The organism is Kitasatospora griseola (assembly GCF_044999035.1).
GTDB classification, from domain to species: domain Bacteria; phylum Actinomycetota; class Actinomycetes; order Streptomycetales; family Streptomycetaceae; genus Kitasatospora; species Kitasatospora griseola.
Map to the genome: position 1 here is coordinate 1396677 of NZ_CP173360.1, position 54652 is coordinate 1451328.

The window sequence follows — 54652 nt, forward strand, 5'->3', positions numbered from 1 at the left end:
CCCTCCAGGGCGGAGCCCTCCTCGACGGTGAGTTCGGCGACCAGCAGGACGTGGCGGAACACCGAGAGGGTGCCGAGGACCTCCCGGCCCATCAGGGCGGCGGCGAAGGCGGGGGCGGCCAGGTAGGAGACCGAGCGGGAGGCGACGTTGCCGAGGGTGGCGTACACGTGGTGGGCGAAGTCGTCGTCGAACAGGCGGACCACGATGCGGACTTCGGGGCGGACGGCACGGGCTTCGAGGGCGGCTTCCAGGTTGGCGGCGTCGTCGGAGGTGACGGCGGCGACGGCGCGGGCGTGCTTGACCCGGGCCTGCTTGAGCTGGGCCTCGAGGGGGCCTTCGCCGATCAGGACGGGGATGCCGAGGGCGCGGGCGGCGGCGATGCCGCGGGCGTTCGGGTCGCGTTCCAGGCAGACCACGGGCAGGCCGGTGCCGTGGACCAGGGTGGCGACCCGGGTGCCGACGTTGCCCAGGCCGACCACGATGACGTGGTCGCGGGTGCGGGAACCGGGCGGGCGGGGCAGGCCGCGGCGGCCGCTGGCGAGAGCCTCGACCGCGATGGCGGTGACCAGTGGCACGAAGGTGATTCCGCAGAAGGTGATCAGCACCTGGGCGGCCCGGGCCCACGGGTCGCCGAGCGCCTGGTCGGTGGGCAGGTCGGGCTGGGCGGCGCCGGCCGCGTCCAACAGGGTGGAGTAGAGCGTCCAGCCGAGGCCGGGCGGGTGCTGAGTGCGGTAGTAGAGCACGGCGGCGCCGACCACGATCGCGGCGAACGCGGTGATCAGGATGACCCGCAGCCGGGTGTTGGTGAAGTACTTGAGGCTGTCCAGCAGCCACCACTTGACCCTCTTGCCGAGCGGCTGGCGGAGGGCCGGTTCGGCGTCGAGGGGCTGCAGGGCGGCCAGGCCGCCGGGTCCGCGGGCGGGGGCCACGTCGGGGCGGCCGAGTTCGATCGGGCCCTCGCCGCTGCCGAAGCGTTCGGCGATCCGGATGAAGTCGGCGGCCCGGCCGCCGGTGTCGGGCAGCAGGCGCAGCTGGGACAGGTCCTGCGGGTCGATCCGGTCGGCGACCAGGCACAGCTGGTTGCTGTGGATGTCCTCGTCGTAGGCGACGTACAGGTGGCGTCCGCCGACCTCGACGGAGTGCGGGCGGCCGAGGGCGCCGTTGGCGAAGGCGGGCGCGGCGGTCGCGGAGGCGGACAGCGCCGCGCAGTTGGGGAGCAGCTTCTCCAGGTGCTCGCCGAGCCGCTGGTTGAAGATCCGCAGCACGATCCGCACCCCGTGGTTGCGGTTCTCGGCGGCCAGCGCGGCGTGGATGTTCTCCTGGTCGGTGCCGTCCATCAGCGCGATGCCGCGGGCCTGGTCGACGCCGGCCGCTTCGAGCGCCTCGCCGGTCAGCGTGGAGTACTCCAGCACGGCCGCGACACCGGGCAACTGTGCGATGGCGGGCCCGTGTTCGCGCGAGCGGTCGGGCACCACCGCGACCACCGGCACCTCGTACTGCTCGGTGAGTTCGAGGACCAGCCGGTGCGCGAGCGAGTTGCCGCCGCAGACGATGTAGTGGCCCTCGATCGACCCCGCTCCGCCACTGCTCGGCCCGGCCCCGCCGCTGTCCGCTCCGGAACCGCTGCTGCCCGGTCCGGCCCCACTGGTGCGCGTGTCCCCCGCGTCGGCGGCGTCCTGTGGGCTCCCCCGCCCCTGATCCGTCATAGCGTCAGATGGTAGACGCCCCGTCAGGACCCCCGGGTGAACAGACGGTATCGGATCCGCACGCGGGGGACTGCCCCGTTCGGCGGATTCCGCCGCGCCCGGGGGTGGGGCGGGAGTCGAGGGTGGTGGGTGAAATCCGTGTTCCGCAGCGGCACCTCGGAGGAGCCATGGCAGACCCTTATCGGACCGACGACCGCCCCGGGACGGTCGGACCGTTCCAGCAACTGGCGCGGATGGCCTGGCAGGCGGTGCTGACGGGGGGTCTGATCTCGCTGGCGCTGGGCATCGTGATCCTGGTCTGGCCGAAGCAGACGCTGTGGGTGGTCGGGGTGCTGTTCGGCGTGTACCTGGTGGTGATCGGCATCGTGCAGCTGGTCGCCGCGTTCGGCACGCACGTCTCGACGGCGCTGCGGGTGCTGGCGTTCGTCAGCGGCGCGATCTGCGTGCTGCTGGGGTTGCTGTGCTTCCGCTCGGCCGCCCAGTCGATCCTGCTGCTGGCGCTGTGGATCGGCATCGGGTGGCTGTTCCGCGGCATCACCCACCTCGCCGCGGTGGCCTCCGACCCGCTGATGCCGGCCCGCGGCTGGCAGGGCTTCATCGGCACGCTGTACCTGCTGGCGGGCATCCTGCTGATGGTCTTCCCCGCCCACTCGATCACCGCGCTGGCGATCCTGGCGGCCGTCTCGCTGCTGGTGCTCGGCCTGACCGAGATCGTCGCGGCCCTGCAGATCCGGCGCGGCGCGAAGCTGTACCCGCGCGAGCTCTGACACCCCGCGGGGCCCGCCCGGAGACGCTCCGGGCGGACCCGCTGTCGGCTGTCGGCTGTCGGCTACCGGCTACCGGCTACCGGCTACCGGCTACCGGCTACCGGCTACCGGCTACCGGCTACCGGGCGAGGGTGGGCCGCTCCGGGGCCAGCGAGTTGCCGGCCGGGATGCGGCCGCAGTCGCTGGGCGCGCTCTTCCCGGCGAACCGGTCGTTCAGGTAGGCGACCGCGGTGGGCGCCCAGGGGACGGCGGCGCCGAGGTGGCTGAGCAGGTCGTACTGCTGGTAGGCGATCCGGCCGTTGCCGGTGGCGCAGTACTGCCGGGCCAGCGCGCGGACGTCGCCGGCCACCATCACGCCGTCCCCGGTGCCGATGCCGGGCAGGTTGCTGTATGTGCCCTCCAGCACGCCGGCGTTGCCCTGGGCGAGGTAGCCGGGGACGGTGGGGGTGGCGGCCGAACCGAGGTTGACCTTGTTGACCGCGGCCAGGAACGGGGGAACGGAGTTCGGGTCGCCGTACTCCGGCCTGGCGAGCTTCTTCCAGGTCAGCCCGGGGTACTGGCCGAGCGCGTTGACGATCGAGGCGTTCTGCATCTTCGCGTACACCTGCTTGCCGTAGTCGCTCAGGTACGGCGTCAGGTCGAGGTCGTAGGCGCGGGCCACGCCGATGATCGCCATCGGGATGACGCCCGGCCAGACCACTCCGCCGTCCACGTACTTGAGGTTGTGCGCGGGGTCGACCAGCAGGCCGCCCTCGGCGAAGCCGACCAGGCGGCGGTTGACGTCCGGCGCGTAGCCGGGGGCGAGGGCGGCGGCCCAGTTGGTGGCGATCGCGCCGCCGGAGTAGCCGAGCAGGCCGAACCGGGTGTTCGCGTCCATGCCGGTCGCCCCGGAGGCGGAGGCGGCGCGGATCGAGTCCAGCGTGGTGGTGCCGTACTCGGGCCCGGCGGCGAAGTCGGCGCTCTGGCCCTCGGTGTCGGGGATCACCACGTCGTAGCCCTGGAGCAGGAACGGCACCACGAACAGCGCCTCCGCGTTGGGGATCGCCCCGCCCAGCGTGAGGCCGCCGGCGATCGCCCGGGACGGGCCGTCGGCCGGGTTCAGCGAGTCGTAGAACGACTGGTACGACACCGCCCTCGACCCGTCGCTGCCCAGGCCCCGCACCACCGTGGTCACCCCGGCGGACGGGCGGCCCTGCGCGTCGGTGGTGCGGAACAGCAGCTGCACGGCCTGCACCGGGGTCGGTATGCCCAGCAGGTGGTACGCCAGGGTGCGGGTCTTCAGCACGGTGCCGGGGGCCAGCGAGGACAGCGGGGTGCTGCCGTCGTAGGTGTAGAACCCGTCGGTGGCCGCCGCGGCGGGGGCCGCGACGGCGGTGACGGTGGGGGCCGCGGTGGCGAGAGCGGCGGCGGCGAGGGCGGTGGCGATCGTCCGGGCGACGGCTCGGTACATGGCTCTCCCGTTTCTGACGGTGTCCGACTGGGGGGCCGGAGGCGCGACCTGATGGGGGCAGGTGGGGGATCGCGCGAGTTACCTACGAGTAGGTAACCTCCGGGGAAACCATCATGAACGCGTCGCCCCGCCACGTCGCCGGGCCGCTGCACAGAGATTCGCGAGGTGGATTGTGACCGCACCCAACGTCCGACTCTCCGCCCCCGAACCAGAGTTCGGCGGCACCCCGGCCCACCTGCGGCTGCTCGCCCTGACCCCCGGGCTCGCCGTCGAAGTGATGACCCGGCTGCTGGACCGCCTCCCCGCCTACCACGCACTGCCGCCCGAACAGCTCCGCGGCGAGATCACCCGTCAGGTCGAGCGCGGCATCCGGGCGTTCGTCGACGTCCTGCGCACCGGGCAGCTGCCCGGCGAGGACGAACTCGACCGGATCCGCGAGTCGTCCGCGCGACGGGCCGACGAAGGCGTCCCGCTGGAATCCGTGGTCGGCGCCTACCACCTCGGCGCACAACTGTGCGCCGCCCGCCTGCTCGCCGAGGCCTCCCCCACCGACCTGCCCGACATCGCCACCGCGCAGGACCGCCTGCTCGGCTGGCTACGGGCCGTCAGCTGCGCCGTCGCCACCGGCTACGTCCAGGAGCGGCAGGCCGCGCTCGGCGACGAACAGGTCGCTCGGCAGGCCCTGCTGTCCCGCCTGCTGGAGGGCGGCGACCCGCGCGCCGCCGCCGACCGGGCCGGCATCCGGCTGCCCGCCCGCTACGTCGTGCTCTCGCTCACGATCGGCCCGCACCCCGACGAGACCCGCCCCGGCGTCAACCGCTCGGTCGTCGCCCGACGAAAACTCCGCCGCCTGCGCGCCGAGCTGGAGCGCCGCCACCCGGACGGCGTGCCGCTGGCCGCGCTGGCCGACGACGGGGGGACGATCCTGCTGCCCTCCGACACCTTCGAACGGGACGTGCTCACCGCGCTGGTCGAGCGCCTGGCCAGGGCGTGCGGCGCGCCGCTGGTCGTCGGCGCGACCACCGCTGCGCCCTCGGCGGTGGCCGACGCCGTCCAACTGGCCACCGAAGTCCGGCAGATCGCCGACGCGACCGGCCGCGGGCCCGGGCTCCACCTGCTCGACGACGTCCTGCTCGCCCACCAGCTCAGCCGCCCGGGACCGGCCCGCGACGCACTCGCCGCGATCCTCGCGCCCCTCACCGACCGCCCCGAACTCCTCGAAACCCTCCGCACCTTCCTCAGCTGCGGCCTCGACCGCCGCCGCACCGCCGCCCGCCTCCTGGTCCACCCCAACACCGTCGACTACCGCCTCCGCCGCACCGCCGCCCTCACCGGCCTCGACACCGTCCGCGGCCCCGACCTCCTCACCCTCCACGCCGCCCTCACCGCCCACGAGACGAGCACCGCGCACGCCACGACCCGGAAGGACCGCGACGAGGGGAGGCGGTGACGGCGCCGCGCGCGAGCAAGGCGCAGAACACCGACGGACCCCTGAGGGGCGTCAGGCGGCCGCGGTCACTCCGGCCACGGCGAGGAGCAGGACCGCGGAGATCGCGGACAGGCGGCGGGCCGCGGTGGGGGTGGTGGTGAGGCGGGTGGCGAGGCGGGCGGTGGTGAGGGCCACGGCGGTGTAGATGGTGGCGCAGCACAGGACGTTGACGGCGCCGAGGGCGGTGACCTGGGCGGCGACGGGGAGGGTGGTGCCGGGGGTGACGAACTGGGGGACGAGGGAGAGGTAGAGGAGCAGGCCCTTGGGGTTGAGCAGGGCGGTGAGCAGGGACTGGCGCAGGACCACGGAGGTGGGCTGCGGGCGGGCCGCGGTGAGGGCGTCGGCGGGGCCGCCGCGGCGCAGGGTGAGCAGCATGGTGACGGCCAGGAAGGCCAGGTAGCCCGCGCCGGCCAGGCGCAGCGCGGGGAGCAGGGCGGGCAGCGCCCGCAGCGCGGCGGCGAGGCCCGCGGCGGAGAGCAGGGTGTGCACGGCGTAGCCGGCGCAGACGCCGGCGACGGCGGTGAGGGCGGCGGTTCGACCCTGGCCGAGGCCTCGGGCGGCGATGTAGAGCCAGTCCGGTCCGGGGGTGCAGACCAGCAGCAGGTCCACGCCGAGGAAGAGCAACAGGGCGTGCGGGTCCATGGCACCTTCGGTTTCGGGTTCGAGGGGGGTCGGGGCGACGTCCTGGACGCTATCCGTCCGGCGCTGGCAGCCGATGTCCCGTTTTCGCTGGTCAGCCCCCTCGTGGGGCAGAATGTTGCGCCATGGACCGCCTCGACCGCAGAATCCTCCACGAGCTCCAGCAGGACGGCCGGCTCACCAACGCCGAACTCGCCGACCGGGTGGGGCTGACGCCGTCGCCGTGTCTGCGCCGGGTGCGTCAGCTGGAGCAGCAGGGCGTGATCCGCGGGTACCGCGCGCAGCTCGATCCGGTGGCGGTCGAACGCGGGTTCCAGCCGTTCGTGACGGTGGTGATGCGGCACGAGGACCGGTCGACCGTCGCCGAGTTCGAGCGTCGGGTCGCGGAGCTGCCGGAGGTGGTGGAGGCGCACCGGCTGTTCGGCGACCCGGACTACCTGCTGCGGGTCGCGGTCGCGGACCTGGCCGCGTACGAGCGCTTCGTCACCGATGTGCTGTCCGGCCTGCCGGGCATCGCGCAGGTGCACTCCCACCTGACGATGAAGCAGGTGAAGGCCGACGCGGGCATCCCGGTGCAGCGCGGCTGACGGGGGTCAGTCGCCGGGGAGCTGGTCCATCCGGCGCAGCGAGTGGTAGTGCGCCACGGTCGGCGGGTGTTCGAGTTCGTGGAGTTCGCCCTCGGACCAGACCGGGCGGATCTTCCACATCGGGCCGGCGTAGGCGCGCAGGGCCTCCTCGTCGCGCCAGCGGGTGATCATCTGGACCCGGTGGTCGCCGTCGGCCAGCGCGCGCAGGAGTTCGCCGCCGAGGAAGCCGTCCCATTGGTCGAATTCGGGCAGGACGATCGAGGCGAGCCGGGCGCAGAAGTCCTCGACCCGGAGTGGGGAGACCTGGGCCTCCCAGATTCGAATGATCATCTCGGCCTCCTCGACTGAACCCGGCCTTTCTGACCATTATCGGACCTGACCGTGTTCCGACAGCTCGGCCCGGTCCGGGGCCGCCCGCACCCACCGGGATCCGTTCGGACCGCCGCCGATTGCCGCCGGTGCGGTGCGGGCCAAGACTCGGCGGTGGACCCGTACGGCGAGAGGAGCCCGACATGGCGGTCTGCGTGGTGTGCCAGAACGACTACTGGCTTTCCTTCGAGGTCAAGACGATCACCGGAGACACCTACGTCTTCGACAGTTTCGAGTGCGCGATGGAGAAGCTGGCACCGCGCTGCGAGCAGTGCACGGTACGGATCGTCGGCCACGGCGTCGAGGTCGCCGGCCGGTTCTTCTGCGGCGCGCACTGCGCCCGGACGAACAGCGTGCTCGGCGCCGAGGTCCGCGATGCGGTGGGCGCCCACCCGTCCTGACCTGCGACGTCCGAGCGCGGAGGGGCGGCCGCCCCCGAGGCGGCCGCCCCTCCGCGCTGTCCCGGGAGCGGCTCAGAAGGTGAACCGCAGCGCGCGCACCCGGTGGTCGAAGGACGACGGGACGAGTTCCGGCTCGGCGGTGGAGCGGATCTCCGGCAGCCGGGTGAGCAGTTCGCGCAGCATGGTGCGCATCTCCTGGCGGGCCAGGTGCGCACCCAGGCAGAAGTGCGGGCCGCCGCCGCCGAAACCCAGGTGCGGGTTGGGCGAGCGGGTGATGTCGAAGGCCTCCGCACGGTCGAACACCGCCTCGTCGCGGTTGGCGGAGCCGTAGAACAGCACCACCTTGTCGCCGGCCGCGAGCCGGATCCCGGACAGCTTGTGGTTGACGGCGACGGTGCGGCGGAACTGCACGATCGGCGTCGAGTGGCGGACGATCTCCTCCACCGCGCCGCCCAGGTGCGCGTCCGGGTCGCCGAGCAGCAGCGCCCGCTGCTCGGGGTGGACGGTCAGCAGGTGCAGGCCGTGGGCGAGCGCGTTGCGGGTGGTCTCGACGCCGGCGACCAGCAGCAGGGAGAAGAACGCGCCCAGTTCGCGGGAGCCCAGCCGGCGGCCGTCCACGTCGGCGGTGACCAGGGCGGAGATCAGGTCGCCGGTCGGGCGGCGGCGGCGCTCCCGGCCCAGCGCGGCCACCGTCAGGTGCATCGCGGCCAGCGCGTGCAGCCCGCGACCGGGCACCCGCAGCCCGCGCCGGGCGACGCCCGCCGACGCGGACGCCCGGTTGATCCGGGCCAGGATGTTGCGGCGCTGCTCCTCGGGGATGCCCATCATCGAGCAGATCACCTGGTACGGGAGCTCCCCGGCGACGGCGGCGACGAAGTCGGTGGGGCGTTCGCGCTCCAGCCGGTCCACCAGGCGGGCGGCCGTGCGCGCGATGTCCTGCTCGACCTCGGCGAGCAGCCGGGGCGTGAACGCCCGGCCGACCGCCCGGCGCAGGTCGGCGTGCCGGGGGTCGTCCAGGTTGACCATCGAGTCGCCGAACACCGCCCGCACCCAGCGGGCGGGCTCCGGCGAGGTCACCCCCGGCCCGGAGAGGTACACCTCGGGCGACCGGCTGGCGGTCATCACGTCGGCGTGCCGGACCAGCGCCCAGCACCGCCGCCCCGTCGCCCGGTCGGTGAAGGCCACCGGCCCCGGGCGTTCCCGCAGCCGGGCGAACGCCTCGGCGCGCAGCTTCTCGGGGAGCCGCCAGAACGCGGGGTCGCCGAGGTCAATGCCGCGCGGGGCGGCGTCCACGGATACGGGCATGGGGACGTTATCGCGCAGTCGGTGACTCTGCGTCAAATCCTCGTCAACGCTCGGTGAAGGTTCCGGTCACCTCTGGCGCGGGTCCACGGGTCAGGGCTGCTGGTAGGGGTTCGCCTTCGGCTGCTGGTACGGGTTCGCGTAGGGCTGCTGGTAGGGATTCCCGTGCGGCTGCTGGTAGGGGTTCTGCGGGTACGGGTTCGGCGGGTACGGGTGGGCCGGCCGGCCGTCCGCCGACGGGTGTGCGCCGTTCGGGTCGTCGTCGGGGCCGTCGTCCGGGCCGTCGGACGGCGTTTCCCCGGCAGGCTCCTCGTGCGGGGCGATCTCGCGGGCCAGCAGGGTCGCGCCGGCCACCGCACCCGGCATCGCCAGGACGGTCAGCACCGGGATCAGGAACAGCAGCACCAGTCCGGCGCCGAAGCCGACCGCCATCGACGTCCGGGAGCGCAGCAGGCGCAGCCGCTGCTTCTGGGCCAGGCCGCGCTTCTGCAGCGGCGTGCCGGTCAGTTCGACGGTCAGGAAGAAGCCGGAGACGCAGACCCCGATCACCGGGACCACGGTCTGGCCGACCACCGGAATGAACCCGCAGAGGAACAGCAGGACGCCGAAGCCGGCGGCGCGCAGCAGCACCGCGAGGCTGTCCTTGGCGCCGGTCCACAGTTCGCGCCACAGCGGCAGGTCGGGGCCCTGCGGACCGCCGCCCTCGGTCTCCTCGACCTTCGCCGACAGCGACTCGTAGAACGGCTCGCCGATCAGCAGCGTCACCGCCGTGAAGGTCAGCATCGCCAGCAGTCCGCCCATGCCGACGGCGGCCGCGCCGACCGCCACCCGGACGGTGTCCCGCCACGGCTCGGACCAGTGGTCGGCGAACGGTGTCGCCCAGGCCGCCAGGTCGCCCGCGTAGACGATCAGCACGGCCAGGACGGCCAGGTAGCCGACCAGGGTGATCAGCGCCGGGATCAGCCCGAAGCCCCACCAGCGGCCGTGCCGCGCCACCCACCGCTGCCCGTTGAACAGGAATCGCAGTCCCGCCCCGAAATCTCGCATTCCCGCACCTTAAAGGAACCGTCAACTCGCCCGGACACCCGGCCGGTTCCGATCCTCCGCCGGCCCGACCGCCGCCGACCCGGCCACCGTCCGTCCGGCGGGGACCGGCCCGGTCGCGGTTCGGCCGACGGCCGCCGACGCGCCGAGGGTGGCGGCGGCGAGGGCGCCCCACAGGGCGAACGGGCCGACGGCGGCGAGGGCGGTGATCACGGCCGGGGAGACGGCCAGGCCGAGGCCGGTGGAGAGTTGGAAGCGGGCCAGCGCGCGGCCCAGCACCGGCGGCGGGGCCAGCGCGGTGACCAGCGCGGTGGCGCTGCCCGCGTACAGGATCTCGCCGAGCGTGCACGGCACCGAGACCAGGGCCACCGCGAGCGGCCCGAACGGCGCCGCCAGCAGGAAGCCCAGGTAGCTCGCGGCCAGCACCACGCCGGACAGCGCCAGCACCGTCCCGCGCGACCAGCGGGCCGCCGCCCAGCCGGTGAGCGGCAGTTGGAGGGCCACCACCAGCACCGTGTTGAGCACGAACACCGCGGCCGACCAGGCCGGGGAGGCGTGCAGCACCGTCACCAGGACGAGGGGCAGCGCCACTTCGGGCACGTTCAGGCAGAAGACGTACACCACGTTCGCCAGCAGCACGGTGCCCAGCGCGCGCCCGGTCGCCGTCGGCGCGTGCTCGGCCGTCCGGGCGGAAGGGGCGGCCGTCACCCGCACCGAGCGGGCCAGCAGGGCCGCCGCCAGGAATCCGGCGCCCGAGACCGCCGCGAGCGCCCGCAGCGCGGGGGCGCCGCCGCTCAGGCAGACCGTCGCCAGCAGCGCGCCCGCCCCGAGGCCGGCGTTGCGAACGGCCCGGCCGGCGGCGAGCGCGGCGTCCCGCAGCCGGTCCTCGGCGACGGTGGCGACCAGCGCCGCGTGCGCGGCGGGCCAGGCCTGGTTGCCGACGCCCAGGATCAGCGCCGCCGCCGCGAACAGCACCGCGTTCCCGCGCGGCGCGGCCAGCAGCACCACGACGCCGGCCACCCGCACCAGCATCGACGCGGCCACCGCCGTGCTGCGCGCGCCGCGGTCCAGCCAGCGCCCCAGCGGCGGCATGGCGGCCAGCCCGGCGACGATCCCGACCGTCATCGCCAGGCCGGTGGCGGCCGCGCCGAGTCCGAGCACCGTGATCCCGTACAGCAGCAGGAACGGCCGCAGCAGCCCGGTGCCGAGGGCGTCCACCGCCAGCGCCACCGCGTAGCGCGCGCCGCCGACGGCCCGGACGAGTTGACGGGGCGTCGGGCGGGGCGCGGTGATCGTTGTCATGCGGCCCACCGTGGAGGCCCGGCCCGGCCGCGGTCACGCCGGTTGACGTTCCCCGTCAATCGGGGGAGGGCGGCCGGGGCGCGCCGGGGGCGCGCGGGAGCGCGGAGATGCGCCCTCGACGGGTGACGGGCGACGGGCCATCCTCGACGGGTGTGCGGATCGCCCGTGCGCCTCGATCCGTGAAGGAGCCCTCGTGGAGCGTCAGTCGGAGAACGGGCCGACCTCGCTGAACCGTCCGTTGACGTGCCCGGTCGACCACTCGCTGCTCGTCCTCGACCCGACCGGGCGGGACCGCGACGCCGAGAGCGCCGAGCTGATCGCCCGCGGGCCCGCCACGCCGGCCGACATCCTCGGCGTGCAGGTGTGGGCCGTCTCCGACCCCGACGTGCTGGAGGACCTGCTCAGGGACCCGCGGGTCTCCAAGGACGGCAGGCAGCACTGGCCCGACTACGAGCCGGTCGCGGCCGGCTGGGCGCTGACCCTGTGGTTGACGGCCCGCAACATGTTCTCCGCGTACGGCGAGCGCCACCGGCGGCTGCGCCGCATGGTGAGCTCGGCCTTCACGCCGCGCCAGGTCGCCGCGCTGGGCGACGCCATCGAGGAGATGACGACCACGCTGCTCGACGCGGCCGCCGCCGCGGGCGCCGACGGCGCGCCGGTGGACCTGCGGGAGCACCTGGCCCGCCCGCTGCCGATCCTGGTCATCGCCCGGCTGCTCGGGCTGCCCGACGAGCTGCGCGACGGCTTCCGCCACCACGTCGACGGGGTCTTCGACACCACCCTCAGCCCGGAGGAGTCCGAGGCCAACAACGCGGCGTTCTTCGCGATGATCGCGACACTGGTCGCCCTCAAGCGCGAGCAGCCCGGCGACGACATGACCTCGCTGCTGATCGCCGCCCGCGACACCGAGGGCGACGGCAGCGCCCTCACCGAGGAGGAACTGCTCGGCACCGTCGTGCTGATCGTCTCCGCCGGCTTCGAGACCACCGTCAACCTGATCGACAACGCCATCACCCTGCTGCTCACCCACCCCGACCAGCTCGACCTGGTGCGCACCGGAAAGGCGGGCTGGGACGACGCGGTCGAGGAGGCGCTGCGCCGGGAGGCGCCGGTGGCGCACCTGCCGCTGCGGTTCGCCCTGGAGGACATCGAGCTGCCGGGCGGCGTGACCGTCCGCGCGGGCGAGGCGATCCTCGCCTCCTACGCGGCCGCCGGCCGCCACCCCGCGCGGCACGGCGACACCGGCGCGGTCTTCGACGTCACCCGGGCGGTCAAGGACCACCTCGCCTTCGGGTACGGCCCGCACTTCTGCCTCGGCGCGCCACTGGCCCGGCTGGAGGCCCGCACGGCGCTGAGCGCGCTGTTCGAGCGGTTCCCCCGCCTGGCGCTCGACCCGGCCGTGGCGCTGGAGCCGGTCGACTCGCTGATCTCCAACGGGCACCGCACCGTGCCGGTCCTGCTGGCGGGCCCGGCGCAGCCCTGACCCCGGACGTGTTCGGCCGGGCGGGGAGGATGGGCGGGTGACCCTGCGCATCGACCTGACCGGGACGCCGCCGGAGCGGATCCGGTTCGCCGTCTCCCCGCTCGCCGAACTCACCGCGATGCTGCACGTGCTGGCCTCGCCCGAGCACCATCCGCCGTACGCCGGGTGGGCGGCCGGCGTGCGGGCGGGCCTGCGCCCGGAACTCGCGGACCGGCTGCACGAGGCCGAGTTCCTGTGGCGCTCCTCCCGCGCCGACTTCCTGGTGCCCGCCCGGCCCCGGGCGACCCTCGCCGCCGAACTCGACGACCTCGACCGGATCGACGACGACCGGTACGTCCGAGCCGCGCTGATCACCACCTGCGGCTCCAACCGCCTCGCCTTCGCCGGCGGTTCGCCCCTGCACGACCCGGACGCCCGCACCGACGCGCTCGACCGCGCGCAGGCCCGCGGCCCGCGGCAGGAGGCGTTCGCCGCCCGTCTGCTGGCCGACCCGCGGGCCGTCCGGGCCCGGGTCCGGGACACCCTGGAGCAGTGCGCGGAGGCGTTCTTCGACGCCGAGTGGCCGGCTCTGGCCGCCCGGCTCGGCCAGGACGTCCGGGCCAAGGCCGAGCTGACCCGCCGCCAGGGCCTGCCCGACGCGCTCGCCGAAGTGTCCGCGGCCGTCACCCTCACCTCCGACGGCGGCTCGCTCGTCCTCGACAAGCTCCAGGACAACAGCACCGCCGCCGGCGCCGCGGGCGTCACCTTCCTGCCCAGCGTCTTCGGCCACCCCCACCTGGTCGCCGTCCACGCCCCGGGCTGGCAGCCCGTCGTCCAGTACCCGGCGGCCGGCGGGGAGCACGCCGCCACCGTCCCGCTGGACGCCGTCCGGCTGCGCCTCGACGCCCTCGCCCACCCCGTGCGGCTGCGTCTGGTCCGCAGCCTGGCCCGCGGCCCGCACACCACCTCCGAGCTCGCCCGCGCCTGGGACCTCACCGCGCCCGAGGTCTCCCGGCACCTCGCGGTGCTGCGCCGCGCCGGTCTGCTCACCGCCCACCGGCGCGGCCGCTACGTCCACCACGGTCTCGACCTCACCGTCACCGCGGCGCTCGGCGCCGACCTGCTCGCCGCGGTGCTGCGCTGAGCGGCGGGCTACCGGGCCAGGTCGAGCCGGGCCATCAGCTCCCGCAGCGCGGGGGCGCACCGGTCGCTGTCGGCGGCGGTGATCCAGGCGAGCTCCGCGATCTCCGCACCGGGGGTGGGCGCGCCTTCGGCGGGGCCGGTGTAGCACCGCATGCGCAGCCGGACGCCGGGGCGGCCGTGGGCCGGGGCCTCGACCGTGTGGGCGTGGGCGAGGTCCTCGGGGGTGCAGGTCAGTCCGAGTTCCTCGCCCAGCTCCCTGGCCAGCGCCCGGGCCGGGGTCTCACCGGGTTCGAGCTTGCCGCCGGGGAGGTAGAAGGCGTCCTTGCCGTGGGTGCGGACGGCCAGCAGGCGCCGGTCGCGGACGCAGATCCAGCCCACGGAGTCCAGCACCGCCTCGTCCGCCGCCGGGGCGGTCTCCCACTTGGGCGTGGGCGGCCGCCAGCGCTCGACGGCGTCGAGCAGGGCGTCGGGGTCCGTCTCGGCGATCAGGTTCCGTAGGGCGGGGCGGACGAAACCGGTGTCGACCAGGTGGTCGGCGAGCCCGGTCAGGGGCTGCCAGAATCCGGGCGGGCCGAGCAGTGCGACGGGCTTGGCGTGGAGTCCGAGCTGCTGCCAGGTCCACGCCTCGAACAGCTCCTCCAGGGTGCCGGTGCCGCCCGGGAGCGCGACGAACGCGTCGGCGGCCTCGGCCATCGCGGCCTTGCGCCGGTGCATGTCCTCCACCACCTGCAGGGTGGTCAGGCCGCGGTGGGCGATCTCCTTGTCCACCAGGGCCTTCGGCATGACGCCGACCACCTCGCCGCCGGCGGCCAGCGCGGCGTCGGCCAGCGCGCCCATCAGTCCGACCCGGCCGCCTCCGTAGACGATGCCGATGCCTCTGCGGGCCAGCGTGGTCCCCAGTGCGGCGGCCAGGGCGGCGTACTCGGTGCGGGTGCCGGCGGCGGATCCGGCAAAGACTGCGAAGCGCATCAATCCTCCAAATGCGACGCGACGTCGCGTCGCATTATGGCAGGCTGGACCCCATGACCACCTCTCGCCCCACCTCCTCTCCCCCGTCCGCGCCGCCCAGGGGGCCCCGGAGCCGCGAGCGGGTGCTCGACGCCACGCTCGCCCTGCTCGGCGAGGCCGGGTACGCACGACTGACCGTCGAAGGAGTGGCGAGCACCTCGGGCGTGCACAAGAGCACCCTGTACCGCTGGTGGCCCGACAAGGCGGCCCTGGTCGCGGACGCCCTGGCCTCCCGCATGGACACCGGCCCGGTGCCGGACACCGGCAACACCCGCGACGACCTGACCACCTGGCTGCGCGGCACCATCGCCAACTACACCGCCACCCCCGCCGGCGCGACGATGCCCGCCCTGATCGCCGACCTCTCCGGCCGCCCCGGCGCCCTGGAGGCCTTCCGATCGGCCTTCCTCACCGAACGCCGGGCCAACTGCGCCGCCGTGATCCGCCGCGGCGTCGACCGCGGCGACCTGCCCGCCGACACCGATGTCGAACTGTTCATGGACGCCCTGGCCGGAGCGGTCTTCTACCGCCGGCTCGTCACCGGGCTCCCCATCGACGACGGGCTCCCCGAGCGCCTCGTCCGCATCCTCGGCCTGTCCTGACCGGCCGTCGATTCTCGGTTACGGCCACCGTGCTCCGAACACTCGATCGAGCGAAGTGCGCCTTGGGTGCGGTGTACGTGCACGGGAGCGGGTAGACCGGTCGCGGACTGAGGAGGTGGCCGGTGACGGTCTCGACGGAGCAGGCACAGGAGTGGCTGACGGTCGCGGTGGCGGAGGCGCGGCTCGGGCTGGCCGAGGGCGGGATCCCGATCGGGGCCGCGCTGTTCGGCGTGGACGGAGAGTTGCTCGGGCGCGGCCGCAACCGCCGCGTCCAGGACGGCGATCCGTCGATGCACGCGGAGACCGCCGCCTTCCGCGCCGCCGGCCGCCTGCGCGGCTACCGGGACACGGTGATGGTCACCACGCTCTCCCCGTGCTGGTACTGCTCGGGCCTGGTCCGGCAGTTCGGCATCGGACACGTGGTCATCGGCGAATCCACCACCTTCACCGGCGGCCACCACTGGCTCGCCGAACACGGCACCGGAATCACCCAGCTGGACGACCCCGAGTGCGTACGCCTGATGACGGACTTCATCGCCGCCCGCCCAGACCTCTGGCAGGAGGACATCGGCGCATGACCCGCGACGCGCTCAGAAACTCCGCACGACGAACCACACCGCGACCCCCAGCACCGCCAGCACCCCACCGACCGAGATCGCGCGACCGACGCCCTCGTGCACCCTCTCGCCGATGACGTTGCCGGCGATGCCGACCAGCGGCGCGCCAAGGACGATCAGAACAATGCCGATCACGTGGTTCACCATGGCCGCACTCCCCCCCGGAGGATCACTCCCGCAGTGATCCGGAAGCAAGATCGTAGATCCGCGCCGCCCGATCGGGAAGGCGAACATCCACGGCCCCGCACCCACCCCCGAACGACCGTGCCCGCCGCTGCGCGAAATCGCACAACGACGGGCACAGGCTTACTTCTTGACGCTGCATCAGCTCCGTACGGAGGCCACGGCCGCTCCCAGCGCCTCCTTGATGCGCGGCCCGAGCCGGGCGAACCCGAGCTCCTTCATCGCCGCCCGCAGCAGCTCGTCGTCACTCCGCTCGGTCCCGTCCGCGTCGAACCACGCCACCAGCGCGACCAGTTCCTCAGCGGAGTAGCCGGTGATCGGCTTACCGGGAGTCAACTCCGGCTTGACGGGCGCCGCGTCGGCAAGGGGCTCGGCAACGGCCTCGACGGCGGGCTCTGCCTCGACCTCGGGCTCGGCAGCAGGCTCTTCGACGGCCTCGGCCACGGGCTCGACGGCGGGCTCTGCCTCGACCTCGACGACCGACTCGGCAGCGACGTCCGCGACCGGCTCGGCCTCGGGCTCGGCCGCGACCACAGGCTCCTCGACGACCGCAACCTCAGCCTCAGCATCGGCGACGACGTCCGCGACCGGCTCGGCCCCGACGGCAACCTCCGGCTCGGCGACGGCCTCCACGGCCGACTCCGGCTCAGCCTCGGCGACCGGCTCGGCCTCGGGCTCCGCGGCAACCTCCGGCTCGGCAACGGCTTCCACCGCCGGCTCGACCTCAACCGCGGCGGCGGATTCCTCGGCGACCTCGGCGACCGGCTCAGCAACCGCCTCGACCTCGGCGACCGCGACCGGTTCCGGCTCGACCTCAACGACCGACTCGGCCTCAACAACCGGCTCCGTCTCGACGTCAACCGCCAGCTTTTCGGCGACCTCGGCAACCGGCTCAACAACCGCCTCAGCGACCGGCTCCGACTCGACCTCGGCGACAACCTCCGCCGAAGCCTCAGTCACCGCCTCGGCCTCAACCTCGGTGTCAGCCTGCTCGGCGACCGGCTCGGCCTCGGTGACAGCCTCCGGCTCGGCCGCAACCGCGGCGGCGGGTTCCTCAACGACCTCGGCGACCGGCTCAGCAACCGCCTCGACCCCGGCGACCGCGACCGACTCGGCCTCGGGCTCCGCGGCAACCTCCGGCTCGGCCTCGGCGACGGCCTCCGGCTCGACCTCGACCTCGACCGCCACTGCAGCAACCTCGGCGCCCTCTTCGGCGACAACCTCCGCCGGAGCCTCAGTCACCGCCTCGACCTCGGCGTCCGCCTGCTCGGCCTCGACCTCGACCTCGGCCGCCGTCTCGACGGCAGCCTCAACAACCGCCTCCGACTCGACCTCCGCAGCCGGCTCCTCGACCGCAGCCGCAGCCTCGGCCTCGACGGCCGTCTCGGCCGGGCTCTCGTCCGTCGCCTGTCGCGGCCCCGCCGCCAGTGCCGAGCGGGCGGCCTGGTGACGGTCGTAGGCGGCCAGCGCAGTGTCCTTGTCGGCCTGACGCTCCGTCAGCTCCTCCAGCAGCTCCGTCAGCCCCTGCTCGGCGAGTTCGAGGCGGAGCTGGCGGAGGGCGGAGAGGCGGTAGAGGGTGCCTTCGTCGGCGGCCAGGCGGTCGACGAGGTCGGCGAGTTCGCCCAGCGGGAGGGAGTCGAGGGCGCGCTCGGGGAGCAGCCGGGTGAGCGAGCGGACGGCGTCGGCGAGCGATTCGACGACGTTCGCGGTCTCGGTCAGCAGGGCTCCGTCCACGGGCACGGAGGGTCGCGAGGAGCCCGCCGCGGCGTCGGCCGCGAGGGCCAGCCAGTCGCGGTGGGCCACCGCCGCGGCGACCAGCGCGGCGTGCAGCTCGGCGCGGTTGGGGGCGCGGGTGCCGGCGGGGGTGAGGGCGCGGGCCTGGCTGCGGAGGGCACGGCGGCGGGCCCAGCCGAGCTTGATGCCCTCGTACTTTCGGTAGCCGCTGTTGCCGGTGGCGGCGGCGAGTTCGGGCAGGTCGTACTGGTAGGCGTCGGTGCGGAGGACGGCGGAGGTGGCGTGGACGCGCTGGAGCAGGTCCAGCAGGGTGGTGAGGCCGCCGAGGGTGTCGGGGATGCGCAGGCCGGCCTTGTCGGCGATGGCGTTGGCGGCCTTGCCGACGGCGCGGGTGTCGCGGCTGCGGAGCTCGGCGAGGACGGTGGACGCGGCGCGGGCGTCCTCGGGGCCGGTGAGGGTTTCGGCGGCTTCGAGCCAGGGGTTGGTCTCGTGGTTGAGTGTGAAGCCGCCCTGGTCGGCGAACCGGCCGAGCTCCTCACGGGTGCTCTGGCGGGTCTCGCCGTCCGTCGCGGACGCGGTCTCGGACGCGGCGTCGTCGGCGTCGTTCAGGGTGCGCACTGTCATGTGAAGTCCGGTTCGTGGCGTGTGGCGGGCAGGGGCGCGGGTGGGGTGGTTGCGGCGGCGGTGGCGTCGCGGGAGGCCAGAATACGGGTGCGCGTTCGACGCTTGCACGCACCTGACCCCGTGAATTGCCGGGCCGCGCCGGACCGGTGGCGGCGGGCCCGGGCCCGGTCGCGTGGTCCGTACGGTAGGGATCGGCACCGACAGTACGCCCTTCCCGGGTGGCGGGCGGGAGTTGGGTCGGATCACCGGCGGGCTCCGGGCGCTTCGGGGGCGAGGTGGCGCAGTTCGGCGAGGCCGACGGGGCGCTGGTAGTCGCGCAGCGGGGTGCGGTGCCACCAGGCGCCGGTGTCGCGCAGTTCTGGGCCGGTGGTGAAGCGGTAGCGGTACAGGCGGGCCCGGACGAGTGCGGGCGGAGTGTCGGGGAACGGGTTGCGGCGCAGCAGCCGCAGGGTGTCGGGGTCGTTGACGAGAAGCCGGGCGAGCAGCGGCAGGAACCAGCCGCGGGCGTAGGCGGGCGAGATCGCGGCGAACCACATCAGCCAGTCCAGGCGGAGGTGGTAGGGCGCGAACTGCCTTGGCAGTCGGCGCAGTTCTCCGGGCTTGCCGCGAAAGTGGTACTCCCGCCAGCCGTGGACGCCGTCCTGGTCGCGGGTGCCTTCGAGGACGATCTCGTGGCGCACCCGGTTGACGGAGCCGAACGCGCCGTAGGTGTTGACGAGGTGGAGCGGGTCGAAGGAGCGGTTCATCTGCTGCCGGGGGGAGAGCAGGTTGCGGACGGGCTGCCAGGAGCGGACCAGCACGAGCAGCGTGTAGGCGGCCACCAGGGCCTGGTACCAGACGGGTTGGGCGGGGTAGTGCGGGTCGGGGGCGATCGGCAGGACGCGGCGCAGGGTGCCGGTGTCGAGGGCGCCGAGGGCGAGGGCCACGGTGAGCCAGTTCAGCCACGCGAAGTTGCCGGAGGCGATCAGCCACAGCTGGGTGGCGACCATCAGCAGGGCGGCGTCCGAGGCGATCGGCTGTGGGAGGAACAGGCCGAACGGGACGACGAGTTGGACGAAGTGGTTCGCTGCGGCCTCGGCCTTGTGCAGGGGCCGGGGCAGGTGGTGGAAGTACCAGCTGAACGGCCCGGGCATGGGCTGGGTCTCGTGGTGGTGGTAGAGGCAGGTGAGCTTGCGCCAGCAGGCGTCGCCGCGCCATTTGATCAGTCCGGCGCCGAACTCGACGCGGAACAGCAGCCAGCGCAGCAGCCACATGCCGAGGACGGGCGGCGCGGTGTCGGCATTGCCGAGGAACACGGCGAGGGCGCCGGCTTCCAGCAGCAGGGATTCCCACCCGAAGGCGTACCAGGTCTGCCCGACGTTGACGATCGACAGGTAGAGCGCCCAGGCGAGCGCCCAGAGGGCCATCGCGGCGGCGAGCGGAACCCGGTCGGCGAGGCCGGCGAGCAGGGCGGCGGCAAGTGCGGCACCGGTCCAGGCCACGGTGGCGTAGAGGCGGTCGCTGTAGTGCCAGTGGAACAGGCTCGGGGCGTGCCGCAGCGGGACGCGGGCGACGAAGCGCGGGATCGGGAGCAGGCCGCGGGTGCCGAGCAGGGCGCGGAACTGGCGTGCGGCGGCGAGGAATCCGCACAGGTAGACGAGGGCGAGCAGGCGCAGGAACAGCTCGCGGGCGAGCCGGTACTCGGGGGCGGCGAACCATGCCATGCGGCCGCTCCTCGGGTCGGCTGCGCTCGGGCCGCCACCATGCCTACCATCCGCGGCGGCCGGGGCGGGGCCGGTTGGGGGTCCGGTGGTGCGCCGGTTCATCCGGTCGGCCCTGCCCGGCGTGCGCGATCGGGCTTCTGCCCGTATCGGCCGGTGAAACCCCCTGCCGGTCGCGGGCGGAGTGTGGTGTCATTCCGCCGAACCCTGTCAGGAGCAAGAGAAGGAGACGCCCATGTCCGCCACCTCTCCGCAGTCCGCCGCCGAACCCGACTGTCCGCCCACCGACGGCTCGCCCGGCCCCGGCGACCGCCCGGCCGGGCTGGGGGCTGCGGTCTGGGCGGCGCTCGGCATCGTGTACGTGGTGTGGGGGTCGACCTATCTGGCGATCCGGGTGGTGGTGGAGACCATGCCGTCGCTGCTGTCCGGCGCGCTGCGGTTCGCCGCCGCCGGGCTGCTGCTGGCGGTGGGGCTGGCGGCCCGCCGCGGGATCGGGGTGCTGCGGGTGACGTGGCGTCAGTTCGCCTCCGCCGCACTGGTGGGCGTGCTGCTGCTGACCGGCGGCAACGGCATGGTGGTGCTCGCGGAGAAGACCGTCCCGTCGGGGCTGGCGGCGCTGATGGTGGCGAGCGTGCCGCTGTGGGTGGTGCTGCTGCGCCGGGCGTTCGGGACCAGGACCGACCCGGCCACGCTGGCGGGCGTGCTGCTCGGCCTGGTGGGCCTGGCGGTGCTGACCGCGCCGGGCCTGACCGGCCAGGTGGGGCTGACCGGCCTGGTGCTGGTGGTCATCGGCGCGGTGGTGTGGGCGCTCGGCTCGGTGCTGGCCGGCCGACTGCCGCTGCCGGCCGACCCGTTCGTGGCGAGCGTGTACGAGATGCTGGCGGGTGCGGTGGGCGCGCTCGCGCTGTCGTTCCTGCGGGGCGAGCCGGGCGACTTCGACCCGGCGGCGGTGTCCACGGCGTCCTGGGTGGGGCTGGGGTACCTGGTGCTGTTCGGCTCGATCGTCGCGTTCACGTCTTATGCCTGGCTGTTGCAGCGCGCACCGCTGCCGCTGGTCGCCACCTACGCGTACGTCAACCCGGTGGTGGCCGTGTTCCTCGGCTGGCTGCTCCTCTCCGAGGCCCTGACCTGGCCGATCATGCTCGGCGGCGCGATAGTCGTCGGCGGGGTGTTCCTGGTGGCTCGCAACGCCCGCTGAACGCGGCACGGACCGACCTCGCCCGATGCCTTCAAGAAGGTAACGACTTGCCTCACCCTCCCCGGGCGATGATTTACTTCTTGACGACACATGACGGGTGGGCTTGACTCCCCTTCACTCTCGCCGCAAGGACGCGGCGCTCTCAGGGAGGCACCACCCACCATGAATTCGATGACGCGTCGACTCGTCATCGGCACGGCCGCCGTGTCGATGACGCTGTCGCTTGCCGCCTGCGGGGGCGGCAAGAACACGTCCTCGGGCAACCAGGCGATCGGCCTGCTGCTGCCCGAACGCGCTTCCTCCACCCGGTACGAGGCGTTCGACAAGCCACTGATCGAGACCGCCGTCACCGGCCTGTGCACCAAGTGCACCATCGACTACGCCAACGCCGACGGCGACGAGAAGGCGCAGAAGCAGCAGTTCGACGCGCTGCTCGCCCGCGGCGTCAAGGTGATCCTGCTCGACCCGGTGAACGCCGCCGTCACCGCGCCGTGGGTGGACGAGGCCACCAAGAAGGGCACCAAGGTCATCGCGTACGACCGGCTGGCCGCCGGCAACGTCGCCGCGTACATCTCCTTCGACAACAAGCGCACCGGCGAGCTGCAGGGCCAGGCCCTGCTGGACGCGCTCGGCGGCCGGGCGGCCGGCGCCGAGATCGTGATGATCAACGGCGCGGAGACCGACCCGAACGCCGCCGACTTCAAGGCCGGCGCGCACCACGCGCTGGACGGCAAGGTCAAGCGGGTCGCCTACGAGCAGTCCGGCGAGTGGAAGCCCGAGGTGGCCGCCGCCAAGGTCGGCGAGGCGATCAACAAGCTCGGGAAGAACGGCTTCCAGGCCGTCTACTCCGCCAACGACGGCATGGCCGGCGCGATCATCGACGAGCTGCACAAGGCCGGACGCACCGACGTCCCGGTCGGCGGGCAGGACGCCTCGCTGGACGCCGTCCGCCGGGTCCTCACCGGCGAGCAGGCCTACACCATCTACAAGCCGTACCAGCCGGAGGCCGAGGCCGCCGCCAACATGGCGGTCTACCTGGTCAAGGGCATCGACGTCACTTCGGTGGCCGCCACCATCACCGACTCGAACGGCAGCCAGATCCCGTCCATGCTGCTCAGCCCGGTGGTCGTCACCAAGGCGAAGGTCGCCGAGACCATCGTCGCGGCCGGACTGTACAAGGCCGAGGAGATCTGCACCCCGCAGTACGCGCAGGCCTGCCGGGCCGCGAACATACCCGGCGCCTACTGACCGGGACGGGCCGCGCGACGCCGCTGTGCGGGGGTGTCCCGCGGCCCGGTCCCGCTCGGCCCGCTCTCCGGTAGGCGCCCCGGCGGCGGCCGCGAGAGGTCACAGGACGGCGGCGAACCGGGGGCCCGGTACCCAAGCGTCCGTTCGCCGTGGTCCACTGGGCACCTTGCCGAGCGAGGGGAGCGTGCGACATGATCCTGGACCTTGACCTGCAGACCGACTACTTCCGGGCTGCCGACGAGACGGCCGTGCGAACGGTGATGGCCGACAAGGAAGGGAAGCCCGCGGAGGCGTTCGAATCCGTGCGGGCCAAGCGGATCGATCCGACCACCGTGCTGCGCCGACTGGTGGCCGCCGTGGAGACCAAGGAGTTCGAGGCCGGCGGCGCGCCGGACCGCTCGATCTGGCCGACCGGGCCGCAGCCCTGGGTGACGGAGGAGGGGTCGATCACCGAGGTCGACCGGGAGGACCCGTGGATGACCGGGCCCTGGGTGGTGGAACTGCCCGACGAGACCCGCGACATCCTCGCCACCATCGAGCGCAAGCGACTGCCCGAACTCGCGGCCCGCTGGGCCCGCGCCGAGGAGCTCCGGCCGCTGGCGACCGCCGAACTCGTCCAGCTGATCCACCGCCTGGGCGTCCTGGCCCGCCGTGCCCAGAAGGCCCAGCAGCACCTGTACTGCGCCCTCTCCGGCTGACTGCGCCTGTCCGAACTCGAGTTCTTCCGCGCCCCGAACACCGCCGCCGTCCTCACCACCCTCGGCGGCGGCCCCGCGCTGCCCGCCTTCGACGGCCTGCGCGCGCGCCTCACCGACCCGGTCGACGTCCTGCTGCTGATGGAGGAGCTGGTCGTCGACGGGCCGGACCCGTCGCTGATCACCGGTCTCACCTGGCCGGAGCTCGACCCGGCCGCGTACGGCTGCTTCCTGTCCAACGCGCCCCACTTCGGGGAGCCGTGGACGTACGGGATCAACCCGGCCGTCCGCGACGCGCTGGCCGCCGCGAGCCCGGCCGAGCTCGCCGCGCTGCGCCCGTACCAGGGTGTCGAACCGCCTGCCGCCGCGCTCGAACAGCTCTGCGCGATGGCCGGGTTGGCCCGCCGCGCGGTGGCGGCCGGCGAGTCGCTGTACTACCGGACGGGAACCGCCGCCTGACCCGTCGTCACGCCGTCACGGCGCGGGCCGGCCGCTCGACGCCCTCGCGCAGCCGTCGTTCGCCGAGTTCGGGCAGCAGCGCCGTGACGAGTTCGGCGGCCGGCACCGCCGGCAGGGCGTGCGCGGTGTGCTCCGGGTCGGGGGCGCCGGCCCGCAGCACCGTCAGGTGGCGGCGCCAGAACCGGTACGCGCCGATCCGGTAGCGGGCGCCCGGCGCGGCGGTCTCCGACATCGGCACCAGCGCCAGGTGCGGCGGCAGGTGGTCTAGGTACGCCGCGACGAACGCGGCTGCGCGCTCCTGCGCCGGCCCGCCCGGACCGAGCGGCGGCGGCCGTGCAGGATCCCGTCCTGGAGTTCGCGCTCGCGGGCGTCCAGCAGCGCCACCGCCGCCCCCGAACTGTCGCCGAAGCGCCGGAACGGCGTGCCCTTGCCGACGCCCGCGGCCGTCGCCGCCTGGTCCATCGGGACCACGTCCACGCCGTGCTCGGCGAACAGCCGGGCGGCGGCCGCCGGCACCGCGGCACGGTTGCGGGCGGCGTCGGCGCGCTCCTTGGGCGGCGGGGTCCGCAGCAGCTCCAACGGGATCGCCGAACTCTCGCCTCCCCGTCGAGGCCGCCCGACCCCTGCCGCTGAGCCGCTCAGCGCCCGCCCGCCGTGCGCTGGGTGACGGCGATGCAGGCGACGACCGCCAGGGCAGTCGGGACGGCGAGGGCCGGGAGCGGCTCGGCGAGCAGCAGCACGGCCCAGCAGATCGTCAACAGGGGCTGGGCGAGCTGGAGCTGGCTGGCCCGGGGGACGCCGATCGCGGCCATGCCGCGGTACCAGACCACGAAGCCGAGGAACTGCGAGACCACGCCGAGGTAGGCCAGCCCGGTGACGCCGCGAAAGGTCCAGTGGACGGGTTCGGCGGCCAGGCCGAGGGCGGCGGTGACGGCGGTGACGGGGAGGGCGGCGACCAGGCTCCAGGCGATCACCTGCCAGCCGGGCAGGGTGCGGGCCAGCCGGCCACCGTCCGCGTAGCCGACGGCGCAGATCAGCAGGCCGACGAAGAGGTACAGGTCGGCGGTGGCCAGTCCCGCGCCGTGACTCTGCCGGACGGTGAAGGCCAGCACCGCGAGCGCCCCGACGAACGCGGCGAGCCAGAAGGCGCGGGGCAGTCGGGCCCCGGCGCGGCGGGCGGCGACCGCGGCGGTGGCCAGCGGCAGCAGGCCGATCACCACGGCGGAGTGCGCGGTGGAGGCCTGCTGCAGGGCGAAGGTGGACAGCAGCGGGAACCCGACCACGCAGCCCGCCACCACGGCGGCCAGGCCCGGCCAGGCGGACCGCGGCGGCATCCGGGCGCCGGCCGCCGCCAGGCAGGCCGCGGCGAGCAGTCCGGCCAGGACTCCGCGCAGTCCGGTGAGCGTCCAGGGCCCGAAGCCCCGCAGGGCCCACGTCATGGCGGGGAAGGTGAAGGAGAAGGCGAGCGTCCCCAGCGCGGCCTGGACGGTTCCGGTGACTGCTACTGACAGTGGGGCGATAGCGCTATTCTGTGCTGACATACAGGACGGTAGCAGTTGCCCTCAGGTGATCGGAAGGTCTGTCAATGACCGTGCAGGAGCTGACGGACGCCCTGCGCAGCACGGTGTTGCGCTACTCGCCGGGTGAGCGGATTCCCAGTAGCAGAGAGCTGGTGGAGCGCTACCGGGTCAGTCCGGTCTCGGTGTCCCGGGCGATCCGCGAGCTGGTCGCGGAGGGCGTGGTGGTGGCACGTCCGGGCGCGGGGGTGTTCCGGGCCGAGCCGCGGCCCGCTTCTCTCCCGCAGGGCGACTTCTCCTGGCAGGAGGTGGCGCTCAGTGCGGAGGCGGGTGCGCCGCCCGCCCGGACGGTGGACGCCGCGGGGGTGCTGACGGCGCTCGCGCTGGCCCCGCCGGAGGTGATCGACCTGAACAGCGGCTACCCGCACGCGTCGCTGCTGCCCGAGCGGGCACTCGCCGGTGCGCTGTCCCGGGCGGGCCGCCGCCCCGGCGCGTGGGGGCGTCCGCCGCTGGAGGGCCTGCCGGAGCTGCGCGGCTGGTTCGCCCGGGAGGTCGGCGGGGGCGTCACCGCGGCCGAGGTGCTGATCACCGCCGGCGGCCAGAGCGCGCTGACCACGGCGCTGCGTTCGCTGGCCCCGCCCGGTGCGCCGGTGCTGGTCGAATCCCCCACCTATCCGGGCCTGTTGGCGATCGCCCGGGCCGCCGGGCTGCGTCCGGTGCCGGTTCCGGTGGACGAGGACGGGGTGCGTCCCGAGCGGTTGGCGGAGGCGTTCGCGGTGTCCGGCGCCCGGCTGTTCGTCTGCCAGCCGCTGTTCCAGAACCCGACCGGCGCGGTGCTCGGCGCGGAGCGGCGGCGGGCCGTGCTGGCCGCCGCGAAGCGCGCCGGGGCGTTCGTGGTGGAGGACGACTTCGCCCGGCTGCTGGCCCACACCGACGCCCCCGAACTGCCGCCGCCGCTGGCCGCCGACGACCCCGACGGCACCGTGGTGCACGTGCGCTCGCTCACCAAGGCGGCCTCGCCGAGCCTGCGGGTGGGGGCGCTGGTGGCCCGCGGCCCGGCGCTGGCCCGGCTGCGCGCCGTCCAGACGGTGGACTCCTTCTTCGTCCCGCGTCCGCTCCAGGAAGCCGCCCTGGAGCTCGTCACCTCCGCCGACTGGCCGCGCCACCTGCGGGCGCTGGGGCGGGAGTTGACCGTCCGCCGGCAGCTGTTCGCCGCCGCCCTGGCCGACCGCGCCCCGACCCTGCTGCCCGCCCGGCTCCCGTACGGCGGCTTCCACCTGTGGCTGCCGCTGCCCGCTCACATCGACCCGGCCGCTTTCGCCGCCGCCGCGCTGCGCCACGGCGTCGCCGTCACCCACGGCACGGGCTACTTCACCGCGGAACCGGCCCCGCGGGTCCGGGTGGGCTGGGCCGGAGCCGAGAACCATGCCCAACTGGCGGACGCCGCCCACCGGTTGGCCGCCGCGTCGGCATCACTCGGCGGATAGCTTCGCCCGGTCGGCCTCGACGGCGGCCTCCCCGGGGTGCGCCGGAGGGACGTCGAGGACGGCCGGCCGGCGGGCCGCTGTCCGGCGGACCGCCGGCACGGACAGCGCCGCCCAATGGTCGGGCAGCAGGCTCCCGGTCACGCCCGAGGCCCACCACCGGCCGAGCAGGATCCGCCGGCGCATCCGGATGTCGAGCACCGGGATCAGCCGGCCGGCGGTGGTCCGGCCCGGCCGGAGCGGCCGGCTGCCGGATGCGAGCGCCTCGGCGTTGCGCCAGCACCTGCGCGCCCACACCGCGCCCGCCACGGCGAACAGCAGACCGGAGAACTCGGGCAGGCGTCCGACCTCCGGGGACACGTCCCCGACCGGGGCTGCGACGACCGGCCACAGCCCGCCTGGAGCACGATCGGCGGCCGGAGGCCGAGCGCGGGCTCCTTCGGGTCGGCGGACGCGGTCGGCCGGTCCATCTGCGCCCTTGCAGGCGAGTGAATCGCCGGAGACCGGCAGACCGGCAGACCGGCAGACCGGACGGATCGTCAGTGCGCGAATTCCAGCAACGCGATGCCGGTCAGCACCGTGGCGCTGGCGGCCAGGCGCAGCGTGCCGAGGCGTTCGCGCAGGACGAGGGTGCCGATCAGGGCGGCGATCACGATGGAGGTCTCGCGCAGCGCGGCGATGGTGGGCAGGTCGCCGACGGTCTGCGCCCACACCACCAGGCCGTACGCGGTGAGCGACATCAGGCCGCCGGCCATCGCGGCAGCACGGCCCTCGCGCAGCGCGGGCAGCAGAGCGCGGCCGCGGACGGCGAGGACGGCGGCGAGGACGGCCAGGCCCTGCAGGAGGAACATCCAGGCGATGTAACCGGCGGTGGAGGCGGCGGCGCGCACCCCGCTCCCGTCCACCACGGTGTAGCCGGCGATCAGCACGCCGGTGCCGAGCGCGGCGGCCAGCGCCGGAAGTTGGTCGCGGCGCGGCCACCCGCCGACCAGGGCGAGTCCGGCCAGGCCGAGCGAGATCACCGCGACGGCGGCGACCTGCCCCACCGGCAGCGGGTGGTGCAGGACGGTCGCGGCGAGCAGGGCGACCACCGCCGGGGAGGTGCCGCGGGCGATCGGGTACATCTGGCCGAAGTCGCCGAGCCGGTAGGCCCGGGCCAGCAGCAGCTGATACCCGAGCTGCAGGGCGGTCGAGGCCAGCAGGTACGGCACGGCGCGGGCGCCCGGCAGCGGCACGACCAGCGCGAAGACCGCGCCGAATGCCGCGAACACCACGTTCATCAGCGCCACCCCGGCCAACCGGTCGCGCACCCCGTGCACCAGCGCGTTCCACACCGCGTGCAGCAGTGCGGCCGCCAACACCACGAACGGCACGGCGTTCTGGCTCACCGGCGTCTCCCTCCGACAGCTCCCCGACCATCCACTTGTACAGACAACTTAGCGTGCGGCCGTCACCCGTCCACCACCGCCCCGGTGGCCCGCCCGCGCGGGGCCGGGCGAGACTGGACGGGTGCCCGAACTCCCCGAAGTACAGGCGCTCGCCGAGCGGCTGACCGCCGCCTGCGCCGGACGCGTCCTGGAGCGTGTGGACGTGCTGTCGATCCAGGCGCTGAAGACCGTCGACCCGCCGGTTCAGTCGCTCACCGGACGGGCCGTCAGCGGGGTTTCCCGCCACGGCAAGTTCCTCGACCTGGCCACCGACGGCGGCCCGCACCTGGTGGTGCACCTGGCCCGGGCCGGCTGGGTGCACCGGCGGGAGTCCTTCCCCGCCAAACCGCCGAGCCGGCGCGGCCCACTCGCACTGCGGCTGGTGCTGGACGACGGCAGCGGCTTCGACCTCACCGAGCAGGGCACCACCAAGCGCCTCGCCGCCCACGTGGTGACGGACCCTCAGCAGGTCCCCGGCATCGCCCGCCTGGGCGTCGACGCGCTCGCCGTCACCCCCGAGCAGCTGACCGCGCTGACCGCCGGGGCCCGGCAGCGGCTGAAGACCTTCCTGACCGACCAGACCGTCCTGGCCGGCATCGGCAACGCGTACTCCGACGAGATCCTGCACACCGCCAGGCTCTCCCCGTACGCACTGGCGGCCTCGCTGGACGCCGAGCAGTTGGCCCGGCTGTACGCCGCCGTCCGGCACGAACTGGGCGGCGCGCTGGAGCAGTTGCGGGCGGCGCCGGCCGGCGGGCTGAAGTCGGAGAAGAAGGCCGGCCTCGCGGTGCACGGCCGGGCCGGCGAGAGCTGCCCGGTGTGCGGGGACACCGTGCGCTCGGTGAACTTCGCCGACTCCTCGCTCCAGTACTGCCCGACCTGCCAGACCGGCGGGCGGGTGCTGGCCGACCGCCGACTGTCCCGGCTGCTCAAGTAGCAACCCCGCCCCGATCGAAGCTTACGTGATCGAAGCTGCGCGAATCTGGCTATGATCAAGCAGCTTCGATCAGCAGACCGACCGTATCCAAGTCCCTGGGGGCGTCCACCGTGATCCTCACCGTCACACCCAACCCGGCGCTGGACGTCACCTACACCGTCCCCCACTTCCGCCCGCACACCAGCCACCGGGTCACCGGTATCGCCGCCCAGGCCGGCGGCAAGGGCGTCAACGTGGCCCGGGTGCTCACCGCGCTCGGCCGTCCGGCCCGCTGCGTCCTGCCGCTCGGCGGCCCCACCGGCGAGGCGGTGCGCACCGAACTCGCCGCCGCCGGACTCGACCACGCCGCCGTCCCGATCGCCGGCGACACCCGCCGCACCGTCGCCGTGGTCGACACCGCCGACGCCACCATGTTCAACGAGCCCGGCCCGGCGCTCGCCCCTGCCGAGTGGGACGCACTGCTCGCCGAGACCGAACGCCACCTCCCGCAGGCCGCCGTCCTGGTCCTCTCCGGCAGCCTCCCGCCCGGCGCCCCCGCCGACGGCTACGCCCAACTCGTGACCCTGGGACGCGGGTTCGACGTCCCCGTGGTGCTCGACGCGGACGGCCCCGCACTGCTCGCCGCACTGCCCGCCCGCCCCACCGCGGTCAAGCCGAACGCCGCCGAACTCACCGCCGCCACCGGTCTGCCCGACCCGCACGACGCCGCCCGGACCCTGCTGCGCCGCGGCGCCGAGTCCGTCCTCGCCTCGCTCGGCCCCGACGGCCTGCTCGCCGTCGACGCCCACGGCTCGTGGCGCTGCGCCCCGCCCGCCGCCGTCACCGGCAACCCCACCGGCGCGGGCGACTCCGCCGTCGCGGCCCTCGCCGCCGGCCTGTCCGGCAACGCCGGCTGGTCCGCGATCCTCCCCGACGCGGTGGCGCTGTCCGCCGCCACCGTCCTGCACCCCCGGGCCGGCCACTTCGACGACGACGCCTACCGCCGCCTCCGCCACTCCCTCACCGCCGCCCGCCTCGGCGCGGCCTCCCCCTCCGGCTGGTGACTCCCCGTCCCCACCCGCCGGTTGACCGGAGCCGGAGGGCGGGCCGTACGCTGACCACCGTGGCCCACGGGAGACGCCGCTGACGGGAGGTCGGGAACGTGGGCGTTGCGGCGCTGGGAGTGGTGGTACTGCTCGGGGCGACCGTGCAGCGGCTGTCCGGGATGGGGTTCGCGCTGATCGCCGCGCCGGTGCTGGTCCTGGTGCTCGGCCCGGCCGGCGGCGTGGGGCTGGCGAACTGCGCCTCGGGGATGATCAGCGTGCTCGGGCTGGCCGTCGGCTGGCGAGGGGTGCGGGCCGGACGGATGGTGCCGCTGGTGCTGGCCGCCGCACTCACCGTGCCGCTCGGCGCCCGGCTGGCGACGGTCGCGCCCGAGGCGGTGCTGCTGGTCGCGATCGGCACGGTGGTCAGCGCGGTGTCCGTGGTGGTGATGCTCGGCGTCCGGGCGGCGGCGCTGCGCGGAGTGCCCGGGGCGGTGGTGGCGGGCGCCGCCGGCGGACTGCTGAACGCGGCCGCGGGCGTCGGCGGCCCGCCGGTGTCGCTGTACGCGGCGAACTGCGGCTGGTCGGCCCGCGAATTCCTGCCCAACGCCCAGTTCTTCGGCCTCGCGGTGAACGTCATGTCGCTGAGCGCAAAGGGCCTGCCGGCCCTGTCCGCCCCGCAGTGGACGGTCGCGGCCTGCGCCGTCGCCGTCGGCACCGTCGCCGGCCACCTGATGGCCGGCCGCGTCCCGGACCGCCCCGTCCGCCGACTGGTCCTCGGACTGGCCCTGGCCGGCGGCCTGCTCACCCTGTTCAGGGGCCTGGCCGCCGGACTCTGACGCCGGTCCGATTCGCCCGCCGGCGCCGGCTCGCCCACCATGCCGGCCCCGAATCCCGCGCCGGGAACAGCTGCCGGAACAACTCGCTTTCCGGCTCGGCTTTTTGACGCTGCATATCGTCGACTTCCGCCGCTCCGCCCACTCGACCGCGACAGCCGACGTTCACTCGGACGGCGTATTGGGCGGAATGGTTCGAGCACAATACATTGGATTTCGACGACGCCGACGCGGCGTCCGGCACCGGGCGCATTCGCCGTCCCGACCCGTCAGGACCGACTCACCGACAAATCCGGCGACCTCCCGTACGGCCGCCGATGAGGACCGCCGATTCCACCGGCCGTCCGACGGACTCCTTTCCGGGGAATCGCACCGCCCCGACGAACACCCCTCCTTCGGGCACGGCCTGCGAAGGCCGTACGAGCTGCGCCCCGGCACACCATTCACTCGGGAGGAACCATGAACGCCGCCGCCAGCTGGGACGACATCCTGGTCCGGGACAACTTCCAGGACATGGGGCAGACGCCCACCGCCGACCCGGTCTGGGAGTCCCCGGACATCATCCCCTTCGGCAGCGACATCCTCGACTTCGATCTGCTGGAGTCCAGCTACAGCGGGCCCGACCTCGGGCTGCGCCACCCCATCGTGCAGGGGCAGCTCAACCGCATCTACGTCCGCGGGAAGAACCAGCGGACCGGCTGCCCCACCTCCGGCGACGTCAGGCTCTACTTCGCCCCCGGCGGACTGCTGCTGGATCCGCGGGCCTGGACCCCGATCGCCGCGGAGGGCGGCGGCACCAGCGTGCCGTTCACCGTCCGCGGCGGCTCCCGGGAGATCCCGCCCGGACGGATCTGCGTCAGCCGGTCCGCGTTCCTCTTCCCCAGCGACACGCCGCCGGGCCACTACTGCACGATCACCACCGTGGACACCCCCGCCCACCCCATGTCCGCGACGCTGCCCACCTTCGGCTCGCTCGCCGACTACCTGAACTGGGTCAGGTACAACCCCAACGTCGGCTGGCGCAACATCGACGTCATCCCGTGCCGGCGGACCAACTACGTCCTCGCCAACCTGGCCATCTGCAACCTGAACAACACCCCCACGCGATTCGTCTTCGGAATCTCCGGCACGGACCTGCCCTCCGGCACCGCGACCTTCTCCAACACCGACCAGAAGGCCCCGTTCAGCCTGACCGCACAGATCTACTCGCCCGGCACCGACGAGGGCTACACCCGCTCGATCCTCCTGCCCGCCAACTACTCCGGCACCGTCACGGTCGTGGTCCAGCTCGACCAGCCCCTCCCGTGCGACGCCCGGATCGTCCTGCGCGCCTACAACCCGGTCACCAACAACGCCGGGGCCCTCGAACGCCGGCTCGCCGTCCCCCTCACCGGCGTCCCCGAACTCGCCGACGCCCTCTTCCTCGAACTCGGCGCCTACACCTTCGTCGCCGCGGACACCGGCTCCTGACCCACCCGACCGAACTCCGCCGAGGCCGGTGCGCCCCGCCAACGGGCACACCGGCCGCCGGTCGCCCGACCGGTCGCCCCCCCAATCCCGACTGCCGCTGCCGACCAGAGCTACGTGCCCGGCCCCGCCGTCCGGCGGACCGGCCACGCGCCCGGCGCCGACCGGGTCGAACTCGCCATCGGGGAGCACGTGCTCGGCGCCGCCCGCTCCGTCCAGCTGCTGGTACGGCTGGAAGGCGAGCTGCCAGTCGGCGCCGAGCCCGGCCCGGGCCCGGTCCAGGTCGACCCGGCAGGCCTCCTGCACCAGGATCGCCCGGGCCCCGTGGTCCTTAGCCAGCGAGCGCAGCGCCTTGGCCTTCTGCTCGCCGCCGCCGTACTCGCCGCAGCCCCAGGCCGTCACCCGCACATGTTCCAGGTCGCCACCGTCACCCGGGGTCCGTCCGACCCGCCCGCGCCGATCAGCGACTGCGCACCGTGCCGCACGGCGGGCACCATCCCGAGCAGCAGCGCCGCGGCGGCCGCACCCACGACCACCCGCAGGCGGTGCCGCGGCCGCGGCACCGGAGCACTGGCGCAGTTGGGCGGCACGACTCCCCCGAGCGCTGAACGGTGACGGCGACCAGCATGACTTTGCGCCCGAACCGACCCGGCCGGCGGCCCTAGGCGGTCACGGAGACCAGCGTGAGCAGGCCGCAGACCGTCAGGTTGATCCACTTGTGGGCGGCGAGCACGGCGACGAACTCGCGGATGGTGGCGCTGGGCCAGAAGTAGGCGGCGGTGGGGGAACCGGCGACCTGGCCGTTGAGGGATTCCTGGCGGGCCAGGAGGGCGGTGCGGAAGGCGTGGAAGTTGTTGGTGACGACGATGCAGCGGTAGTGGGGGTCGGCGGCGGTCATCAGGTCGCGGGAGAACCGGAGGTTCTCCTCGGTGGTGCGGGAGCGGTCCTCGCGGATGATCCGCTCGTCGGGGAAGCCGCGGTCGATCAGATAGGCGGCCATCGCGTCGGACTCGGGGAGCTGTTCGTCGGGGCCCTGACCGCCGGAGACGATCAGCAGCGGCGGGCGTCCGGTCGCGGCCTGGCGTTCGTACAGCGCGCGGCCGCGGTCGAGGCGGCTGGCCAGCAGCGGCGGGACGCGGGTGCCGCCGAGCAGGCCGGATCCGAGGACGACGACGTAGTCCACGTCCTGGCTGGGGGTCAGCCGGCCGTAGAGGTAGGCGTAGCCGATGAAGCAGAGGAACAGGAAGGACAGGTAGCAGGAGAGCAGGAAGACGGTGCGGGCGATCACCACCAGCACGGGCGAGTCGGCCTGGGTGGCGGCGAGCAGCAGGGCGACGACCACCAGGATGCCGAGGCCGCACAGCAGCGACAGCAGGTTGGCGATCCGGCGGCCCTCCTTGCGGAGCATCTTGAAGCCGTTGGCGATCAGCAGGGCGGCGAGCACCAGGGTGGCGAGCGCGGGGGCGAGGACGACCGCGATCAGCACGGTCTCGGCGAGCACGGAGTCGACCTGGCCGAGGGTGACGAGCAGGGCGAAGGCCAGGAAGGTGACGGCGAGTCCGAGGTACAGGGCGTTGCTGAAGCGGCGTCGGTCGCGCAGCACGCCGACGGCGGCCAGCAGCAGGAAGAAGATCGCGGGGGCATACAGGAGCATGGGGGCCAGCCTAGGGACAGGCGCGGCCGGGGCGGCCTGACGTCCGGTGAGATCGGGGCCGCCGATCCGACGGTCCGACGAACTCCGGCGTCACGTGACGGCAGGTCAGGAGGACGAGCGGGCCGGCACGCCGCCCTGCGGGAACCCTTCGGCGAGGTCCTCGGCGATCATGCGCTTGGCGATGGTGTCGGCGGCGGCTCGCAGTTCGGCGCTGCGGGGGCGGCCGATGTCCTGCTCCAGGCGGTGGTTCAGCCACTGGGACCAGGCCCGGCCGATGGCCGCGGCCTCCCGTTCCCCGGCCTCGGTGTGCGCGTAGAAACCGCCGTGGGCCTCCAGGAACCCTTCGGCGACCATCCGGTCGAACACCGGCTGGAGCACCTCCGGGGGGACCCGGCGGCGGGCGGCGATCAGGTTGAGGGTGGCGTGGCCGACGCTGCGGGTGAACAGCTCGACCTGCATGACGGCCCAGGCGCCGGCCATGTCGAGCCGGGTGCCGGAGGAGGCGACGACCTGTCGGGCGGTGTCCAGTCCGACGACGCCGAGGAGTTTGGCGACGGACAGTTCGAGCAGCTTGGCGGAGTCTCCGGAGGACGGCTGGGCGAAGCCCTCGCCCATGTCGGTGCAGGTGGCCCGGGCGGAGTCGCGGAGTTGGACCTGCTTGAGGAAGAGCGCGACCACGAAGCCGAGCAGCGCGACCGGCACCGTCCACAGGAACACGGTGTGCAGCGAGTCTGCGTACGCCTGGATCACCGGCTCGGCCGCGGCCGGCGGGAGCCCCTGAACGCCGTGCGGGCTCTGCGCGGCGCCGGCGATCTGCTCGGGGCTGCTGCCGGTGGCCCGGGCGGCCGCGGCGACGCCGTCGGCCAGGTTGGTCTTCAGCGCGTTCGTGTAGATGGTGCCGAACACGGCGGTGCCGAACGAGGAGCCGAGGGTGCGGAAGAAGGTGACGCCGGAGGTGGCGGTGCCGAGGTCGGCGTAGTCGACGGTGTTCTGCACGGCGATGGTGAGCACCTGCATGCACAGGCCGATGCCGGTGCCGAGCACGAACATGTAGAGGCTGGCCAGCCAGGCGCTGGTGCCGGGGTTCAGCAGCGAGAGCAGGTACAGGCCGAGCGCCATCACCAGCGAGCCGACGATCGGGAAGATCCGGTACTGGCCGGTCTTGGACACCGTGTTGCCGCTGAAGATGGAGGCGATCAGCAGGCCCAGCACCAGCGGCAGGGTGCGCACGCCGGAGACCGTCGCCGAGTCGCCGTCCACGTACTGCAGGAAGGTCGGCAGGAAGGTCATCGCGCCGAGCATGGCGAAGCCGACGATGAAGCTGAGCACCGAGCAGACCGTGAACACCTGGTTGCGGAACAGCCGCATCGGCAGCGTCGGTTCGGCGGCGCGGGTCTCCACCCAGCAGAACAGGCCGAGCGCGACCACGCCGCCGACGAACAGGCCGATGATGACGGGCGAGCTCCAGGCGTACTCGTTGCCGCCCCAACTGGTCGCCAGGATCAGGGCGCTGGCCCCGATCGCGACCAGGGCGATGCCCAGGTAGTCGATGACGGGGCGGGCCGCGGAGCGGACCACGGGGATGTTCCGGGCCGCCGCGACGACCACCAGAACGGCGATCGGCACGTTGACGTAGAACGCCCAGCGCCAGGACAGGTGGTCGGTGAACAGCCCGCCGAGCAGCGGGCCGATCACCGTGGCGACGCCGAACACCGCGCCGATCGCGCCCTGGTACTTGCCGCGTTCGCGCAGCGGGATGACGTCGGCGATCAGCGCCATCGAGGTGACCATCAGGCCGCCCGCGCCGACGCCCTGGACCGCGCGCCAGGCGATCAGCAGCGTCATGTTGGTGGCCAGGCCGCACAGGAACGAGCCGGTGATGAAGACGATCGCGGAGACCTGGAAGACCACCTTGCGGCCGAACAGGTCGCCGAACTTGCCGACCAGCGCGGTGGTGACGGTCTCCGCGAGCAGGTAGGACGTCACCACCCAGGACATGTGCGCGGCGCCGCCGAGGTCCGCGACGATGGTGGGCAGCGCGGTGCCGACGATGGTCTGGTCGAGGGCGGCCAGCAGCATGCCGAGCACGATGGTGCCGAAGACGACGTTCCGCTGGCGCCGGTCGAGGACGGGCGGGGCCGCCTGGCCGGTCTCGCTGGTGGTGGTCACCACGGTATCGTCACACTTTGTCCCGGACTGTCCGGTTCGACACCCCGTCCAGCCAGTGAGTGATCAGCTGATGATCCTTCAAAACGGTGCGACAGGACCGCCGGCCCACCGCGTTAGAGGGGCATGGACAGCACGACGACGAGCGGGGCCGGCGGCGGACCCCTGGAGTTCCGGGACTTCGCGGCCGCCCGCAGCCGCCACCTGATACGCACCGCGTACCTGCTGACCGGCGGCGACGCCCACCTCGCCGAGGACCTCGCCCAGGAGGCGCTCGGCAAGCTCTACGGCAGCTGGCGGCGGGTCTGCCGAATGGAGAACCCGGCCGGGTACGCCCGCACCGTCCTGGTCAACACCTTCCTCAGCCACCGGCGCCGACGCAGCAGCCGCGAACACGTCACCGACACCTTCGCCGAATCCGCCGCGCCCGCCGTCGACCCGGCCCTGCGCCTCACCCTGCTCCAGGCGCTCGCCGAACTGCCGCAGCAGGACCGCGCGGTGCTCATCCTGCGCTACTGGGAGGACCTCGGCGTCGAGGAGACCGCCTCCGTCCTGCGGCTCACCCCGAGCGCCGTCCGCTCCCGCGCCTCCCGCGCCCTCAGCCGCCTGCGCACCGGCCTCGGCAGCGAGTTCGACGAACTCGCCCGCCCCTGACGCCCCCTCAGCATTCCCATCACTCCGGAGCCTGCCGATGACTTCCGAAGAGGACTTCGCCCGCGCCCTGCGGGCCTCCGCCGACCACGCCCCCGAACCGCCCACCGAGCTCTTCGCCCTCGCCGCCGAACGCCGCGGCCGCACCCGGGTACGCCGCCGCCGCACCGCCGGCGCCTCGACCCTCGCCCTGGTCGCCGCAGCCGGCTGCGCCCTCACCCTGCTGCCCGACCGCTCCCCCGCGACTCCCGCGCCGGCCGCCACGCCCGTCGGCCAGACATTCATGTCCGACACCTTGAGCTCGCTGATGCCCGCCGGCGGCCGGGTCACCGACCTCTCGGGAACCTCCCCCGACGATCTGCAGCCCGGCCACACCCCGATGGCCTGGCTGGACTACGACGACGGCAACGGTCCGGCCCGAATTCTGCTGACCATCGACCGACTGCCCACCCCGCTCAACGACGGCGCCGCCGCCCTGCAGTGCCCCGACACCCTCACCCAGCCGACCGCCACCTGCCGACTCACCACCCGTCCGGACGGCTCTCGTCTGATCACCACCGCGACCGCCCCGCGCTGGGACGGCGACGACCGCATCTGGACGGTGACCTACGCCGCCCCCGACGGGCGGATGGTCAGCGCCACCGAGATCGCCTCCGGCCGCCCGGGCCACCCGGCCCGTGAGCAGCCGCCGCTGGCCCAGGAGCGACTGCTGAACGTGGCCGCCTCCGACAGCTGGCGGCCCGCCTTCGCCGTACTCCCCGCTTCCACCGTGCCGCCGGCCGCGCCCGTCGGCGGTGCCGCGATGCTGGCCGCCCTGAACGCCGCGCTGCCCGCCGGGGCCACCTTCGACCCGGGCACGGGCGCGCAGGACACCCCGGGGCGGGTACACGGAACGATCTCCCTCGACGGTCTCACCAGTCGGCTGGTCGTCTCCCTCGAACACAACTGGCAGCGCGGCTTCCCCGTCGACCCGAGCACCAGATTCCGCAACCTTGCGTTCGACAAGAACGTCAGTCGGACTCCGGACGGAAGCCTGCTCTTCGTCAACAATGTGCCCCTTCCCGGCCCGGGCGGCACCCAGGGCGCCGAGCAGATCGCGGGTGCGCTGCTCCCCGACGGCACCATGGTCACCGCCAAGATCTGGACGTGCGGATCCGACTACCAGGTCACCACCGTCCCCCCGGCGCTCGGCCGCGAGCAGTTGGTCGCGCTGATCACCGCCCCGTCCTGGCCGCACGCCTGACGACACGTCCTGCGGGGCGCGCCGGAGCGGTCCGGCGCGCCCCGACCGCGATGATGGGGCGATGGACTGCCTGTTCTGCCGCGTCGTCGCCGGCGAGGTCCCGGTGGAGACCGTCCTCGCCGACGACACCGTCCACGCCTTCCTCGACCACCGGCCGCTGTTCCCCGGCCACCTGCTGGTGATCCCGCGACGCCACGTCCCCACCCTCACCGACCTCACCGAACCCGAGACCGGCCCCTACTTCACCCGCGTCCGCCTGCTGACCGCCGCCGTCGAACGCGGCACGGCCGCGGCCGGCAGCTTCGTCGCCACCAACAACCGCATCAGCCAGTCCGTCCCCCACCTCCACACCCACATCGTCCCCCGCAACCCCAAGGACGGCCTCCGCGGCTTCTTCTGGCCCCGCACCCACTACCGCGACGCGGCCCACGCCACGAAGACGGCGGCCCTGATCCGCGCCGCCCTCTGACCCCACCCACTCACCCGAGCACCCCACCGCCGTCCGGAACAAGAGCACAGCGCTGCGCGAGCAGGACGACCGGAGGGCCGGAACCGGCTAGTGCTCTGACCGCACAGGTTCGCCGGGTTGCGCAGCCGCTGGCTGCGTTCTGTCCTCATCGCCGGGGCGGAACCAGCAACCATCCGGTCACAGCACCAACGGCTCACGGCCCAGTAGAGTCAGGGTCGGCATGCAGGGACAGGACCGCGACGTCGCCGCCGAAGCCCACCACGAGCGAGCCTTCCGGGGTCACGGTCAGCGCATGGACTGGCGCGGGAAACACCAGCTCCCGGCCGATCTGCCGCCCGGCGGCCGGCTCCCACAGGCACACCGTTCCATCCGAACCACCGGTGACGACCCGGAGTTCTCCACCGATCACCGCGGTCACCACCGCGGACACGGTGCCTTCGTGGCCGACCAGCCTGCCGACTTCCCGTCCCATGGCCAGGTCCCACACGCGCACGGTGGCGTCGTAACCTGCCGTGATCGCGTGGGCTCTGCCGCCGACGACCGCTGTCGCGACCGCCCACGCCTCGCCGTCGTGGCCCGGCAGGGGCTCCCCGACCGGTTGTCCGGTGGTCAGGTCCCACTGCCAGACCTTGCCACCGCTCATACAGCCCACCGCATGGGGCCTGTCATCGATCACCAGCGTGTCGATGGCCATCAGGAAGTCGTCGTGTCCGGTGAGTTCGCCGACCTGTTCCCCACTGGCCAGATCCCAGACCCGCACCGACACGTCGTCGTCGCTTGCGAGCGCACACGGTCGCCCCTGGACGACAGCCGTGCCCAGACACCACACCTCACCGTTGATCCCCGGCAGCTCGCCCGTCTGCCGGCGGGTGGCCAGGTCCCACGCGAGTACCGCCCAGTCGCTGGCCGTGACGACGCACGGCCGACCGTCCACGATCTCCGTCGCCACCGCCCACACTCTGCCGTTGACGTCGCTCATGGGCCCGCCGACCGGTTGGCCGGTCTCGAGGTCCCGCACCCGGACCGTCTGGTCCTTGCTGCCGGTGACCACGACGTGGCGGCCGTCCGAGAAGGTTGTCACCACCGCGTCAACACCGCCGGTGTGACCGGACGGGTTCATCTGGAAGTGCGGGTCACTCTGCGCGCCGGTGGACCAAAGCACCTGCCATGGCTCGGTGTCGACATCATCCACTGACACGGCGGCAATCCGGGCCGACAACTCCCGGTCCCCGTACCGAGCCGCGTCCAGGGCCAGCAGCTGCCGCCGCACCCACGGTGGCACGTCCCGGTGTACGTCCACCGACGCCCGGTAAACCGCAGCCATCAGTCGCGCATCGGAATCCGCATCGGAAGCCAGCAACCCCAGAACCCGCTCCGGATCAGCGTTCACCAGCCATGGCAGGTCCGTCCACCACCCTTCCGCCCCGGACGGATCCGAAGCCGAAGCGGTCATATGAACGTCGTCACTCATGGCCGAAACTCTAGTGATGCGGCCGGACAGGTCCGCCAGGTTGGATCAAGCTGCGCTCTAGAGAGGCCGTCCGCCCCAGCGGATGCCTTTCTCGCTTCGGATGCGGGCGCGTTCGTTGCGTTCGGCGGCCAGGACGTGGCGGTGGCCGGCGTTGGCGTTGCGCCAGCGCAGGTAGGCGTGCAGGGCCCGGGTCTGCACGGTGTGGTTGGGGTGGTTGGAGTTGGCGATGGTGAACTGCCTCAGCGGCCCGAAGTGCGCCTCGATCGGGTTGGCCCACGAGGCGTAGGTCGGGGTGAAGCACAACTCGACCTTGTTCTCCTTCGCCCAACGACGGATGTCGGCGCCTCTGTGCCGCACCGCCGCAGGCACGCCACGCCACAGCGAACTCAACTCCCCAACCCTGGCCCGCCGCAGGCGCCAGTGTCTACGTGTCGTCGGTGGTGCCCCGGACGGAGGTGCGGAAGGCGATGGGGGTGGTGCCGGTGCGTTGGTGGAAGAACTTGGCGAAGTTGGCGGCGTCGGCGAAGCCGAGGTGGTCGGCTATGCGGGCGGCGGGGGTGTCGCTGTGGGCGAGGAGGCGTTTGGCTTCGAGGACGACGCGGCGGTCGACGAATTCCTTGGCGCCGATGCCCGCGGCGGCGAGGGTCGCGCGGGACAGGGTGCGGGGCGAGTAGCCGAGGGCTTTGGCGTAGTCCTCGACGCGGCGGGTGCGGGTGAAGTGGTGCTCGACGGCGTGGCGGAAGCGGCGGTAGGTCTCGCCGGGCTCGGTGGTGCCGGTGCCGCAGGGGGTCGCGGGGTTGGCGAGGCGCAGCAGGAGTGCGGCGAGCAGGTGGCGGAGGAGGGCGTGGTGGATGTCGGCGGGCAGGTCCGCGCCGGAGGCGTACTCGTGGTGGAGGTGGTGGAGCGCGGCGCGCAGCGCCTCGCGGCCGGGGCCGGTGGTGTGCAGGACGGCGGCGGCGAAGGGGTCGTCGAGGTGGGCGGCGGCGACCGTCGCGGGGTCGGGGAAGCCGGGTTCGAAGAGGACGAGGGTGCCGTCGGCGTCGCCGAGCTCGCCCCATTGCTGGACCTGACCGGGTCGGACCCAGAGCCAGCTGCCGGGGTGGACGGCGTGCTCGGTGAAGTCGACGGTGTGGTGGAGGGTGCCGCGGTCGAGGGTGAGGAGGTGGTGGAAGGCGGGTCGCTGGGGGCGGTGGAAGGTGCGGTCGGTCGCGGTGGCGCGGCGGGCGCGGAGTTCGGCGAGGGTCATCACTTCGACGCCGACGGGCCCGCCGGGGGGCGCGGCGAAGGGGACCTCGGGGATCGCCGCCCCGGACGTCGGGTTGTCGCTGCCTCGCATGGTCACCACCCGCAGCCAGGCTACCTCCGGTGGATCTTCCGCCGGGAGGGCGGCGGTACGGTCGGTGCAGCAGTGGGACGGGAGGGGAGCGGGGATGGAGCGGCGTCCGACGTTGCACGATGTGGCGCGGGAGGCGGGGGTGAGCGCGAAGACCGTCTCGCGGGTGTTGAACGGGGACGGGCCGGTGGCGGCCGCGACCCGGGAGCGGGTGCAGGCGGTGGTGCGGCGGCTGGGCTTCCGGCCGAACCTGCTGGCGCGCAGTATTCGCACGGGCGGTCCGGATTCGACGGTGGGTCTGGTGGTGCCGGATCTGGACAATCCGTTCTTCGGGGCGTTGGCGGGCGGGGTGGAGGAGGCGGCGCGGGCCCGCGGGTTGACGGTGCTGCTGGGGTGTTCCGGTGGTGATCCGGCACGCGAGACGGAGGTGGTAGGCGCTTTCCTGGCGCGTCGGACGGCCGTCCTGCTGGTGGTTCCGGCAACGGGCGGGGAGGCGTCGGCGCAGGCCCGGGCGGCGGGGGTGCCGCTGGTGTTCGTGGACCGGCCGGGGCCGGACGCGGACTGCGTGGTGTCCTCGAACCGGGCGGGCGCCCGCGAGGGCGTGGCCCATCTGCTGGGTCTGGGCCACCGCCGGGTGGCGTTCCTCGGCGATCTGCCGCCGGAGCTGTACACCCGCCGGGAGCGCCTGGCGGGCTACCTGGACGCGTTCGCGGCGGCGGGCGTCACCCCGGCCGACGCGCTGGTCGCGGAGGCCCGGACGGCGGCGGACGCCGAACTCGCGGTGCTGCGGCTGCTCGCGCTGCCGGACCCGCCGACGGCGCTGTTCGCGTCCCATCTGAACGCGGCGACGGGTGCGGTGCTGGCGCTGGGAAGGGCGGGGCGGCGCGAGGTGGCGCTGCTGGCGTTCGACGACCTGCCGCTGGCGGAGGTGCTGGATCCACCGCTGTCGGCGGTCGCGCAGGCCCCGGCGGAGCTGGGCGCGACGGCGCTCCGACTGGCACTGGCCCGGCTGGACGGGGACGACTCGCCGCCGCGCACCGAGACGGTCCCGACCCGCCTGGTGCTGCGCGGCAGGCCGGTGACGGCGCACCCTTGACCGCCCGCCGGTGGCGGATGGAGGGTGACGGCCACGACGATCACCACCCCCAGGAATCCCTTGAGGAGCGCGGATGGCCCCGCAGTTCGGCGACTACCAGAACGAGATCTACTTCGAGGCGCTGTTCGGCGTCGCGCCCAGGTACCCGATGACGTTCGCGGGCCTGGCGGAGCGCGCGGAGCGGACGCTGGCCCCGGACGTGTGGTCGTACGTGGCGGGCGGCGCGGGCGACGAGCACACCCAGCGGGCGAACGTCGCGGCGTTCGAGCGCTGGGGGCTGGTGCCGCGGATGCTGGTGGGCGCGAAGGAGCGGGACCTGCGGGTGGACCTGTTCGGTCTGGAGCTGGCGTCGCCGCTGTTCCTGGCCCCGGTCGGGGTGCTCGGGCTGTGCGCGCCGGACGGGCACGGGGATCTGGCGGCGGCCCGGGCCGCGGCCCGTACGGGGGTGCCGATGGTGGCGTCGACGCTGTCGGTGGACCCGATGGAGCAGGTGGCGGCGGAGCTGGGCGACACGCCGGGGTTCTTCCAGCTGTACACGCCGACCGACCGGGCGCTCGCGGAGTCGCTGGTGCACCGGGCGGAGGCGGCCGGCTTCAAGGGCATCGTGGTGACCCTGGACACCTGGGTGACCGGCTGGCGGCCGCGCGACCTGGGCAGCGGCAGCTTCCCGCAGCTGCGCGGCCACTGCCTGGCGAACTACACCTCGGACCCGGTGTTCCGGGCCGGGCTGAAGGATCCGGACGGGGATCCGCGGGGCGCGGTGATGGACTGGGTGCAGATCTTCGGCAACCCGCTGACCTGGGACGATCTGCCGTGGCTGCGTTCGCTGACCGATCTGCCGCTGATCCTGAAGGGCCTGTGCCACCCGGAGGACGTCCGGCGGGCGAAGGACGCCGGCGTGGACGGCGTCTACTGCTCCAACCACGGCGGCCGGCAGGCGAACGGCGGGCTGCCGGCGCTGGAGTCGCTGGCCGAGGTGGTCGCGGCGGCGGACGGCCTGCCGGTGCTGTTCGACTCGGGGGTGCGCAGCGGCTCGGACGCGGTGAAGGCGCTGGCGCTGGGCGCGACGGCGGTGGGCGTGGGCCGTCCGTACGTGTACGGGCTGGCGCTGGGCGGCGAGGCGGGGGTGGTGCACGTGCTGCGGTCGTTGCTGGCGGAGGCGGATCTGCTGATGGCGGTGGACGGCTATCCGTCACTGGAGTCGCTGCGTGCGCCGGGGGCGCTGCGCCGCCGCTGAGCCCGGCCCGGGCACGCGCCCGCCTTATTGCGACTTACTTGCAATAACAGACTGCATGCAGCAGAGTGGGGCCGCGGGGTCGTCCTCCGATCGTCTTCCCAACCGGCGCCCGCCGGGACACGGCGCCGGCCCCGCGCCAACCTCTCCCCCGCGACGGTCGCCACGGCCTCAGCCGAGCGGCAGCCGCACCACCATGGTCTTGCCGCCGCCGTCCGGATCGGCCAGCGTTGCGGTGCCGCCACCGGCCAGCAGCGCCATCTCGTGCACCAGGTTCAGGCCCCAGCCGCCGCTGCCGTCGGGGTGCGGCGCCTCCCGGCGGCGCGGACAGTACGGGTGCCGGTCGTGCACCCGGATCGTCAACAGGTCCGGCTCGAAGTCCAGTTGGAGGGTGGCGCGGGGCGAGCGCGCTGCCGCGTGCCGGACCGTGTTGGTGACCAGTTCGCTGACCACCAGCAGCACGGTGTCGGTCAGCGGATGGTCCGCGGCCAGGCCGCGGGCGGCCAGTTCGGCGCGCGCGCTGCGGCGCGCCTCGGGCACGGACGCGGGCACGGTCGCCAGGGTCAGGCGGTACCGCACGGTCTGGGGTGGGTCCGCGACAGCCATGGTCGGTCCCTTCACAGCGGGGCAGCGACCGGGGCGGAGCGGGAAGCGCCGTCGTCCGGCCGCGTCGGGGCTCGGCGGCCCTGCCCCGTCCGAACCGGACGGCGAACGAACCGGACAGATGGCCGACAACCAGTACGGTACGGCCGAACCGGTCCATCTGCGGCGGCGGATGGTGGACAGTGGCCACAACTCGCCACCCCCGCCAGGAACTCCGCACGGCCCCGCACTGTTCGCCGTCAGATCGGCGGCGTGGCGCCCGGGATCCGTTCGAAGACCAGGTTGGTGCGGGTCTGCGCCACCGCCGGATGGGTCGTCAGGTGCTCCACCACGAAGCGGCGCAGCGCCTCCGGGTCGGCCACCGCCACGTGCAGCAGGTAGTCCTCGCTGCCGGCCATGTGGAAGACCGCCAGCACCCCGGGCAGGTCCGGCGCGGCGGCGCGGAAGCTGCCGTTCTGCTCCTGGGTGTGCGCCCGCAGCCGGACCGAGATCATCGCCTGCAGCGACAGGCCGACGGCCGGCAGGTCCACCTCGGCGTGGTAGCCGCGGATCACTCCGCGCTCGCGCAGCGCCCGCACCCGGGTCAGGCAGGTGGACGGGGCGATCCCGACCAGCTCCGCCAGCGCGTTGTTGGCCATCCTGGCGTTCGCCAGCAGCGCCCGGACGATCGTCCGGTCGGTCTCGTCCAACGCCGCACGGGCCCGTGGAATGTTCGGCACGCCCCCAGCGTGGCGGCCCGAACCGAAGATCCGCAAGACCGCGTCCGCCCGCGCCGAATGATCGACTGCCGCTATGGCCTTCGACCGGCGGCAAGTTCACCATCAACGGCCATGAGCCGACTCGACACCAGAGCCGTGCACGCCGGCCGCGACGACCTCGCCGGCCTCGGCACGCACGTCCCCCCGCTCGACCTGTCCACCACGTACCCGGTGCCGGACCTCGCCGCCGGCGGCGACGCCTACCAGGCGCTGGCCACCGGCGGCCGCCCGCCCGCCGAGGGCGGGCTGGTCTACCAGCGGCTGTGGAACCCGACCGTGGCCCGCTTCGAGCAGGCGCTGGCCGAACTGGAGGGCTGCGCCCAGGCGGTGGCCTTCTCCTCCGGCATGGCCGCACTCACCGCCTGCCTGCTGGCGGCCGCCGCGGAGGGCCGCCGGCACGTGGTCGCGGTGCGGCCGCTGTACGGCGGCTCGGACCACCTGCTGGACTCCGGGCTGCTCGGCACCGAGGTCACCTGGGCGACCCCGGAGACCGTCGGCGACGCCGTCCGGCCGGACACCGGACTGGTCCTGGTGGAGACGCCCGGCAACCCGACCCTCGATCTGGTCGACCTGGCCGCGATCGCCCGGCAGTGCGGCGACGCGCCGCTGATGGTCGACAACACCTTCGCCACGCCGGTGTTGCAGCGCCCTGCCGAGTTCGGCGCCGCGCTGGTGCTGCACTCCGCGACCAAGTCGATCGGCGGCCACGGCGACGTGCTGGCCGGCGCGGTCGCCTGCACCGCCGCGTGGGCCGAGCGGCTGCGCCGGGTGCGCGCCGTCACCGGCGCGATCCTGCACCCGCTGGCCGGCTACCTGCTGCACCGCGGCCTGCAGACCCTGCCGCTGCGGGTCCGCGCCGCCTCGGCGGGCGCCGCCCGGCTCGCCGACTGGCTGGCCGAGCAGCCCGAGGTCTCCGCCGTGCACTACCCCGGCCGCTCCGGCTCCCCGCTGCTCGGACGTCAACTGCTCGGCGGCGGCAGCACCTTGGCCTTCGAGGCGGCGGGCGGCTTCGAGCACGCCGCGGCGATCGCCGAGCGCTGCGAGCTGATCACCCACGCGGTCTCGCTCGGCGGCGTGGACACCCTGATCCAGCACCCGGCCTCGCTCACCCACCGCCCGGTCGCCGCCGCGCACAAGCCCGTCCCCGCGCTGCTGCGGCTGTCCGTCGGCCTGGAGGACCCCGCCGACCTGGAGGCGGACCTCGCCAAGGCGCTGCTCCGGTAGGTGCTGAGGCCTGCCGTACGTCGAGTGCGGGGGCTTTCCCCCGCACCCGTTCGGTGGCCCGCCCCAGCGCGTCGCGCCGTCCCGCCGAACCATGATCGTCACGGGGGTCGCGCCCGGCGGCCCGGACAGGGAGACACGACCATGACGGCATCCGACCGACGCATCAGCAGGCGCGGCGTGCTCGCCGCCACCACCGCGGCCCTCGCCGTCCCCGCGCTGCGCATCCCCGCCGCCTCGGCGGCCGACCGGACGGACCGGCAGGAGATGCTCGTGGTGGAGCAGTTGGAGTCCGTCGCGCACCCGCTGCGCTCCACCGCGCCGGGCGGTCGCAGCACCGACCTGGCGGCGCTCGGCGACCTGATCGGCGACTCGCTGGTGGTGGGCCTCGGCGAGGCCACCCACGGCTCCCACGAGTTCTTCGCCCTCAAGCACCGGGTCTTCCGGTACCTGGTCGAGGAGCGCGGCTTCACCACCTTCGCCCTGGAGGCGAGTTGGACCGCCGGCCTGGAGATCGACGAGTTCCTCCAGGGCGGCGAGGGCGACGCCCGCCGGGTCGCCGACCGCACCCTCGCCGGATCGCCGTGGCACCGCGAGGAGTTCGCCGACCTGATCGCCTGGATGCGCGACCACAACCGCCGCCACCCCGGCCGCCCCGTCCACTTCCTCGGCGACGACCTCGGCCTGCCCGGCCTCGGCGACCGCGTCTTCCGGCGCGTCCTCGACCTGGTCCGCCCCGGCCACCCCGAGGAGGCGGCCCGGCTGACCGACCTGTACGCGCCGCTGCGTCCGCTGGACGACGCCGTCGGCTACCTCGGACGGCCGCTCGCCGAACGCCTCGCGAACGCGGAACTCGCCCGAAAGGCCTTCGAGTCGGTCTCCTCGGTGGGCGAGCCGTGGGCCGTACAGCACGCCCGCGTCATCGCCGACACCTTCGCCTTCCTCACCATGGACTTCGGCGACCCTGCGACGGTCGCCGCCGCCGAGCAGCTCCGCGACCGCGCCATGGCGCACAACGTCCTGTGGTGGCAGCGGCGGACTGGCCACCGCATCCTGCTCTCCGCGCACAACGGCCATGCCGGCTACGCCTCCACCATGCCGGAGCTCTATCCGTTCCCGCAGGGCGCCCAGCTGCGCCAGGCGCTCGGCTCGCGCTACACCGCGATCGGCACCACCTTCGACCGGGGCGCGTTCCTCACCACCGCGGACGGCCCGGGCGGCGCGTGGCGTCCCGTCTGCGTCCCGCCCGCGGCGCCGGGCAGCGTCGAGCACACCCTCGACCAGGTCCGCCACCGCGACTACTACGTCCCGCTGCGCGGGCTGCCAGGCGCCGCACGCGGCTGGCTGGCGACCCCGCGCCCCACGTACGACGCCGGGACCACCTTCACGACACCGCTCCGGGAACTCGCCGTCGGCGCGGCCTACGACGTCCTGGTCCACCTGCACGAGGTGACGGCCGCACGGGAGTTGACGCTCTGACGCGGTGGCGGCCGGGTCAGCCGGCGGCGGCGGTGCGCAGGTGGTCGAGGACCAGCGGGTCGATGCGGCCCTCGACCAGGCGGCCTTCGAGGTTCTCCACGCCGGCCCAGCGGTCCAGGTCGTCGTAGCCGAGCGCGGCGAGCAGGGCGCCGACCTCGTCGGCGAGTTCGCCGTCCAGCGGGAGCAGCGTGGCCGGGTCGGGGGTGCCGTGCAGGACCTCGTGCAGGGCGAGCAGGCGGCGCAGTTCGCCGACCGGGTCGGCGTGGTCCTCGACGCGCAGGTCGTGCGAGGTGTCGCCCCAGCCGCCGACGCCCTTGCCGGGCTCGACCACGTACAGGGCGGCGCTCTGGCGGCCCCGGGAGTCGCCGCCGGCCGCGTCGCCCGCCGCGAGGGCGGTCAGCAGCCGTTCGGCGAAGGGGAGTTCGGCGGAGGCCAGCCAGGCGGCCTCGATGTCGGCGACCACCTCGGGGCCGGTGAGGATGTTGCCCTGGATCGCGTAGTCCGGGCCGGCCACGCCGCCCGCCCAGGGCAGGCACTCCTCGCCGGTCCAGCTGACGGCGTTCTCGGGGCCGACCACGCCGAGCTGGCGGTGCACCCGCCCGTCGTCGGCGGCGAGCAGCGCGGCGACGGTGTCCGCGGGCGAGGCGCCGCTGCGGAGCATGGCCAGGCCCTGCGGGCGGTAGGCGAGGTTGGCCCAGGCCTGGGTGGCGAGGGCGCCGATGCCGGTCTCGGCGGCCGGAACCAGGGCGCCGACGGCGAGGAACTTGCTGGCCACGGCCACGCCATAGGCGTTGCCGTGCCGAGCGACGATGGAGAAGGTCACGACGGGCGACGATAGCTGCGCAGGAACGTTTCGTCCACGGTGAGTCCCGGTTCGGCACACTCCGTCAAGTTCGGTGGCGGGTGCCGGTCTCGTCCCCGGCACCCGCCGTCCGTCGGCCGCGGCGACGGGTCAGAGGTCGAACTTGGCGCGCTTGTCGGCCGGCACCAGGTCGACGTACTCGGGGTGCTTGGCGATCCAGCCCCGGATGAACGGGCAGTACGGCAGGACGGCCAGGCCGCGCTCGCGCGCCGTGTCGAGGACGCTGCGGGCCAGCTTGCCGCCCAGCCCCTGGCCCTCGAAGGCCGGGTCGATGACGGTGTGGATGAAGGCGATCCGCCCGCCGTCGCGGAGCTGGTACTCGGCGAATCCGGCCAACCCGGCGTCCGTGGTGATCTCGAAGCGGGACTGCTCGGTGTTGTCGGTGACCTGGGGTTCCATGGCGCACTGCTCCTGGTTGTCGGGGCTGTCGGTTCGCAAGATACGGGCTCGGCGGCCCGTCAGTGTGCTCGTAGCGCAGCGAGTTGTTGCTCGAAGGGCACAACCTGCTCGACCTGCCGGTTCTCGGCGGGCCGCCCGGCCAGCAGGGCCGCGAGTTCGCGGGCGGCGCGGTCGATCCGGCCGGCCAGCGAGCCGTCGGCGCCGTTCGCACCCCAGTCCTCGGAGGCGGCGAAGACCGCGGTGGGGACGACCACCGCCCGCAGGTGGGCGAAGAGCGGGCGCATCGCGTGTTCGAGGGCGAGGCTGTGCCGGGCGGTGCCGCCGGTGGCGGCGATCAGCACCGGGGTGCCGGTCAGCGCGTCCTTGTCGAGGACGTCGACGAAGGACTTGAACAGGCCGCTGTACGAGGCGGAGAAGATCGGCGTGACGGCGATCAGGCCGTCCGCCTCCTCGACCGCCCGAACAGCGTCGCGCAGCGCGGGCGGCGGGAAGCCGGTGACCAGGTTGTCGGCGATGTCCCGGGCGAGTTCCCGCAGTTCGACCACCCGGAGGTCCACCTGCCGTCCGGCGTCGCCCAGTTCACGGGCGGCGGCGCCGGCCAGGCGGTCGGCGAGCAGCCGGGTGGAGGACGGGACGGACAGACCGGCCGTCACCACGACCAGTTTCAGCGCGCTCACTCCGCGGCCTCCTGCCCCTTCTCGCGCGCCGTCACCAGCGCGGCGTGGGTGGGCCCGTCGGGGACCTCGACCGGGCGGTTCTTCGCGAACTCCTTGCGCAGCACCGGGACGACCTCCTCGCCGAGGATGTCGAGCTGCTCCAGGACGGTCTTCAGCGGCAGGCCGGCGTGGTCCATCAGGAACAGCTGGCGCTGGTAGTCGCCGAAGGTCTCGCGGAAGGCCAGGGTCTTCTCGACGACCTCCTGCGGGCTGCCGACGGTCAGCGGGGTCTGCTCGGTGAACTCCTCCAGCGAGGGCCCGTGCCCGTAGACGGGGGCGTTGTCGAAGTAGGGGCGGAACTCGCGCACCGCGTCCTGCGAGTTCTTGCGCATGAAGACCTGCCCGCCGAGGCCGACGATCGCCTGCTCGGGGGTGCCGTGGCCGTAGTGGGCGTAGCGCTCCCGGTAGAGGTCGACCAGGCGCTGGAAGTGCTCCTTGGGCCAGAAGATGTTGTTGGCGAAGAAGCCGTCACCGTAGTAGGCGGCCTGTTCGGCGATCTCGGGGCTGCGGATGGAGCCGTGCCAGACGAACGGCGGGGTGTCGTCGAGCGGGCGCGGGGTGGAGGTGAAGGACTGCAGCGGGGTGCGGAAGCGGCCCTGCCAGTCGACGTTCTCCTCGCGCCAGAGCTGGTGCAGCAGCGCGTAGTTCTCGACGGCGAGCGGGATGCCCTGGCGGATGTCCTTGCCGAACCACGGGTAGACCGGGCCGGTGTTGCCGCGGCCCATCATCACGTCCACCCGGCCGCCCGCGAGGTGCTGGAGCATCGCGAAGTCCTCGGCGATCTTCACCGGGTCGTTGGTGGTGATCAGCGTGGTGGAGGTGGAGAGGATCAACTTCTCGGTGCGGGCCGCGATGTAGCCGAGCATCGTGGTCGGCGAGGACGGCACGAACGGCGGGTTGTGGTGCTCGCCGGTGGCGAACACGTCGAGGCCGACCTCCTCGGCCTTGAGCGCGATGGCGACCATCGCCTTGATCCGCTCGTGTTCGCTGGGGGTCCGACCGGTGGTGGGGTCGGTGGTCACGTCGCCGACGCTGAAAATGCCGAACTGCACCGCGCTCAACTCCTTCTCGGTTGATTCAACATTCAACCACCCGGTGCAACGGGACGCCACTCCGACCTATTCCCGCCAGCCTTCCGCCCGGACTGACCGAAACGCCGACACTCTCGGCAGTCGATCGGGCACGCAGAGTTGACTGAAGGTCAGACATTCCGCTTACCTGATGCACGCCTTCGGGTGCGGACCGTCACCTCCGCGCCCCGGCCTCCTCCCTGCCCGCCTCCCCCACCGGAGTGTCCGTGCGCCTGCGCCAGTTCCTCGCCCCGCTCGTCGCCGCCGTCGCCCTGTTCGCCACCGCCGCGCCCACCGCGGCCGCCGCGACCCCGACCGAGCTGCGGATCGGCCTCACCACCGAGTGCTCCGTCGACTTCCGGCACGGCGACTCCCGGCTCGGCCCCGACCAGCTGCCCAACGCCGGCCCGGTCGGCCGCCAACTGATCGGCTATTTCCGCACCGGCCTGCTCGGCGAGCAGCAGTTCCTGGCCACCTACTACGACAGCGCGGCCGGCAGCTGGAAGTACCCGCCGTCCAACGGCTACCTGCTGCTGCCCGACGGCACCCCGATCGAGAGCGACACCACCCTCCAGCCCGGCCAGGCCATCGACCGCTACGGCAGCGAGTACGGCTCCTTCCTCGCTCCCGAGGGCCTGCCGTACGCCACCCGCTCGATCCCCCCGTCCAGCCTGGACGGCAACCCGGCGGCGGGCTGCAACTACCACGACTACCGGGTGCTCAAGGCGTTCACCGTGCACTCCGGGCCGATCGCCCCGTGGTTCGGGCAGCCCGGCCTCGGCCTCCAGTACCAGCTGGACGCCGCGCTGGTGCCGGGCGCGCCGAGCCGGATCAACGTCGGCTGGCTGGTCGACAACGGCTACCTGGCCCGCCTGGTCTGACGCTCCGTCACTTCCCCTCCAGCGCCTGGTCCAGCCAGGCCAGCCAGAACGACTCCAGCTGGATTCCCGCCTGCAGCACCACGTGCTGCAGGCGGTTCTCCGTCTCCGCCCGCTCCGGCGGGAAGTCCCGCGCCTCGATCTCCAGGTACTCGGCCAACTGCGCCCGGTGCAGCTCCCGGTGGCGCGCCAGCTCCTCCTCCAGGCCGTCCACGCCGAGCACCGCCGCGGCGCGCAGCCGCAGCAGCAGCGGGTCCCGGATCGGCTTCGGGTCCTGCGCCTGCCCGACCCACTCGCGCAGCTGCGCCCGCCCGGCCGGCAGCACCTCGTACTCCTTGCGCTGCCCGCGCCCGGCCCCCGGCCCCGAGGCCCGCACCAGCCCCTCGCGCTCCAGCCGTCCCAGCTCCCGGTAGATCTGCTGGTGCGTCGCCGACCAGAAGAACCCGATCGACCGGTCGAACCGCCGGGTCAACTCCAGCCCCGAGGACGGCTTCTCCAGCAGGGCGGTGAGGATCGCGTGCGGCAGTGACATGCGGCGATCGTACGGGCCGTGGGCCGGACGGCGGCCCGCCGACCGCGGAACGCGGGCCGCCGCACCGACTGGGACCGCCCGACGGAAACCTTCGACTCGCCCTTCCCGTACGGGAGTTGACGGTGCGCCGGTGCGGTCCGGGGTCTTGTGCCGCCCCGCCGGGTGGCGAATACTCCCGGGTAGCGCTTGTCAGGGGCAGATCAGAACCAGGGCCGGGAGTCGACCGGCCCGCGATCGCGCCTGCCCGCGCCTCACGGCCCGTCGGTTGACCGGGCCTCCCCCACACCCCAGGAGGAGAACTGTGAGGACCATGCGCACCACCCCCACGTCGCCGTCTCGCGCCCGCGGCCGGGTGCCGGCGGTCGCCGCCGCGCTCGCCGCGGCGACCGCCCTCGCGGTGCCGAGCGCCGGAGCGGCCGCGCCGGTGGCCGACGCCACCGCGCTCGCCCAGGTCAGCGCCTCGGTCGAGCAGACCGGCGTCAACGGCATCGCCTGGCACACCGACCAGGCCACCGGCCAGGTCGTCGTGACGGCGGACAGCAGCGTCACCCCGGCTGCGCTCGCCGAGCTCACCAAGGCCGCCGGGTCGAAGGCCGCCCACCTGAAGATCGAGCGCACCGCCGGCAACTTCAACCCGCTGCTGTCCGCGGGCGCGGCCATCTACGGCGGCGGCTACCGGTGCTCGCTGGGCTTCAACGTGGTCAAGGGCGGCGTCTACTACTTCCTGACCGCCGGGCACTGCGGCAACATCGCGAGCACCTGGTACAGCAACTCCGGCCAGACCTCCACGGTCGGCACCACCGTCAGCTCCAGCTTCCCGGGCACCGACTACGCGCTGGTGAAGTACAGCAGCACCTCGGCCAGCCACCCGGGCGGCTACACGGCGGCCAGCGCGTACGTCGGCGAGTCCGTCAAGCGCACCGGTTCCACCACGGGCACCCACGGCGGCACCGTCACCGCGCTGAACTCCACCGTCCGCTACTCCGACGGCAGCACGGTGCGCGGCCTGATCCAGACCAACGTCTGCGCGGAGGGCGGCGACTCCGGCGGCCCGCTGTACGACGGCAGCAAGGCCATCGGCCTGACCTCCGGCGGCAGCGGCGACTGCACCAGCGGCGGCACCACCTTCTTCCAGCCGGTCACCGCGGCCGCCGCCGCGTACGGCGTCTCGCTCTACTGATCGCACGCCCGTGGCCCCCTCGGACCGGCCCGGTCCGAGCGGGCCACGGGCATGGCTTCCGCTCGCGGCGGAGGACGGTAGACTCGGCCGCTGCGAAGGGGAGTAGCCCCGCAAACCGGTCGTCGACATGCTGGAGCCCGTTGCCGGGTTCCCGGTGGCCGGGCCCGCCGTCGGCGACGGTGGCGGGTGGGCGAGACCTTCGGCCCATGTGTCGACGACTGTGCGCGTCGGCGGGGCCGAAGTCGTGCTGCCCCCGTGTCGCTCGCCTTTCGGACGCCCGTCGGCGCAGGAAGGCCTGACGAGTTCCGTGATCCATTTCGTTCTGCTCATCGTGTGCGCGGTGGCGATCTACCTCTCCTGCGAGTGGTTCGTCAACGCGGTGGAGTGGTTGGGCGAGCGCCTCAACGTCGGAAAAATGGCGGTCGGCACGATCCTGGCCGCGTTCGGCACCGCGCTGCCCGAATCGGTGGTCACCCTGGTCGCCGTGACCACCGGCGGCACCGAAGAGGCGAAGAACATCGGCGTCGGCGCCGCCATGGGCGGCCCTCTCGCGCTGGCCACCGTCGCCTACGGCATCACCGGCGTGGCGCTGCTCGTCAAGCGTCGTCGCGACCGCGCCGCCGCCCTGGCCACCGGCGCCGCGCTCGTGCCGGCCTCGATGGCGCTCGGCACCGAGAAGGACATGCGGCGCCTGGCCAAGGACCAGAAGTGGTTCCTGCCGATCTTCTTCGTGAAGGTCTCGCTCGGCCTGGTCGCCTTCGCCTTCAAGCCGACCCTCGGCGTCCTGTTCTTCGCCGCGTACGCCGCCTACTTCTGGCGCGAGATCCGGGCGAGCCGCGCCGACGAGGCGGCCGGTGACGAGGACGACGACGAGGAGGAGCTGGAGGCGCTGAAGATCCAGCCGAAGAAGGCCTCGCCCGACACCTGGGCGGTCGTCGCCCAGACCTTGGCCACCCTCGTGGTGATCTTCTTCGCCGCGCACTGGTTCGTCGCCCAGCTCGACGTCATCGGCCCGATGCTCGGCCTGTCCGCGACCGTGACCGCGCTGCTGCTGTCCCCGATAGCGACCGAGCTGCCCGAGATCATGAACGCGATCATCTGGGTCCGCCAGGGCAAGGTGAAGCTGGCGCTCGCCAACGTCTCCGGCTCGATGATGATCCAGGCCACCGTCCCCAGCGGCATCGGCCTGCTGTTCACCAAGTGGCACTTCGACGGCCC

General features: G+C 73.7%; 55 protein-coding genes and 1 pseudogene (2 of these 56 only partly in view). 28 read left to right on the forward strand and 28 right to left on the reverse strand.

Annotation, left to right across the window (positions count from 1 at the left end):
• A protein-coding gene (locus ACI1MP_RS06695) for an NAD-binding protein (protein WP_404868013.1) crosses the window boundary here: on the reverse strand, positions 1 to 1706 show its 5' portion. It extends 175 nt beyond the left edge of the window; 1706 of the gene's 1881 nt are visible here — the first part of the coding sequence; its start codon is at positions 1704 to 1706; the stop codon falls past the left edge of the window.
• Between the two features lie 167 nt (positions 1707 to 1873).
• Here ACI1MP_RS06695 and ACI1MP_RS06700 point away from each other — a divergent pair, with 167 nt between their 5' ends.
• A complete protein-coding gene (locus ACI1MP_RS06700; protein ID WP_100587773.1) occupies positions 1874 to 2473 on the forward strand; it encodes an HdeD family acid-resistance protein in 600 nt (199 codons plus the stop codon).
• A 118-nt stretch (positions 2474 to 2591) separates the two neighbouring features.
• On the opposite strand, the gene ACI1MP_RS06705 is transcribed toward ACI1MP_RS06700, so the two are convergent.
• A complete protein-coding gene (locus tag ACI1MP_RS06705) occupies positions 2592 to 3923 on the reverse strand; it encodes a lipase family protein (RefSeq protein ID WP_363470529.1) in 1332 nt (443 codons plus the stop codon).
• A gap of 172 nt (positions 3924 to 4095) precedes the next feature.
• Here ACI1MP_RS06705 and ACI1MP_RS06710 point away from each other — a divergent pair, with 172 nt between their 5' ends.
• Entirely contained in the window at positions 4096 to 5373 is a 1278-nt protein-coding gene (locus ACI1MP_RS06710; RefSeq protein WP_380333011.1) for a PucR family transcriptional regulator, read from the forward strand.
• 51 nt (positions 5374 to 5424) lie between these two features.
• Here ACI1MP_RS06710 and ACI1MP_RS06715 read toward each other — a convergent pair whose 3' ends face one another.
• Positions 5425 to 6054 (reverse strand): LysE family translocator, encoded by a 630-nt coding sequence (locus ACI1MP_RS06715; RefSeq protein WP_100587770.1) that lies wholly within the window; start codon positions 6052 to 6054, stop codon positions 5425 to 5427.
• Positions 6055 to 6176: 122 nt separating this feature from the next.
• On the opposite strand from ACI1MP_RS06715, the gene ACI1MP_RS06720 reads away from it, so the two are divergent.
• Positions 6177 to 6638 (forward strand): Lrp/AsnC family transcriptional regulator, encoded by a 462-nt coding sequence (locus tag ACI1MP_RS06720; protein ID WP_043910985.1) that lies wholly within the window; start codon positions 6177 to 6179, stop codon positions 6636 to 6638.
• 6 nt (positions 6639 to 6644) lie between these two features.
• Here the strand turns inward: ACI1MP_RS06720 and ACI1MP_RS06725 are convergent, their stop codons facing one another.
• Positions 6645 to 6968: an antibiotic biosynthesis monooxygenase gene (locus ACI1MP_RS06725; RefSeq protein ID WP_100587769.1), complete on the reverse strand. Its 324-nt coding sequence runs from the start codon at positions 6966 to 6968 to the stop codon at positions 6645 to 6647.
• Between the two features lie 182 nt (positions 6969 to 7150).
• On the opposite strand from ACI1MP_RS06725, the gene ACI1MP_RS06730 reads away from it, so the two are divergent.
• Positions 7151 to 7408, forward strand: coding sequence for a hypothetical protein (locus ACI1MP_RS06730; RefSeq protein WP_043910983.1), 258 nt, complete (start codon positions 7151 to 7153; stop codon positions 7406 to 7408).
• A 72-nt stretch (positions 7409 to 7480) separates the two neighbouring features.
• Here the strand turns inward: ACI1MP_RS06730 and ACI1MP_RS06735 are convergent, their stop codons facing one another.
• The 3 genes from ACI1MP_RS06735 to ACI1MP_RS06745 form a co-directional block, all read right to left on the reverse strand.
• Positions 7481 to 8713 (reverse strand): cytochrome P450, encoded by a 1233-nt coding sequence (locus ACI1MP_RS06735; protein ID WP_404868014.1) that lies wholly within the window; start codon positions 8711 to 8713, stop codon positions 7481 to 7483.
• Positions 8714 to 8803: 90 nt separating this feature from the next.
• A complete protein-coding gene (locus ACI1MP_RS06740; RefSeq protein ID WP_404868015.1) occupies positions 8804 to 9757 on the reverse strand; it encodes an EI24 domain-containing protein in 954 nt (317 codons plus the stop codon).
• A gap of 21 nt (positions 9758 to 9778) precedes the next feature.
• The gene (locus ACI1MP_RS06745) at positions 9779 to 11056 is read right to left on the reverse strand and encodes an MFS transporter (protein WP_380333014.1); all 1278 of its coding nucleotides are present in this window, start codon (positions 11054 to 11056) and stop codon (positions 9779 to 9781) included.
• Between the two features lie 238 nt (positions 11057 to 11294).
• Here ACI1MP_RS06745 and ACI1MP_RS06750 point away from each other — a divergent pair, with 238 nt between their 5' ends.
• Positions 11295 to 12539 carry a cytochrome P450 gene (locus tag ACI1MP_RS06750; protein WP_380333208.1) on the forward strand — a complete coding sequence of 415 codons (1245 nt, stop codon included), beginning with the start codon at positions 11295 to 11297 and terminating at the stop codon, positions 12537 to 12539.
• A gap of 37 nt (positions 12540 to 12576) precedes the next feature.
• The gene (locus ACI1MP_RS06755; RefSeq protein WP_404868016.1) at positions 12577 to 13662 is read left to right on the forward strand and encodes a DUF5937 family protein; all 1086 of its coding nucleotides are present in this window, start codon (positions 12577 to 12579) and stop codon (positions 13660 to 13662) included.
• An 8-nt stretch (positions 13663 to 13670) separates the two neighbouring features.
• On the opposite strand, the gene ACI1MP_RS06760 is transcribed toward ACI1MP_RS06755, so the two are convergent.
• Positions 13671 to 14630 (reverse strand): TIGR00730 family Rossman fold protein, encoded by a 960-nt coding sequence (locus tag ACI1MP_RS06760; protein ID WP_404868017.1) that lies wholly within the window; start codon positions 14628 to 14630, stop codon positions 13671 to 13673.
• 53 nt (positions 14631 to 14683) lie between these two features.
• On the opposite strand from ACI1MP_RS06760, the gene ACI1MP_RS06765 reads away from it, so the two are divergent.
• Positions 14684 to 15271, forward strand: a complete 588-nt coding sequence (locus ACI1MP_RS06765; protein ID WP_380333017.1) for a TetR/AcrR family transcriptional regulator — start codon at positions 14684 to 14686, stop codon at positions 15269 to 15271.
• Between the two features lie 122 nt (positions 15272 to 15393).
• Positions 15394 to 15849 (forward strand): nucleoside deaminase, encoded by a 456-nt coding sequence (locus ACI1MP_RS06770; RefSeq protein ID WP_404868018.1) that lies wholly within the window; start codon positions 15394 to 15396, stop codon positions 15847 to 15849.
• A gap of 12 nt (positions 15850 to 15861) precedes the next feature.
• On the opposite strand, the gene ACI1MP_RS06775 is transcribed toward ACI1MP_RS06770, so the two are convergent.
• The 3 genes from ACI1MP_RS06775 to ACI1MP_RS06785 all read right to left on the reverse strand — a co-directional run bounded on the left by ACI1MP_RS06775 (position 15862) and on the right by ACI1MP_RS06785 (position 20132).
• Positions 15862 to 16035 (reverse strand): hypothetical protein, encoded by a 174-nt coding sequence (locus tag ACI1MP_RS06775; protein WP_404868019.1) that lies wholly within the window; start codon positions 16033 to 16035, stop codon positions 15862 to 15864.
• Positions 16036 to 16212: 177 nt separating this feature from the next.
• On the reverse strand, positions 16213 to 18429 hold the full coding sequence (locus ACI1MP_RS06780) for a hypothetical protein (protein WP_404868020.1): 2217 nt from the start codon (positions 18427 to 18429) through the stop codon (positions 16213 to 16215).
• Positions 18430 to 18671: 242 nt separating this feature from the next.
• Entirely contained in the window at positions 18672 to 20132 is a 1461-nt protein-coding gene (locus ACI1MP_RS06785) for a lipase maturation factor family protein (RefSeq protein ID WP_380333021.1), read from the reverse strand.
• 232 nt (positions 20133 to 20364) lie between these two features.
• Here ACI1MP_RS06785 and ACI1MP_RS06790 point away from each other — a divergent pair, with 232 nt between their 5' ends.
• From ACI1MP_RS06790 to ACI1MP_RS06805, 4 genes are all read left to right on the forward strand, one after another.
• On the forward strand, positions 20365 to 21327 hold the full coding sequence (locus tag ACI1MP_RS06790; RefSeq protein WP_100587760.1) for an EamA family transporter: 963 nt from the start codon (positions 20365 to 20367) through the stop codon (positions 21325 to 21327).
• Positions 21328 to 21489: 162 nt separating this feature from the next.
• Complete coding sequence (locus tag ACI1MP_RS06795) at positions 21490 to 22575, forward strand: sugar ABC transporter substrate-binding protein (RefSeq protein ID WP_100587759.1); 1086 nt, start codon at positions 21490 to 21492, stop codon at positions 22573 to 22575.
• Between the two features lie 191 nt (positions 22576 to 22766).
• The gene (locus tag ACI1MP_RS06800) at positions 22767 to 23273 is read left to right on the forward strand and encodes a hypothetical protein (RefSeq protein WP_380333022.1); all 507 of its coding nucleotides are present in this window, start codon (positions 22767 to 22769) and stop codon (positions 23271 to 23273) included.
• Between the two features lie 138 nt (positions 23274 to 23411).
• Positions 23412 to 23729, forward strand: coding sequence for a hypothetical protein (locus tag ACI1MP_RS06805; RefSeq protein ID WP_404868021.1), 318 nt, complete (start codon positions 23412 to 23414; stop codon positions 23727 to 23729).
• A gap of 7 nt (positions 23730 to 23736) precedes the next feature.
• Here the strand turns inward: ACI1MP_RS06805 and ACI1MP_RS06810 are convergent, their stop codons facing one another.
• The 3 genes from ACI1MP_RS06810 to ACI1MP_RS06820 are packed head-to-tail and all read right to left on the reverse strand — an operon-like array spanning position 23737 to position 25270.
• Entirely contained in the window at positions 23737 to 23961 is a 225-nt protein-coding gene (locus ACI1MP_RS06810) for a hypothetical protein (RefSeq protein WP_404868022.1), read from the reverse strand.
• Positions 23962 to 23993: 32 nt separating this feature from the next.
• A complete protein-coding gene (locus tag ACI1MP_RS06815; RefSeq protein ID WP_404868023.1) occupies positions 23994 to 24308 on the reverse strand; it encodes a TetR/AcrR family transcriptional regulator in 315 nt (104 codons plus the stop codon).
• A gap of 59 nt (positions 24309 to 24367) precedes the next feature.
• Entirely contained in the window at positions 24368 to 25270 is a 903-nt protein-coding gene (locus tag ACI1MP_RS06820) for a DMT family transporter (protein ID WP_404868024.1), read from the reverse strand.
• Positions 25271 to 25314: 44 nt separating this feature from the next.
• On the opposite strand from ACI1MP_RS06820, the gene ACI1MP_RS06825 reads away from it, so the two are divergent.
• Entirely contained in the window at positions 25315 to 26733 is a 1419-nt protein-coding gene (locus ACI1MP_RS06825) for a PLP-dependent aminotransferase family protein (protein ID WP_404868025.1), read from the forward strand.
• Here ACI1MP_RS06825 and ACI1MP_RS06830 read toward each other — a convergent pair.
• A complete protein-coding gene (locus ACI1MP_RS06830) occupies positions 26719 to 27090 on the reverse strand; it encodes a hypothetical protein (protein WP_404868026.1) in 372 nt (123 codons plus the stop codon). The genes ACI1MP_RS06825 and ACI1MP_RS06830 overlap by 15 nt on opposite strands.
• A gap of 179 nt (positions 27091 to 27269) precedes the next feature.
• On the reverse strand, positions 27270 to 28118 hold the full coding sequence (locus ACI1MP_RS06835) for an EamA family transporter (RefSeq protein WP_380333028.1): 849 nt from the start codon (positions 28116 to 28118) through the stop codon (positions 27270 to 27272).
• A gap of 121 nt (positions 28119 to 28239) precedes the next feature.
• Here ACI1MP_RS06835 and ACI1MP_RS06840 point away from each other — a divergent pair, with 121 nt between their 5' ends.
• The 5 genes from ACI1MP_RS06840 to ACI1MP_RS06860 all read left to right on the forward strand — a co-directional run bounded on the left by ACI1MP_RS06840 (position 28240) and on the right by ACI1MP_RS06860 (position 33034).
• Positions 28240 to 29094: an Fpg/Nei family DNA glycosylase gene (locus ACI1MP_RS06840; RefSeq protein ID WP_404868027.1), complete on the forward strand. Its 855-nt coding sequence runs from the start codon at positions 28240 to 28242 to the stop codon at positions 29092 to 29094.
• Between the two features lie 110 nt (positions 29095 to 29204).
• The gene (locus ACI1MP_RS06845; RefSeq protein WP_404868028.1) at positions 29205 to 30137 is read left to right on the forward strand and encodes a 1-phosphofructokinase family hexose kinase; all 933 of its coding nucleotides are present in this window, start codon (positions 29205 to 29207) and stop codon (positions 30135 to 30137) included.
• 98 nt (positions 30138 to 30235) lie between these two features.
• Complete coding sequence (locus ACI1MP_RS06850; protein WP_404868029.1) at positions 30236 to 30955, forward strand: TSUP family transporter; 720 nt, start codon at positions 30236 to 30238, stop codon at positions 30953 to 30955.
• A 456-nt stretch (positions 30956 to 31411) separates the two neighbouring features.
• Positions 31412 to 32422 (forward strand): hypothetical protein, encoded by a 1011-nt coding sequence (locus ACI1MP_RS06855; protein WP_404868030.1) that lies wholly within the window; start codon positions 31412 to 31414, stop codon positions 32420 to 32422.
• Positions 32423 to 32536: 114 nt separating this feature from the next.
• Positions 32537 to 33034 (forward strand): hypothetical protein, encoded by a 498-nt coding sequence (locus ACI1MP_RS06860; RefSeq protein WP_404868031.1) that lies wholly within the window; start codon positions 32537 to 32539, stop codon positions 33032 to 33034.
• 46 nt (positions 33035 to 33080) lie between these two features.
• Here the strand turns inward: ACI1MP_RS06860 and ACI1MP_RS06865 are convergent, their stop codons facing one another.
• Both ACI1MP_RS06865 and ACI1MP_RS06870 read right to left on the reverse strand, forming a co-directional pair.
• Positions 33081 to 34073 carry a YdcF family protein gene (locus tag ACI1MP_RS06865; RefSeq protein WP_404868032.1) on the reverse strand — a complete coding sequence of 331 codons (993 nt, stop codon included), beginning with the start codon at positions 34071 to 34073 and terminating at the stop codon, positions 33081 to 33083.
• A gap of 105 nt (positions 34074 to 34178) precedes the next feature.
• Entirely contained in the window at positions 34179 to 36242 is a 2064-nt protein-coding gene (locus ACI1MP_RS06870; protein WP_404868033.1) for an MDR family MFS transporter, read from the reverse strand.
• Between the two features lie 123 nt (positions 36243 to 36365).
• Between ACI1MP_RS06870 and ACI1MP_RS06875 the strand changes: the two genes are divergently transcribed.
• From ACI1MP_RS06875 to ACI1MP_RS06885, 3 genes are all read left to right on the forward strand, one after another.
• Entirely contained in the window at positions 36366 to 36893 is a 528-nt protein-coding gene (locus ACI1MP_RS06875; protein WP_380333036.1) for a SigE family RNA polymerase sigma factor, read from the forward strand.
• A gap of 37 nt (positions 36894 to 36930) precedes the next feature.
• The gene (locus tag ACI1MP_RS06880) at positions 36931 to 38133 is read left to right on the forward strand and encodes a hypothetical protein (RefSeq protein ID WP_404868034.1); all 1203 of its coding nucleotides are present in this window, start codon (positions 36931 to 36933) and stop codon (positions 38131 to 38133) included.
• Positions 38134 to 38194: 61 nt separating this feature from the next.
• A complete protein-coding gene (locus ACI1MP_RS06885; protein WP_380333038.1) occupies positions 38195 to 38602 on the forward strand; it encodes an HIT family protein in 408 nt (135 codons plus the stop codon).
• A 193-nt stretch (positions 38603 to 38795) separates the two neighbouring features.
• On the opposite strand, the gene ACI1MP_RS06890 is transcribed toward ACI1MP_RS06885, so the two are convergent.
• The 3 genes and pseudogenes from ACI1MP_RS06890 to ACI1MP_RS06900 all read right to left on the reverse strand — a co-directional run bounded on the left by ACI1MP_RS06890 (position 38796) and on the right by ACI1MP_RS06900 (position 41409).
• Entirely contained in the window at positions 38796 to 40073 is a 1278-nt protein-coding gene (locus ACI1MP_RS06890; protein ID WP_404868035.1) for a WD40 repeat domain-containing protein, read from the reverse strand.
• Positions 40074 to 40130: 57 nt separating this feature from the next.
• Positions 40131 to 40424: pseudogene (locus tag ACI1MP_RS06895) on the reverse strand (IS630 family transposase); the annotation flags it as partial.
• 73 nt (positions 40425 to 40497) lie between these two features.
• On the reverse strand, positions 40498 to 41409 hold the full coding sequence (locus ACI1MP_RS06900) for a helix-turn-helix domain-containing protein (protein ID WP_404870770.1): 912 nt from the start codon (positions 41407 to 41409) through the stop codon (positions 40498 to 40500).
• A 94-nt stretch (positions 41410 to 41503) separates the two neighbouring features.
• On the opposite strand from ACI1MP_RS06900, the gene ACI1MP_RS06905 reads away from it, so the two are divergent.
• Both ACI1MP_RS06905 and ACI1MP_RS06910 read left to right on the forward strand, forming a co-directional pair.
• Positions 41504 to 42502, forward strand: coding sequence for a LacI family DNA-binding transcriptional regulator (locus tag ACI1MP_RS06905; RefSeq protein WP_404868036.1), 999 nt, complete (start codon positions 41504 to 41506; stop codon positions 42500 to 42502).
• 73 nt (positions 42503 to 42575) lie between these two features.
• Positions 42576 to 43739 (forward strand): alpha-hydroxy-acid oxidizing protein, encoded by a 1164-nt coding sequence (locus tag ACI1MP_RS06910; protein WP_380333042.1) that lies wholly within the window; start codon positions 42576 to 42578, stop codon positions 43737 to 43739.
• Between the two features lie 168 nt (positions 43740 to 43907).
• Here ACI1MP_RS06910 and ACI1MP_RS06915 read toward each other — a convergent pair whose 3' ends face one another.
• A complete protein-coding gene (locus tag ACI1MP_RS06915) occupies positions 43908 to 44342 on the reverse strand; it encodes an ATP-binding protein (protein WP_380333043.1) in 435 nt (144 codons plus the stop codon).
• A 236-nt stretch (positions 44343 to 44578) separates the two neighbouring features.
• The gene (locus tag ACI1MP_RS06920; protein WP_380333044.1) at positions 44579 to 45058 is read right to left on the reverse strand and encodes an Lrp/AsnC family transcriptional regulator; all 480 of its coding nucleotides are present in this window, start codon (positions 45056 to 45058) and stop codon (positions 44579 to 44581) included.
• A gap of 111 nt (positions 45059 to 45169) precedes the next feature.
• Here ACI1MP_RS06920 and ACI1MP_RS06925 point away from each other — a divergent pair, with 111 nt between their 5' ends.
• Positions 45170 to 46321, forward strand: a complete 1152-nt coding sequence (locus ACI1MP_RS06925) for a PLP-dependent aspartate aminotransferase family protein (RefSeq protein ID WP_100587740.1) — start codon at positions 45170 to 45172, stop codon at positions 46319 to 46321.
• 141 nt (positions 46322 to 46462) lie between these two features.
• A complete protein-coding gene (locus ACI1MP_RS06930) occupies positions 46463 to 47797 on the forward strand; it encodes an erythromycin esterase family protein (RefSeq protein ID WP_380333046.1) in 1335 nt (444 codons plus the stop codon).
• 16 nt (positions 47798 to 47813) lie between these two features.
• On the opposite strand, the gene ACI1MP_RS06935 is transcribed toward ACI1MP_RS06930, so the two are convergent.
• From ACI1MP_RS06935 to ACI1MP_RS06950, 4 genes are all read right to left on the reverse strand, one after another.
• Entirely contained in the window at positions 47814 to 48620 is an 807-nt protein-coding gene (locus ACI1MP_RS06935; RefSeq protein ID WP_380333047.1) for a DUF1028 domain-containing protein, read from the reverse strand.
• A 129-nt stretch (positions 48621 to 48749) separates the two neighbouring features.
• Entirely contained in the window at positions 48750 to 49058 is a 309-nt protein-coding gene (locus ACI1MP_RS06940; RefSeq protein ID WP_380333048.1) for a GNAT family N-acetyltransferase, read from the reverse strand.
• A 59-nt stretch (positions 49059 to 49117) separates the two neighbouring features.
• On the reverse strand, positions 49118 to 49735 hold the full coding sequence (locus tag ACI1MP_RS06945; protein WP_380333049.1) for an FMN reductase: 618 nt from the start codon (positions 49733 to 49735) through the stop codon (positions 49118 to 49120).
• Positions 49732 to 50826: an LLM class flavin-dependent oxidoreductase gene (locus ACI1MP_RS06950; protein ID WP_380333050.1), complete on the reverse strand. Its 1095-nt coding sequence runs from the start codon at positions 50824 to 50826 to the stop codon at positions 49732 to 49734. The genes ACI1MP_RS06945 and ACI1MP_RS06950 overlap by 4 nt, the downstream gene beginning before the upstream one ends.
• A gap of 245 nt (positions 50827 to 51071) precedes the next feature.
• On the opposite strand from ACI1MP_RS06950, the gene ACI1MP_RS06955 reads away from it, so the two are divergent.
• Entirely contained in the window at positions 51072 to 51725 is a 654-nt protein-coding gene (locus tag ACI1MP_RS06955) for a TNT domain-containing protein (protein ID WP_198520567.1), read from the forward strand.
• A 7-nt stretch (positions 51726 to 51732) separates the two neighbouring features.
• Here the strand turns inward: ACI1MP_RS06955 and ACI1MP_RS06960 are convergent, their stop codons facing one another.
• Entirely contained in the window at positions 51733 to 52254 is a 522-nt protein-coding gene (locus ACI1MP_RS06960) for a PadR family transcriptional regulator (RefSeq protein ID WP_189274369.1), read from the reverse strand.
• Positions 52255 to 52555: 301 nt separating this feature from the next.
• Here ACI1MP_RS06960 and ACI1MP_RS06965 point away from each other — a divergent pair, with 301 nt between their 5' ends.
• Both ACI1MP_RS06965 and ACI1MP_RS06970 read left to right on the forward strand, forming a co-directional pair.
• Positions 52556 to 53434, forward strand: coding sequence for a S1 family peptidase (locus ACI1MP_RS06965; protein WP_404868037.1), 879 nt, complete (start codon positions 52556 to 52558; stop codon positions 53432 to 53434).
• Positions 53435 to 53741: 307 nt separating this feature from the next.
• Positions 53742 to 54652 carry the 5' portion of a sodium:calcium antiporter gene (locus ACI1MP_RS06970; protein WP_404868038.1) on the forward strand. 148 nt of this gene lie beyond the right edge of the window, so only the first 911 of its 1059 coding nucleotides appear in the window; it begins with the start codon at positions 53742 to 53744; its stop codon lies off the right edge, out of view.

Coding starts and splice junctions, on each gene's coding strand:
- ACI1MP_RS06700 (WP_100587773.1), top strand. CDS start 1,874: ATGGCAGACCCTTATCGGACCGACGACCGCCCCGGGACGGTCGGACCG.
- ACI1MP_RS06705 (WP_363470529.1), bottom strand. CDS start 3,923: ATGTACCGAGCCGTCGCCCGGACGATCGCCACCGCCCTCGCCGCCGCC.
- ACI1MP_RS06715 (WP_100587770.1), bottom strand. CDS start 6,054: ATGGACCCGCACGCCCTGTTGCTCTTCCTCGGCGTGGACCTGCTGCTG.
- ACI1MP_RS06720 (WP_043910985.1), top strand. CDS start 6,177: ATGGACCGCCTCGACCGCAGAATCCTCCACGAGCTCCAGCAGGACGGC.
- ACI1MP_RS06725 (WP_100587769.1), bottom strand. CDS start 6,968: ATGATCATTCGAATCTGGGAGGCCCAGGTCTCCCCACTCCGGGTCGAG.
- ACI1MP_RS06730 (WP_043910983.1), top strand. CDS start 7,151: ATGGCGGTCTGCGTGGTGTGCCAGAACGACTACTGGCTTTCCTTCGAG.
- ACI1MP_RS06735 (WP_404868014.1), bottom strand. CDS start 8,713: ATGCCCGTATCCGTGGACGCCGCCCCGCGCGGCATTGACCTCGGCGAC.
- ACI1MP_RS06740 (WP_404868015.1), bottom strand. CDS start 9,757: ATGCGAGATTTCGGGGCGGGACTGCGATTCCTGTTCAACGGGCAGCGG.
- ACI1MP_RS06745 (WP_380333014.1), bottom strand. CDS start 11,056: ATGACAACGATCACCGCGCCCCGCCCGACGCCCCGTCAACTCGTCCGG.
- ACI1MP_RS06760 (WP_404868017.1), bottom strand. CDS start 14,630: ATGCGCTTCGCAGTCTTTGCCGGATCCGCCGCCGGCACCCGCACCGAG.
- ACI1MP_RS06765 (WP_380333017.1), top strand. CDS start 14,684: ATGACCACCTCTCGCCCCACCTCCTCTCCCCCGTCCGCGCCGCCCAGG.
- ACI1MP_RS06775 (WP_404868019.1), bottom strand. CDS start 16,035: ATGGTGAACCACGTGATCGGCATTGTTCTGATCGTCCTTGGCGCGCCG.
- ACI1MP_RS06780 (WP_404868020.1), bottom strand. CDS start 18,429: ATGACAGTGCGCACCCTGAACGACGCCGACGACGCCGCGTCCGAGACC.
- ACI1MP_RS06785 (WP_380333021.1), bottom strand. CDS start 20,132: ATGGCATGGTTCGCCGCCCCCGAGTACCGGCTCGCCCGCGAGCTGTTC.
- ACI1MP_RS06790 (WP_100587760.1), top strand. CDS start 20,365: ATGTCCGCCACCTCTCCGCAGTCCGCCGCCGAACCCGACTGTCCGCCC.
- ACI1MP_RS06795 (WP_100587759.1), top strand. CDS start 21,490: ATGAATTCGATGACGCGTCGACTCGTCATCGGCACGGCCGCCGTGTCG.
- ACI1MP_RS06800 (WP_380333022.1), top strand. CDS start 22,767: ATGATCCTGGACCTTGACCTGCAGACCGACTACTTCCGGGCTGCCGAC.
- ACI1MP_RS06805 (WP_404868021.1), top strand. CDS start 23,412: ATGGAGGAGCTGGTCGTCGACGGGCCGGACCCGTCGCTGATCACCGGT.
- ACI1MP_RS06810 (WP_404868022.1), bottom strand. CDS start 23,961: ATGTCGGAGACCGCCGCGCCGGGCGCCCGCTACCGGATCGGCGCGTAC.
- ACI1MP_RS06820 (WP_404868024.1), bottom strand. CDS start 25,270: ATGTCAGCACAGAATAGCGCTATCGCCCCACTGTCAGTAGCAGTCACC.
- ACI1MP_RS06825 (WP_404868025.1), top strand. CDS start 25,315: ATGACCGTGCAGGAGCTGACGGACGCCCTGCGCAGCACGGTGTTGCGC.
- ACI1MP_RS06855 (WP_404868030.1), top strand. CDS start 31,412: ATGAACGCCGCCGCCAGCTGGGACGACATCCTGGTCCGGGACAACTTC.
- ACI1MP_RS06865 (WP_404868032.1), bottom strand. CDS start 34,073: ATGCTCCTGTATGCCCCCGCGATCTTCTTCCTGCTGCTGGCCGCCGTC.
- ACI1MP_RS06875 (WP_380333036.1), top strand. CDS start 36,366: ATGGACAGCACGACGACGAGCGGGGCCGGCGGCGGACCCCTGGAGTTC.
- ACI1MP_RS06880 (WP_404868034.1), top strand. CDS start 36,931: ATGACTTCCGAAGAGGACTTCGCCCGCGCCCTGCGGGCCTCCGCCGAC.
- ACI1MP_RS06885 (WP_380333038.1), top strand. CDS start 38,195: ATGGACTGCCTGTTCTGCCGCGTCGTCGCCGGCGAGGTCCCGGTGGAG.
- ACI1MP_RS06890 (WP_404868035.1), bottom strand. CDS start 40,073: ATGAGTGACGACGTTCATATGACCGCTTCGGCTTCGGATCCGTCCGGG.
- ACI1MP_RS06900 (WP_404870770.1), bottom strand. CDS start 41,409: ATGCGAGGCAGCGACAACCCGACGTCCGGGGCGGCGATCCCCGAGGTC.
- ACI1MP_RS06905 (WP_404868036.1), top strand. CDS start 41,504: ATGGAGCGGCGTCCGACGTTGCACGATGTGGCGCGGGAGGCGGGGGTG.
- ACI1MP_RS06910 (WP_380333042.1), top strand. CDS start 42,576: ATGGCCCCGCAGTTCGGCGACTACCAGAACGAGATCTACTTCGAGGCG.
- ACI1MP_RS06915 (WP_380333043.1), bottom strand. CDS start 44,342: ATGGCTGTCGCGGACCCACCCCAGACCGTGCGGTACCGCCTGACCCTG.
- ACI1MP_RS06925 (WP_100587740.1), top strand. CDS start 45,170: ATGAGCCGACTCGACACCAGAGCCGTGCACGCCGGCCGCGACGACCTC.
- ACI1MP_RS06930 (WP_380333046.1), top strand. CDS start 46,463: ATGACGGCATCCGACCGACGCATCAGCAGGCGCGGCGTGCTCGCCGCC.
- ACI1MP_RS06940 (WP_380333048.1), bottom strand. CDS start 49,058: ATGGAACCCCAGGTCACCGACAACACCGAGCAGTCCCGCTTCGAGATC.
- ACI1MP_RS06960 (WP_189274369.1), bottom strand. CDS start 52,254: ATGTCACTGCCGCACGCGATCCTCACCGCCCTGCTGGAGAAGCCGTCC.